The organism is Kribbella sp. NPDC058245 (genome assembly GCF_042882005.1).
Classification (GTDB): Bacteria; Actinomycetota; Actinomycetes; order Propionibacteriales; family Kribbellaceae; genus Kribbella.
In genome coordinates this window covers 382,380-438,311 of record NZ_JBHVWY010000001.1, presented here as the reverse complement: position 1 = coordinate 438,311, position 55,932 = coordinate 382,380, and the positions used below count along the sequence as shown (strand labels likewise).

At 67.9% G+C, this 55,932-nt stretch carries 54 protein-coding genes (2 of these 54 running past the window's edge); 22 read left to right on the top strand and 32 right to left on the bottom strand.

The features are described from left to right. The 4 genes in view from ACFVWG_RS02045 to ACFVWG_RS02030 are tightly spaced (each overlapping or abutting the next) and all read left to right on the top strand, a layout consistent with a single transcriptional unit that may run on beyond the window. Positions 1 to 191: the end of a hypothetical protein gene (locus tag ACFVWG_RS02045; RefSeq protein ID WP_391541264.1), read on the top strand. 316 nt of this gene lie to the left of the window's left edge; 191 of the gene's 507 nt are visible here — the last part of the coding sequence; its start codon lies off the left edge, out of view; the stop codon is at positions 189 to 191. Next, positions 191 to 1,243, top strand: coding sequence for a peptidoglycan-binding protein (locus ACFVWG_RS02040; protein ID WP_391541263.1), 1,053 nt, complete (start codon positions 191 to 193; stop codon positions 1,241 to 1,243). Before ACFVWG_RS02045 ends, ACFVWG_RS02040 begins: the two co-directional genes overlap by 1 nt. Then, positions 1,240 to 1,899: an ABC transporter ATP-binding protein gene (locus tag ACFVWG_RS02035; protein ID WP_391541262.1), complete on the top strand. Its 660-nt coding sequence runs from the start codon at positions 1,240 to 1,242 to the stop codon at positions 1,897 to 1,899. Before ACFVWG_RS02040 ends, ACFVWG_RS02035 begins: the two co-directional genes overlap by 4 nt. Further along, entirely contained in the window at positions 1,896 to 3,095 is a 1,200-nt protein-coding gene (locus ACFVWG_RS02030) for an ABC transporter permease (RefSeq protein ID WP_391541261.1), read from the top strand. The genes ACFVWG_RS02035 and ACFVWG_RS02030 overlap by 4 nt, the downstream gene beginning before the upstream one ends. Here ACFVWG_RS02030 and ACFVWG_RS02025 read toward each other — a convergent pair. Continuing rightward, positions 3,092 to 4,039: an NADH-quinone oxidoreductase subunit H gene (locus tag ACFVWG_RS02025; RefSeq protein WP_391541260.1), complete on the bottom strand. Its 948-nt coding sequence runs from the start codon at positions 4,037 to 4,039 to the stop codon at positions 3,092 to 3,094. The two genes, ACFVWG_RS02030 and ACFVWG_RS02025, sit on opposite strands and share 4 nt — an antisense overlap. Positions 4,040 to 4,101: 62 nt before the next feature. Here ACFVWG_RS02025 and ACFVWG_RS02020 point away from each other — a divergent pair, with 62 nt between their 5' ends. Continuing rightward, positions 4,102 to 4,905: an SDR family oxidoreductase gene (locus ACFVWG_RS02020; protein WP_391541259.1), complete on the top strand. Its 804-nt coding sequence runs from the start codon at positions 4,102 to 4,104 to the stop codon at positions 4,903 to 4,905. A gap of 1,181 nt (positions 4,906 to 6,086) precedes the next feature. Here ACFVWG_RS02020 and ACFVWG_RS02015 read toward each other — a convergent pair. From ACFVWG_RS02015 to ACFVWG_RS02000, 4 genes are all read right to left on the bottom strand, one after another. Beyond that, positions 6,087 to 7,010 (bottom strand): GNAT family N-acetyltransferase, encoded by a 924-nt coding sequence (locus tag ACFVWG_RS02015; RefSeq protein WP_391541258.1) that lies wholly within the window; start codon positions 7,008 to 7,010, stop codon positions 6,087 to 6,089. Positions 7,011 to 7,161: 151 nt separating this feature from the next. Further along, positions 7,162 to 7,965 (bottom strand): NADH-quinone oxidoreductase subunit C, encoded by an 804-nt coding sequence (locus ACFVWG_RS02010; protein WP_391541257.1) that lies wholly within the window; start codon positions 7,963 to 7,965, stop codon positions 7,162 to 7,164. Beyond that, positions 7,962 to 8,522: an NADH-quinone oxidoreductase subunit B gene (locus tag ACFVWG_RS02005; protein WP_391541256.1), complete on the bottom strand. Its 561-nt coding sequence runs from the start codon at positions 8,520 to 8,522 to the stop codon at positions 7,962 to 7,964. The genes ACFVWG_RS02010 and ACFVWG_RS02005 overlap by 4 nt, the downstream gene beginning before the upstream one ends. A 4-nt stretch (positions 8,523 to 8,526) precedes the next feature. After that, entirely contained in the window at positions 8,527 to 9,405 is an 879-nt protein-coding gene (locus tag ACFVWG_RS02000; RefSeq protein WP_391541255.1) for an alpha/beta fold hydrolase, read from the bottom strand. A gap of 89 nt (positions 9,406 to 9,494) precedes the next feature. Here ACFVWG_RS02000 and ACFVWG_RS01995 point away from each other — a divergent pair, with 89 nt between their 5' ends. The 6 genes from ACFVWG_RS01995 to ACFVWG_RS01970 all read left to right on the top strand — a co-directional run bounded on the left by ACFVWG_RS01995 (position 9,495) and on the right by ACFVWG_RS01970 (position 15,660). Beyond that, positions 9,495 to 10,937 carry a purine-cytosine permease family protein gene (locus ACFVWG_RS01995; RefSeq protein WP_391541254.1) on the top strand — a complete coding sequence of 481 codons (1,443 nt, stop codon included), beginning with the start codon at positions 9,495 to 9,497 and terminating at the stop codon, positions 10,935 to 10,937. Next, a complete protein-coding gene (locus ACFVWG_RS01990; RefSeq protein ID WP_391541253.1) occupies positions 10,938 to 11,780 on the top strand; it encodes a GntR family transcriptional regulator in 843 nt (280 codons plus the stop codon). A 250-nt stretch (positions 11,781 to 12,030) separates the two neighbouring features. Then, entirely contained in the window at positions 12,031 to 12,189 is a 159-nt protein-coding gene (locus ACFVWG_RS01985; protein ID WP_391541252.1) for a hypothetical protein, read from the top strand. Positions 12,190 to 12,327: 138 nt separating this feature from the next. After that, positions 12,328 to 12,456, top strand: coding sequence for a hypothetical protein (locus ACFVWG_RS01980; protein ID WP_391541251.1), 129 nt, complete (start codon positions 12,328 to 12,330; stop codon positions 12,454 to 12,456). 13 nt (positions 12,457 to 12,469) lie between these two features. After that, the gene (locus tag ACFVWG_RS01975; RefSeq protein WP_391541250.1) at positions 12,470 to 12,628 is read left to right on the top strand and encodes a hypothetical protein; all 159 of its coding nucleotides are present in this window, start codon (positions 12,470 to 12,472) and stop codon (positions 12,626 to 12,628) included. 113 nt (positions 12,629 to 12,741) lie between these two features. Continuing rightward, complete coding sequence (locus tag ACFVWG_RS01970) at positions 12,742 to 15,660, top strand: AAA family ATPase (RefSeq protein WP_391541249.1); 2,919 nt, start codon at positions 12,742 to 12,744, stop codon at positions 15,658 to 15,660. 248 nt (positions 15,661 to 15,908) lie between these two features. Here ACFVWG_RS01970 and ACFVWG_RS01965 read toward each other — a convergent pair whose 3' ends face one another. The 3 genes from ACFVWG_RS01965 to ACFVWG_RS01955 form a co-directional block, all read right to left on the bottom strand. Then, positions 15,909 to 16,115: a hypothetical protein gene (locus ACFVWG_RS01965; RefSeq protein WP_391541248.1), complete on the bottom strand. Its 207-nt coding sequence runs from the start codon at positions 16,113 to 16,115 to the stop codon at positions 15,909 to 15,911. Positions 16,116 to 16,358: 243 nt separating this feature from the next. Further along, entirely contained in the window at positions 16,359 to 16,715 is a 357-nt protein-coding gene (locus ACFVWG_RS01960) for an NADH-quinone oxidoreductase subunit A (protein WP_391541247.1), read from the bottom strand. Between the two features lie 10 nt (positions 16,716 to 16,725). Then, positions 16,726 to 17,568, bottom strand: a complete 843-nt coding sequence (locus tag ACFVWG_RS01955) for a hypothetical protein (protein ID WP_391541246.1) — start codon at positions 17,566 to 17,568, stop codon at positions 16,726 to 16,728. 219 nt (positions 17,569 to 17,787) lie between these two features. Here ACFVWG_RS01955 and ACFVWG_RS01950 point away from each other — a divergent pair, with 219 nt between their 5' ends. Then, positions 17,788 to 19,755, top strand: coding sequence for a 2-oxoacid:acceptor oxidoreductase subunit alpha (locus ACFVWG_RS01950; protein WP_391541245.1), 1,968 nt, complete (start codon positions 17,788 to 17,790; stop codon positions 19,753 to 19,755). After that, a complete protein-coding gene (locus ACFVWG_RS01945; protein ID WP_391541244.1) occupies positions 19,752 to 20,822 on the top strand; it encodes a 2-oxoacid:ferredoxin oxidoreductase subunit beta in 1,071 nt (356 codons plus the stop codon). The genes ACFVWG_RS01950 and ACFVWG_RS01945 overlap by 4 nt, the downstream gene beginning before the upstream one ends. A gap of 223 nt (positions 20,823 to 21,045) precedes the next feature. Here the strand turns inward: ACFVWG_RS01945 and ACFVWG_RS01940 are convergent, their stop codons facing one another. Next, positions 21,046 to 21,693 carry an HAD family hydrolase gene (locus ACFVWG_RS01940; RefSeq protein ID WP_391541243.1) on the bottom strand — a complete coding sequence of 216 codons (648 nt, stop codon included), beginning with the start codon at positions 21,691 to 21,693 and terminating at the stop codon, positions 21,046 to 21,048. Further along, positions 21,690 to 22,841, bottom strand: a complete 1,152-nt coding sequence (locus tag ACFVWG_RS01935) for an alpha-hydroxy-acid oxidizing protein (protein ID WP_391541242.1) — start codon at positions 22,839 to 22,841, stop codon at positions 21,690 to 21,692. The genes ACFVWG_RS01940 and ACFVWG_RS01935 overlap by 4 nt, the downstream gene beginning before the upstream one ends. Positions 22,842 to 22,984: 143 nt before the next feature. Here ACFVWG_RS01935 and ACFVWG_RS01930 point away from each other — a divergent pair, with 143 nt between their 5' ends. Genes ACFVWG_RS01930 through ACFVWG_RS01920 form a run of 3 tightly spaced genes read left to right on the top strand, consistent with a single transcriptional unit; the run spans position 22,985 to position 26,499 of the window. Beyond that, positions 22,985 to 23,944 (top strand): hypothetical protein, encoded by a 960-nt coding sequence (locus tag ACFVWG_RS01930; protein WP_391541241.1) that lies wholly within the window; start codon positions 22,985 to 22,987, stop codon positions 23,942 to 23,944. Positions 23,945 to 23,998: 54 nt separating this feature from the next. Beyond that, positions 23,999 to 25,216 (top strand): MFS transporter, encoded by a 1,218-nt coding sequence (locus tag ACFVWG_RS01925; RefSeq protein WP_391541240.1) that lies wholly within the window; start codon positions 23,999 to 24,001, stop codon positions 25,214 to 25,216. A 35-nt stretch (positions 25,217 to 25,251) separates the two neighbouring features. Further along, a complete protein-coding gene (locus ACFVWG_RS01920) occupies positions 25,252 to 26,499 on the top strand; it encodes a DUF445 domain-containing protein (RefSeq protein WP_391541239.1) in 1,248 nt (415 codons plus the stop codon). Positions 26,500 to 26,594: 95 nt separating this feature from the next. Here the strand turns inward: ACFVWG_RS01920 and ACFVWG_RS01915 are convergent, their stop codons facing one another. Next, on the bottom strand, positions 26,595 to 27,356 hold the full coding sequence (locus ACFVWG_RS01915) for a D-Ala-D-Ala carboxypeptidase family metallohydrolase (protein ID WP_391541238.1): 762 nt from the start codon (positions 27,354 to 27,356) through the stop codon (positions 26,595 to 26,597). Positions 27,357 to 27,544: 188 nt separating this feature from the next. Between ACFVWG_RS01915 and ACFVWG_RS01910 the strand changes: the two genes are divergently transcribed. Further along, on the top strand, positions 27,545 to 28,048 hold the full coding sequence (locus ACFVWG_RS01910) for a SigE family RNA polymerase sigma factor (RefSeq protein WP_391541237.1): 504 nt from the start codon (positions 27,545 to 27,547) through the stop codon (positions 28,046 to 28,048). Further along, the gene (locus tag ACFVWG_RS01905; protein WP_391541236.1) at positions 28,045 to 29,481 is read left to right on the top strand and encodes a hypothetical protein; all 1,437 of its coding nucleotides are present in this window, start codon (positions 28,045 to 28,047) and stop codon (positions 29,479 to 29,481) included. Before ACFVWG_RS01910 ends, ACFVWG_RS01905 begins: the two co-directional genes overlap by 4 nt. On the opposite strand, the gene ACFVWG_RS01900 is transcribed toward ACFVWG_RS01905, so the two are convergent. Continuing rightward, a complete protein-coding gene (locus ACFVWG_RS01900; RefSeq protein ID WP_391541235.1) occupies positions 29,478 to 30,230 on the bottom strand; it encodes a sugar phosphate isomerase/epimerase family protein in 753 nt (250 codons plus the stop codon). The two genes, ACFVWG_RS01905 and ACFVWG_RS01900, sit on opposite strands and share 4 nt — an antisense overlap. Before the next feature lie 131 nt (positions 30,231 to 30,361). On the opposite strand from ACFVWG_RS01900, the gene rarD reads away from it, so the two are divergent. After that, on the top strand, positions 30,362 to 31,279 hold the full coding sequence (rarD, locus tag ACFVWG_RS01895) for an EamA family transporter RarD (RefSeq protein ID WP_391541234.1): 918 nt from the start codon (positions 30,362 to 30,364) through the stop codon (positions 31,277 to 31,279). Between the two features lie 804 nt (positions 31,280 to 32,083). Here rarD and ACFVWG_RS01890 read toward each other — a convergent pair. From ACFVWG_RS01890 to ACFVWG_RS01810, 17 genes are all read right to left on the bottom strand, one after another. After that, the gene (locus ACFVWG_RS01890; RefSeq protein ID WP_391541233.1) at positions 32,084 to 33,109 is read right to left on the bottom strand and encodes a polyprenyl synthetase family protein; all 1,026 of its coding nucleotides are present in this window, start codon (positions 33,107 to 33,109) and stop codon (positions 32,084 to 32,086) included. Then, positions 33,106 to 34,626 carry an NADH-quinone oxidoreductase subunit NuoN gene (nuoN, locus tag ACFVWG_RS01885; RefSeq protein ID WP_391541533.1) on the bottom strand — a complete coding sequence of 507 codons (1,521 nt, stop codon included), beginning with the start codon at positions 34,624 to 34,626 and terminating at the stop codon, positions 33,106 to 33,108. The genes ACFVWG_RS01890 and nuoN overlap by 4 nt, the downstream gene beginning before the upstream one ends. Positions 34,627 to 34,691: 65 nt before the next feature. Beyond that, positions 34,692 to 36,215: an NADH-quinone oxidoreductase subunit M gene (locus ACFVWG_RS01880; protein WP_391541232.1), complete on the bottom strand. Its 1,524-nt coding sequence runs from the start codon at positions 36,213 to 36,215 to the stop codon at positions 34,692 to 34,694. Further along, on the bottom strand, positions 36,212 to 38,080 hold the full coding sequence (nuoL, locus tag ACFVWG_RS01875) for an NADH-quinone oxidoreductase subunit L (protein ID WP_391541231.1): 1,869 nt from the start codon (positions 38,078 to 38,080) through the stop codon (positions 36,212 to 36,214). Before nuoL ends, ACFVWG_RS01880 begins: the two co-directional genes overlap by 4 nt. A gap of 12 nt (positions 38,081 to 38,092) precedes the next feature. After that, positions 38,093 to 38,392, bottom strand: a complete 300-nt coding sequence (gene nuoK / locus ACFVWG_RS01870; RefSeq protein WP_132411663.1) for an NADH-quinone oxidoreductase subunit NuoK — start codon at positions 38,390 to 38,392, stop codon at positions 38,093 to 38,095. After that, positions 38,389 to 39,225, bottom strand: coding sequence for an NADH-quinone oxidoreductase subunit J (locus ACFVWG_RS01865; protein WP_391541230.1), 837 nt, complete (start codon positions 39,223 to 39,225; stop codon positions 38,389 to 38,391). The genes nuoK and ACFVWG_RS01865 overlap by 4 nt, the downstream gene beginning before the upstream one ends. Before the next feature lie 5 nt (positions 39,226 to 39,230). After that, positions 39,231 to 39,785 carry an NADH-quinone oxidoreductase subunit NuoI gene (gene nuoI, locus ACFVWG_RS01860; protein WP_391541229.1) on the bottom strand — a complete coding sequence of 185 codons (555 nt, stop codon included), beginning with the start codon at positions 39,783 to 39,785 and terminating at the stop codon, positions 39,231 to 39,233. Beyond that, positions 39,778 to 41,103 (bottom strand): NADH-quinone oxidoreductase subunit NuoH, encoded by a 1,326-nt coding sequence (nuoH, locus tag ACFVWG_RS01855; RefSeq protein ID WP_391541228.1) that lies wholly within the window; start codon positions 41,101 to 41,103, stop codon positions 39,778 to 39,780. The genes nuoI and nuoH overlap by 8 nt, the downstream gene beginning before the upstream one ends. Then, positions 41,100 to 43,511, bottom strand: coding sequence for an NADH-quinone oxidoreductase subunit G (locus tag ACFVWG_RS01850; RefSeq protein ID WP_391541227.1), 2,412 nt, complete (start codon positions 43,509 to 43,511; stop codon positions 41,100 to 41,102). The genes nuoH and ACFVWG_RS01850 overlap by 4 nt, the downstream gene beginning before the upstream one ends. Continuing rightward, positions 43,508 to 44,809: an NADH-quinone oxidoreductase subunit NuoF gene (nuoF, locus tag ACFVWG_RS01845; protein ID WP_391541226.1), complete on the bottom strand. Its 1,302-nt coding sequence runs from the start codon at positions 44,807 to 44,809 to the stop codon at positions 43,508 to 43,510. The genes ACFVWG_RS01850 and nuoF overlap by 4 nt, the downstream gene beginning before the upstream one ends. Before the next feature lie 2 nt (positions 44,810 to 44,811). Further along, on the bottom strand, positions 44,812 to 45,642 hold the full coding sequence (nuoE, locus tag ACFVWG_RS01840) for an NADH-quinone oxidoreductase subunit NuoE (RefSeq protein WP_391541225.1): 831 nt from the start codon (positions 45,640 to 45,642) through the stop codon (positions 44,812 to 44,814). Beyond that, positions 45,643 to 46,983 carry an NADH-quinone oxidoreductase subunit D gene (locus ACFVWG_RS01835; RefSeq protein WP_391541224.1) on the bottom strand — a complete coding sequence of 447 codons (1,341 nt, stop codon included), beginning with the start codon at positions 46,981 to 46,983 and terminating at the stop codon, positions 45,643 to 45,645. It abuts the gene before it with no gap. After that, positions 46,983 to 47,690, bottom strand: coding sequence for an NADH-quinone oxidoreductase subunit C (locus tag ACFVWG_RS01830; protein WP_391541223.1), 708 nt, complete (start codon positions 47,688 to 47,690; stop codon positions 46,983 to 46,985). Before ACFVWG_RS01830 ends, ACFVWG_RS01835 begins: the two co-directional genes overlap by 1 nt. Before the next feature lie 73 nt (positions 47,691 to 47,763). Continuing rightward, positions 47,764 to 48,318: a NuoB/complex I 20 kDa subunit family protein gene (locus tag ACFVWG_RS01825; protein WP_391541222.1), complete on the bottom strand. Its 555-nt coding sequence runs from the start codon at positions 48,316 to 48,318 to the stop codon at positions 47,764 to 47,766. 1 nt (position 48,319) lies between these two features. After that, positions 48,320 to 48,679 carry an NADH-quinone oxidoreductase subunit A gene (locus ACFVWG_RS01820; protein WP_391541221.1) on the bottom strand — a complete coding sequence of 120 codons (360 nt, stop codon included), beginning with the start codon at positions 48,677 to 48,679 and terminating at the stop codon, positions 48,320 to 48,322. 105 nt (positions 48,680 to 48,784) lie between these two features. Further along, positions 48,785 to 50,098 (bottom strand): geranylgeranyl reductase family protein, encoded by a 1,314-nt coding sequence (locus ACFVWG_RS01815; protein ID WP_391541220.1) that lies wholly within the window; start codon positions 50,096 to 50,098, stop codon positions 48,785 to 48,787. Positions 50,099 to 50,249: 151 nt separating this feature from the next. Then, the gene (locus ACFVWG_RS01810) at positions 50,250 to 50,948 is read right to left on the bottom strand and encodes a demethylmenaquinone methyltransferase (protein WP_391541219.1); all 699 of its coding nucleotides are present in this window, start codon (positions 50,946 to 50,948) and stop codon (positions 50,250 to 50,252) included. A gap of 257 nt (positions 50,949 to 51,205) precedes the next feature. Here ACFVWG_RS01810 and ACFVWG_RS01805 point away from each other — a divergent pair, with 257 nt between their 5' ends. After that, positions 51,206 to 52,474, top strand: a complete 1,269-nt coding sequence (locus ACFVWG_RS01805; protein ID WP_391541218.1) for an isochorismate synthase MenF — start codon at positions 51,206 to 51,208, stop codon at positions 52,472 to 52,474. Positions 52,475 to 52,545: 71 nt separating this feature from the next. Continuing rightward, positions 52,546 to 53,163 carry an MBL fold metallo-hydrolase gene (locus ACFVWG_RS01800; RefSeq protein WP_391541217.1) on the top strand — a complete coding sequence of 206 codons (618 nt, stop codon included), beginning with the start codon at positions 52,546 to 52,548 and terminating at the stop codon, positions 53,161 to 53,163. Between the two features lie 231 nt (positions 53,164 to 53,394). On the opposite strand, the gene ACFVWG_RS01795 is transcribed toward ACFVWG_RS01800, so the two are convergent. From ACFVWG_RS01795 to ACFVWG_RS01785, 3 genes are read right to left on the bottom strand one after another with little or no spacing between them, the layout of a single operon-like run. Continuing rightward, positions 53,395 to 54,126, bottom strand: coding sequence for a GNAT family N-acetyltransferase (locus ACFVWG_RS01795; RefSeq protein WP_391541216.1), 732 nt, complete (start codon positions 54,124 to 54,126; stop codon positions 53,395 to 53,397). Continuing rightward, a complete protein-coding gene (locus ACFVWG_RS01790) occupies positions 54,113 to 54,952 on the bottom strand; it encodes a GNAT family N-acetyltransferase (protein WP_391541215.1) in 840 nt (279 codons plus the stop codon). The genes ACFVWG_RS01795 and ACFVWG_RS01790 overlap by 14 nt, the downstream gene beginning before the upstream one ends. Then, positions 54,949 to 55,806, bottom strand: a complete 858-nt coding sequence (locus tag ACFVWG_RS01785) for a GNAT family N-acetyltransferase (protein WP_391541214.1) — start codon at positions 55,804 to 55,806, stop codon at positions 54,949 to 54,951. Before ACFVWG_RS01785 ends, ACFVWG_RS01790 begins: the two co-directional genes overlap by 4 nt. Before the next feature lie 55 nt (positions 55,807 to 55,861). Here ACFVWG_RS01785 and ACFVWG_RS01780 point away from each other — a divergent pair, with 55 nt between their 5' ends. After that, positions 55,862 to 55,932 carry the 5' portion of a PadR family transcriptional regulator gene (locus ACFVWG_RS01780; RefSeq protein WP_391541213.1) on the top strand. 550 nt of this gene lie beyond the right edge of the window, so only the first 71 of its 621 coding nucleotides appear in the window; its start codon is at positions 55,862 to 55,864; its stop codon lies beyond the right edge, outside the window.

Here is a 55,932-nt window from a genome sequence, read left to right as displayed (position 1 = left end):
AGGGCGCCGCCGACCCGCAGATGGACGAGAACGGCCGCAAGCACGCCGAATGCATGCGGAAGAACGGCGTGGAGAAGTTCCCGGACCCGAAGCCGGGCCAGCGCGGCATCATGATCGGCCCCGAGGTCGGGGAGGACCCCGACTTCCCGAAGGCGCAGGAAGCGTGCCAGAGCATCCTGGCGGGGCGCTGATGCGCAGAGTGCTGACGGCCGTGGTCGTCCTGGCCGCCGGGGGCGCGATGAGCGCGTTCCTGGTGAACCGGGGCGACACCAGCCAGGCCGCGAACCAGACCGCTCAGGCATTGCCGGTCAACACGGCCAAGGTCACCCAGCAGAGCCTCAAGGACACTGAGACCGAGGACGGCGAGCTTGGCTTCGGTACGACGTCCACTGCGGTGAGCCGCTCCGCCGGAACGATCACCAGCCTGCCGGACAGCGGGCAGGAGCTCCACCGCGGCAACACCGTCTACAGCATCGACAACAAACCGACCACCTTGCTGTACGGCGCACTGCCGTCGTACCGGCGTCTCGCGAACGGGAGTGAGGGCGCGGACGTCCGGCAACTGGAGCAGAACCTGCGTGCGCTGGGCTACACCGGCTTCACCGTCGACGACGATTACACCTCGAGCACTGCCGAGGCGGTCGAGGAGTGGCAGGAAGACCTCGGCCTGGACGAGACCGGGGTGGTGGAGCTGGGGGCTGTTCTCTACGCACCGGCCCGGATCCGGATCCACAGCGTGCAGGCCGAGGACGGTGCGCCGCTCGGGCCAAACCAGCCTGTCCTCACCTACACCGGTACGACGAAGGCTGTGACCGTGCAACTGGATGCCGCCGACCAGCGGCTGGCGAAGCTGAAGGCGAAGGTCACCTGCACGCTTCCGGACGGCAAGACGGTGTCCGGCGTGATCGAGAAGGTGTCGACGGTGATCATCCCGGCCACCGATCCGGCCAAGGATCCGGAGACCAAGATCGAGATAGTTGTTGCCATCGACAACCAAAAGGCGGTGACGGCCTGGGCGCTCGCCGCCGTCGACGTGACGTTGACCGCCTCGGAACGCAAGAACGTGCTGACGGTCCCGGTGGCCGCGCTGGTCGCCCTACGTGAAGGCGGCTTCGGCGTCGAGGTCACCGACGGCACGTCGTCGCACTACGTGCCGGTGAAGACCGGCCTGTTCGCCAACGGTCAGGTCGAGATCAGCGGCGCCGGAATCAAGGCCGGCACCACGGTAGGGGTCCCCAAATGATTGAGCTGCACGAAGTCACCAAGGTGTACCCGGGTGGTGTGAAAGCCCTCGGCGGTGTCAGCCTGCGCATCGACCGCGGCGAGCTGGTCGCGATCGTCGGGCCGTCCGGCTCCGGCAAGTCGACGATGCTGAACGTCCTCGGCACGCTCGACCGCCCCAGCTCCGGCACGGTCCGCATCGACCGGTACGACGTGGCGCGGCTGTCCGACGCGGGTCTGTCCGCGTTGCGGGCGACCCGGATCGGGTTCGTGTTCCAGCAGTTCCACCTGGCGTCCGGCGTACGGGCGATCGACAACGTCGCCGACGGTCTCCTCTACACCGGATTGCGCTCATCGGTACGGCGTCAGCGCGCTGCCGCCGCGCTGGAACGGGTCGGGCTCGGCCACCGGATGGATCACGAGCCGCACGAGCTGTCCGGCGGCGAGCGACAACGGGTGGCCGTGGCGCGAGCAGTCGCGGGTGAACCCGCCGTACTGCTGGCCGATGAGCCGACCGGAGCGCTGGACTCCGTCTCCGGAGCCGGCGTGATGGAGCTGCTGCGGGACCTGCATGCGGCCGGTACGACGGTCGTCGTGATCACCCATGACCGGGACATCGCGGCGGCGCTGCCGCGTCAGGTCCGGATGCGTGACGGCGTCATTCTGGAGGAGACATGAGTGAGTTGCGACCGGCGAGTCTCGGACTGCGCGATGTCGTCCGGGTTGGGGCGGTCGGGCTGCGGACCCGGCCGATGCGGGCGTTCCTGTCGGCGCTGGGGATCGCGATCGGGATCGCCGCGATGGTCGCGGTGGTGGGCATCTCGTCGTCCTCGCGGGCCGAGCTCGACGGGCAACTCGATGCCCTGGGCACCAATCTGCTCACCGTCACGCCGGGCGTCCGGCTGACCGGCGAGCAGGCCCAGCTACCGCTGACCGCGGAGTCGATGGTCGGCCGGATCGCGCCGGTCCGGGCCGAGTCGGCCATCGGTACCGTGGACGGCGCCGCGGTCTACCGCAGCAACAAGATCCCGGTCATCGAGACCAACGGCATCGTCGCGTACGCCGCACGGACGAACCTGCTCGACACGATCGGCGCGACGATCCGCAGCGGCAAGTGGCTCGACGCGGCGACCGGCCACTACCCGGCGACCGTGCTCGGCGCCGCCGCGGCCGACCGGCTCGGCATCACCCGCGCCGGTCCGGACACCCAGGTGCTGATCGGCAACACCTGGTTCACCGTGCTCGGCATCCTCGAACCGGCCGCACTGGCACCGGAGCTGGACGCCGCGGCCCTACTGGGCTGGCCGGCTGCCGGCAACACCCTGGGCTTCGACGGGCACCCGACCAGGATCTACACCCGGTCCGACGACGCCCAGGTCGAGGCAGTGCGGGCAGTGCTCGGAGCAACGGCCAACCCGGAGGCGCCGAACGAGGTCGACGTCTCGCGGCCGTCGGACGCGCTCGCCGCCAAACAGGCCGCCGGCCAAGCCTTCACCGGCCTGCTGCTCGGCCTCGGCGCGGTCGCCCTGCTGGTCGGCGGAGTCGGCGTCGCCAACATCATGGTGATCTCGGTCCTCGAACGACGCGCCGAGATCGGCCTACGCCGCTCACTCGGTGCAACCCGCGGCCAAATCCGCCTCCAGTTCCTGACCGAGTCCCTGCTGCTGTCCGCCCTCGGAGGTCTAGGCGGCGCCTTACTCGGATCCGCAGTCACCGCGGCCTACGCGTCGTACCAGGGCTGGCTGGCGGTGATCCCGGCCTGGGCTTTGGGCGGCGGGGTGGCGGCCACTCTGGTGATCGGCGGCCTAGCCGGCCTGTACCCGGCGATCCGGGCCGCCCGGCTCTCCCCCACGGAGGCCCTGGCGACTCATTAGGAGGCGACGACGCCGATACCGGTGATGGCGAGCTGGATCAGTGCCACCGGAACGAGGCCCTGCCAGGCGAGTTTCTGGAGCTGGTCGGCGCGCATGCGGGGGAACGAGACGCGGACCCAGATCACGACGAAGGCGACCACGGCGGTCTTCAGGATGGTCCAGATCCAGCCGATCGAGTCGGGGCCGGGGCCGGACCAGCCGCCGAGGAACAGGACGGCGGTCAACGCGGAGAGGATGACAATTCCGGCGTACTCGGCGAGCAGGAAGAGGGCGAAGCGGAGGCCGGTGTACTCGGTGTAGGGGCCGAAGATGACCTCGGAGTCGGCGACCGGCATGTCGAAGGGCGGGCGCTGCAACTCGGCGAGGCCGGCGATGAAGAAGACGATCATGCCGGGGAGCTGCCAGAGCAACCACCAGGGGTTCCAGGCGTCGGCGATCCCGGTCAGGCTCAGCGAACCGGCGGCGACCGCGACGCTCGCCGCCGACAGCACGAACGGGAGCTCGTAGCTCATCAGCTGCGCCGCGACCCGCAGGCCGCCGAGCAGGCTGTACTTGTTGCCGCTGGCCCAGCCCGCCATCAGCGAACCGAGGACGCCGACGCTCATCACCGCGAGCACGAAGAACAGCCCGGAGTCGAGGTCCGCGCCGACGATGCCGGGCGCGATCGGGATCGCGGCCAGCGCGGCCATGTACGGCAGGATCGCGACGAACGGCGCCCACTCGAAGATCCGGCGATCCGCCGCGGCCGGTACGACGCTCTCCTTCTGGACGAACTTGACCCCGTCCGCGACCAGTTGCGCCCAGCCGTGGAAACCGCCGGCGTACATCGGGCCGAGCCGTGACTGCATGTGCGCCATCACCTTGTGCTCGGCCTGACCGACCACCAGCGGCGCCACCAGGAAGGCGACGATCACGCCGACCACCCGCACCACGAACTCCAGCATGACCGTCACCCTATCGACTCCAGCTTGACCTGAACCACCGTTGAGGTCAGAGGCTGGGCTTCATGAGCACAGTTCTCGTCATCGGAGCCACCGGTCGCACCGGCCGCCACGTCGTCGCCGGCCTCCTCGCCGCAGGGGTCACCGTCCAAGCCCTCGTCCGTACGCCGGACCACGCCGACCTGCCCGCGGACGTGCAGTTGGTCGAGGGCGACCTGACGGATCCAGACGCCGTACGACGGGCTGCCGCGGGGGCGGATGCGGCATTCCTGCTGTGGCCGTGGTTCACCAGCGAGGGCGCCGCGGCCGTGGTCGCGGAGTTGCCCCGGCGAGTCGTATACCTGTCGACGCTGAACGGGGGTGGGTTCTGGGGTGAGATCGAGGAGTTGCTGAAAGACCGCGACTGGACCTTCCTCCGCCCAAGCGGGTTCGCCGTCAACACGCTCGCGTGGGCTGAGCAGATCCGCGCGACCGGCGTCGTACGGCTGCCTTATCCAAAGGCTGCCCGATCCCTCATCCACGAGCGCGACATCGCGGCCGTCGCCGTACTGGCTCTGCTAGGCGACCAGCACATCGGGCAGACCTACGAGATCACCGGTCCCGAAGCCATCACCCAGGAGGACCAGGTCGCCACGATCGCCCAGGTCATCGGCAAACCGATCGGCATCGAACCGCTAACCGACGACGACGCCCGCCAAGAGATGCTCGCCCAAGGCGCCGACCCGTTCATCGCCGACAGCGCCGTCACCTACTGGTCCTCCCTCGTCCACACCCCCGAACCAGTAACCACCACGGTCCCCCAACTCACCGGCCGCCCACCCCTCACCTACAGCGCCTGGGCCACCGAACACGCCGCCGCATTCCGGTGAGGCGACGCCTCTGAACGGGACGCCCTCATTCTTTCCGCCGCACCCACCCGCTCGCTCTCCGTAACGGCGCGTCCCCCGACCACCCCCACCGGCCACTCCCCGTCACCACCCTCCCGCGCCCCTCCGCAGGCGACTCGGCCGACAACGCCTGCGGGTGGCTGGTCGCCGCGACGGCCGATCAAAGACAGGGTGGCTGAGCTGGGCGCGTGGCTGAGGGAGATGGTGCGCTCGGCGACCAACCTGAACGCCGCCTATGGCCGACGGGCTTCGGTTGCCGTCCCTGGCACCGAAGCCTGCAACCCGACCCACCCCTCTCCCCCACCGGCAATTTGAACGGATACCCCTCGAGGTTGTCCCTTCTCTCCTGAAATTTCGAGGGGAGAAGGGAACTTCAGGGGAGATCCCCTCAAATGTTCGCGGGGGAGGGAGAAGCGGAGGGGAGGGGGAGGGTGACCGGGGGAAACAGAAGGCCCCGGCGACCGGGGAAAGGAAAGGCCCGGCGACCGGGGTGGTTGCCGGGGCCTGGAAGCACAGGGGGTTAGAAGTCGCCGCCGCCCTTGTCGGCGGCAACCGAAGCCCGTCAGCCATAGACAACGGGGAAGCCGATCGCCAACCGAACCATCCCCCTCAGCCCCGCGCCCACCTCCGCCACCCGCCTCTGTAAATCGGCCGCAGCGGCGATCAGCCACCGCGTTCGCAACCGGCCGGTCCGGTGCGGCGAAGCACCCGCCTTCCCAACCCCAGCCACTCACCCACCGGCCGGCGGCCACAACTAGCGGCCGGAGCGGGATGGGGAGCAGGTCAGGCGGCGGGGTGCGCACCATGGCGAGGGCGCTCGCCCCAACCGGCCCCGGCCACAACTGGCGGCCGGAGCGAGAAACATAAGGACTGGTGATAGGCGGCGTACACCGGCGGACGGGAGCGTTGGATCCCGGTAACGGTCCGCTGCGGGTGAGCGCACTACAGTCCTTCTGCACGGTGGTCAGCCGAGGGGAGGACGAGCCAGGCGCCAATGCCGCCGAGCACGCCCCGACTTCCGTAGCCTGGCGCCTGCGACCCGGCGTACCTATGAACGGGTAGTCGTTAGATGGTTGGCCGCTGCGCACGCGTGCGACGAGCGGCCGCGCGGCGCTGGCAGGCACCACTACCCGTTCGTTGGTACACCTCGGGCGCCGGGGAGCTCAGCCGAGTGGGAGTTGGAGCCAGGCGCCGATTTCGTGGCGGCCGGCTTGGAGGGCTGCGGTGCGGGCGCCTCGGTTGGCGGCGTGGATGGTGCCGATGAGGATGTGCGTGGGGTCGGGCAGGGACTGCGCCAGGAGCTGACTGAGGTGGCGGCCGTAGCCGTTGCCTCGGTGCTTCTTGCTGAGGATGATCTCGCGGACCACGTAGGCGGGAAGGCCTAGCGAGTCCTCGGGTTTGACGACGGCGCCCGCATAGCCGGCCCACTCGTCGTGAACGGTGACGTCGAAGAGCAGTCCTTCGTCGGCCGCTTCCTGCAGGTCCTCGCGGTCCTGGACGCTCGCCTCCTCGACGTGGTGCGGGTGGTCCGCGTCGACATCGTCGTACGCCTGCATCGCCTCGTCGTAGTGGTCGACGGTCGTCGCTTGCCGCAGCTCAAGACCAGCCGGTACGTCGGTGGGCCGGAGCTCGCTGATCGGGGCGGCGAGGAAACGACGGTCGGGCTCGGTACCGGGGAGCTCGGGGTCGGCACTCCAGAGGCGGAGGTAGCGCGGGTGGTGCATGCCGTAGATCTCGAGCGCTGAGGCTTTGAGCGCTGGGAGGTCTTCGGGTTGTGGCGAGCGCGTCATCGGAGTGGCGTCGACGAACGGCTTGGTGGTGTCGCCGCCCTCGAAGCGCATGCTGAACATCGCGTGCAGCTCGCCGGACGGGAGCCAGTAGTTGAGCATCGACTCGACCGGCTGGCCCGGTGCGAACCGTTCGGCCCGGAGCTCGGCGATCTCCTGGGAGTTCGCCAGCAGTACGTCGGGGTCCTCGTGCATCTCGGTCAGCAACCGCAACCGAGTCTCGTCGTCCACCCAGGTGCGCGTCAGCGGATGCTGCCGCTCCAGCGTGAAGCCGGCCAACTCAGCCGCAGTGATGCTCATATCCAAGATCCTCAGCCCTCCACAGGGTCATCAACTCGGCCCGCGCCACCACTGAAGGCACGAGACAGGAACTGATGCCCGGAGACCTGTTGCTTCGGGTCTCCGGCTCCGACAAGCGGTCTCCTGCCACTAGTTGTGGCGCGGGCGAACCTCAGGCGGACGGATCCTCGGGTGCCGCGGGATCAGTGGGTGGGGTCGGTTCAGCGGGCAGTGGCGCGGGTTCAGCCGGTACGACGGGCGTGGGCTCGGCTTGAGCTGCCGGCGCGGGCTCGGCTTGTTTTCTGGTACGGCGTTCGCCCGGGGCGCCTCGGCGTGGTCGGGCTGGTGCTGCGGCGGCTTGGGCGGGAGCGAGTGGGTCTGGGTCCGGGGAGCCTGGTGGGCGGGGACCCCACGACTCCGCATCGGGGACGCCGGGCGGGAGGGTGCGACGACGGCTCGGGGCGCCGGCGGCGTCGGACTCGCCTGGCTCCTTCGCGCCGGGCCAGGGCTTCGCTACCCGAGCGGCGAGGATGAACTCCTTGCGGAGCGGGTTGCCTTCGAAGCCGTCCGGGAGCAGCAGCGGGACGAGGTTCGGATGATCGTCGAACGTGATGCCGAACATCTCGAACGTCTCGCGCTCGTGCCAGTTCGCCCCGGCGTACAGGTCGGACAGAGTAGGGAGCTGCGGCTTGTCGCGCGGGATCAGCGTGCGGACCAGCACGTGGTCGACGTGGGCACCGCCCCAGAAGTCAGCCAGGTGCGTCACGACCCGGAAGCCGTCGGTGAGCTCATCCGACGCCGACAGGAAGTCGAAGAATGTGAACCCGACCCCGTCCCGCAGCACCTCGTGCGCAGCGGCCCAAGCAGCAGCCGGTACGTCGATTGCCGTGGGACCGAAGCTGTCCGCGGCGATCGCCTCGATCCCGGCGGCGATCAGCGCGTCGAGGCCATCACTCGATCCAGCACCAGCACTCATTCCGGCAGCACCAGCTCGCGGGTGAGGGCGGCGGCCGAGGGTTCGTCGTACCGGTCGGCCAGCTTCTCGCCGGCGATCTTCTCCTGCAGCTTGAGGATGCCCTGCAGCAGCGCCTCCGGGCGCGGCGGGCAGCCGGGGACGTAGACGTCGACCGGGATGATCTGGTCGACGCCCTTGGTCACGCAGTACGAGTCCCAGTACGGGCCGCCGGAGTTCGAGCAGGAGCCGAACGAGATCACGTACTTCGGCTCGGGCATCTGGTCGTAGAGCCGCTTGATGGCCGGCGCCATCTTGTCGGTGACGGTGCCGGAGACGACCATCAGGTCGGCCTGCCGCGGGCCGGGCGCGAACGGGATGACGCCGAGCCGGATGAAGTCGTGCCGTCCCATCGAGGCCGCGATGAACTCGATCGCGCAGCAGGCGAGGCCGAAGTTGAACACCCACAGGGAGTACTTCCGGCCCCAGTTCAGCAGGTACCGGACCGGCGTGGGCGCGAGCTTGGCCAGCGCACCAACGGCCGGGCGCACGGCCGGCAACGGCAGGTCGGTCTGGGACATGGACCTACCCTAGTCCGGCGATCTCCTCCGCGAGGATTTCCGGGTACTCCAGCGGCGCGTAGTGTCCGACCCCGTCGACCGTCCGGAGCCGGACGTCGCTGAAGAAGTCGTCGAGCCGGTCGGACCACGCCCGCGGGAACAGCGGGTCGAACTCCGGCCACAACACGACCGTCGGCACATTGATCCGCTCGTACGACGCCGGTGCCGTCTCGGCCGCGGACACGGCGACCGCCCCGGCACCACCGCGGTACCAGTTGAGCGAGGCGGTGAACGCACCCGGGACCGAGTACACCTCGACCAGGTGATCCAGCTCGGGGACATAGCCCGGCCCGGACCAGTGCTGCCAGAAGTGGTTCAGGTACGACCGGACCGCATCCGGCTTGCCGTCGATCAGCTCCTCGATCAGGGGCAGCCGGTGGAACGACTGGTACCAGAACTCCCGCTGCGCCTGCTCGGAGAACACCCGCTTCCCAATTCCCGGCAGCGGCGGCGCAACCACCAGTCCGTCGATCAACTCCGGGTTGCTCCGGGCAATCGCCTGCGCGACGCGGCTGCCCACGTCGTACCCGGCAAGCACTGGCCGGTCGAGTCCAAGCTCCTCGATCAGCCCAATCACACTCCGCGCCTGCCCGGCAGCGCCGTACTGGGTCGGATCAACAGCGACCGGTGAGTCGACAACTGTCGGATCGATGCCGGCGACGTACGACCCGCCGAACCCGCGCAGATCCGGTACGACGACCTCGAACCCGCGCTCGACCAGGATCGGTGCGAGCACCCGGTAATCGGTCCGGTCCCCCGGCCAGCCGTGCAGCAGCACCACCGCCGGGCCTTCGCCGGACCGGTCGTACTCGAGTTCGAATCCGTCCACCGCAGCGCTTCGCATACGCCCCATTCTGATCTACCGTGATTGAACAGGACTGAACAGGTTCCCTCGCGCGGAGCGCGGTCAGTCATAGAGCGGGTGGAGGCCAAGTGTCCGAGCAGGTGGAGTCCCGCGGGTTCGCGGTCGAGAGCAACGGGCTGAACGTGATCGCCGACGCCGACCGGAAGGGCCGGCCGAGCCAGCTGTTCTGGCCGTGGTTCGGGGCGAACGTGTCGGTGCTCGGGCTCAGTTACGGCGCCTTCGCGCTCGGGTTCGGCATCTCGTTCTGGCAGGCCGTCGTGGCCGGCGCGATCGGGATCGCGTTCTCGTTCCTGCTCTGCGGGCTGATCGCCCTGGCCGGCAAACGCGGTTCGGCCCCGACGCTGGTGCTCAGCCGCGCGGCCTTCGGGGTCCGGGGCAACAAACTTCCGTCACTCGTCTCCTGGGTACTGACGGTCGGCTGGGAGACCGTGCTGACCATCCTCGCGACCCTCGCCACGGCGACCGTGTTCGAGCGCCTCGGCTGGGGCGGCGGCGCCGTGACGAAGGTGATCGCGCTGCTCGTGGTCGGCGTACTGATCGTCACCTGCGGCGTACTCGGCTTCGACCTGATCATGCGCGCCCAGACGATCATCACCGTGGTCACCGGCGTCCTCACAGTCGTCTACATCGCTCTGGTTGCGGACAAGATCCACTGGAGCACCGTCTCGCACCTCCCGCACGGTTCGACCCAGCAACTGATCGGTGCCCTCGTCTTCGTGATGACCGGCTTCGGCCTCGGCTGGGTGAACGCGGCCGCCGACTACTCGCGCTACCTGCCGCGCGGCTCGTCGAGCAAGGGCGTGGTCGGCTGGACGACCTTCGGTGGTTCAGTGGCACCCGTCGTACTGCTGCTGTTCGGTCTGCTTCTGGCCGGTTCCTCCGCAGACCTCAGCAAGGCGATCGGTGCCGACCCGATCGGTGCCCTGGCCGCCGCATTGCCGACCTGGTTCCTGGTTCCGTTCGTGATCGTCGCCGTCCTCGGCCTGGTCGGCGGCGCCGTACTCGACATCTACTCGTCCGGCCTCGCCCTGCTCTCGATCGGCCTGCCGGCCCCGCGGTACGTCGCCGCCCTCATCGACGGCGTGGTGATGATCGCCGGGACCATCTACGTGGTGTTCTTCGGCACCGAGTTCTTCGGTCAGTTCCAGGGCTTCCTGATCACGCTCGGCGTCCCGATCGCGGCCTGGTGCGGGATCATGCTGGCCGACATCGCCACCCGCCGCCGCGACTACGCCGAGCGCGATCTCTACGACCGGATCGGCCGGTACGGCGACATCCGCTGGCTGCCGGTCCTCACCATGATCGTTGCCACCGGCATCGGTTGGGGCCTGGTCGTCAACACGTACGCGTCCTGGCTGAGCTGGCAGGGCTACCTTCTCGGCCCCATCGGCGGCAAGGAGGGCGCCTGGGCCTACGCCAACCTCGGCGTTCTCGTCGCCCTGGTCCTCGGCTTCGTCGTCCAACGATTCGCCGGTGCCAGCGCCGTCCGTCGCCAGGAGGCCGTCGCTTAGATGCCATCCAATGCCTCCCCCGCCCCACCGCCCCGAACAGATGGCCTCAAGCACGAACGCGTCGCGGCTGTTCTCACCAGAGAGATCAAAGCCGGGCTGGTACGACGTGGCGCCCGCCTGCCCGGTGAGGTCGAACTCGCCCGCCGTTTCGCGGTCAGCCGCAACACCGTCCGCGCGGCCCTGTCCCAGCTGATCGAGGACGGCCTGATCACCACCCGCTCCGGCAAAGGCTCGTTCGTCACCTTCGACGGCCGTCCCCTCGACGGCCGCCTCGGCTGGACCCACACCCCCGCCGACCCGGACCTCGAGGTCGAGCTCCGCACCCTCCGCATCGCCCACGAACACACCTCGCACCGATCAGACCTAACTGACCGGGCCTGGGGCCTCCGGCCTGGACTGAGGAGCGGAGGGAGCGAAGCGCCTGGAGTGACGAGGGAAGGACGGGGGTCAAAGCCCCAGGACCCGCCGCGCGGAGCGTGGCGGTCAATGCAGCTGATCGTGATCGAGCGATTGCAGGTAGCAGGCACCAAACCGATCGCCTGGGAACGCAGCTGGGTCCCGGCCTTGGACAGCCTGCGCGACCTGCCGAAACGCGGCCTCGTGAACGACTCGATCGCCCTCACCCTGACCCGCGCCGGCCTCCACCCGGACCACTGCCGCCAACGCCTCCGCGGCCGTGCACTCGACCCAACCGAGGCCAAGCTGCTCAAGCGTCGTACCGGCTCCTGGTTCCTGCACACCGAGCGCACCAGCTGGACCGCCGACGACCGCTTCGCCGAACACGCAGAGTGCCTCCTCGACCCCACCTACTTCGAGCTAACCCTCGACTACGGCACCCCCTAACCACGCAGGCCGGCCCCACTGAATCCCCATTTGATGGGCTGACCCACCGCGTTGTGGCAGAGCCAACCGCATGCCATGGGCCCACCCACAACCCGATGGGCTGACCCACCAAATGGAGACGCCGCGGGGTCGTACGAGACGCGGGCGGGGCATCCCTAGGGCGGTCGTAAGGGTGTGGATGAGACGGCGGGGCGTGGGATAGGGAGTTGTGCCGATGTGGCCCGCCTCCTCAGACGAGCACTCTCTGGTCATGTCCTTCTACACGCCAGAAGCAATCCAGGCCGAGGCCCGGTACCGCCAGGAGAAGCTCCGGCGCTCGTACCAGCGCCCGCTCTGGTTCCAGCGCAAACCGAAGACGCAGCGCCCTGAGCCCTGCGCCCCTGAACTCCGCGCCCGCCCAGCGATGTGACCTCTCCCTAGGCAGTGTCCGGACTCCCTAGGAGCTCCTAGGGAGTCCGGATAGGGAGGAGTTCCGATGTGCGGAGCTACCTCAGAAGACCAGAGTTACTGATGTCGGCAGGAAGCCGGCACGACAAAGGAGAACGCGATGTACACGAACGAAACGGTCAAGGCCGAGGTCGCCTACCGCAGGGAGCGCCTCACCCGTGACTACCGGCAGCACCGCAGCACCGGAGCTCGCCGGACCCTCACCCACTTGTTCGGCCGGAAAGCCTGAAGGGAGGTACACCATGTTCATCACACCGCAGATCGTTCAGGCAGAGACTGCCTACCGCCAGGAGCGCACCAAGCGTGAGTTCCGCAGGTTCACCCGCCGGACGCGCCCGGAGGAGGCCGCCAAGGCCGCCGCCCCGCGGCACGCCCGCCGGTCCTTCACCACGGCCGCATGAGCGCCGTGGTGGCCGTCCCTGACCCGATTGTCCAGGTCAGGGACGGCTTTCTTGTTGCCGGTGGCGCTCATCGGACGGAATGCCGTCGATTTGTGTCGGCTCCAGGGGCGAAGATGGACGACGTGCCCTGGACCTCGACACCTCTCGTCGGCCGTTCGACCGAAATGGCCGCCCTGCTCAGCGCCGTCGACGACGCCAAAACGCGTCGCGCCGGTGCAGTTCTGCTGTCCGGTGACGCGGGCGTCGGCAAGACCCGGCTGCTGGACGAGGTGGCCACCGGTGCGCACGAGCGGGGCTTCGGCGTCCTCGTCGGGCACTGCACCGACTTCGGCGACGCCGGCCTGCCCTACCTGCCGTTCTCGGAGATCTTCGGCCGCCTGGCCGGTGACCGGCCGGATCTGGTCGAGAGCGTGCTCACCAACTTCCCGGCGATCGGCCGCCTGCTCCCGACCCACCGCCTGATCGGCGCCCAGCCCACCCCACAGGACGGGCCGCTCGATCGGGCCGCGCTGTTCGACGCCGTCCTCGGCGCCTTCACCGCGCTGTCGACCAGCGAACCCCAGCTGGTGATCGTCGAGGACGCCCACTGGGCCGACGACTCCACCCGGGACCTGATCGGTTTCCTGATCACCCGGCTGACCGCCCAGCGCCTCACGCTCGTGGTCTCGTACCGCAGCGACGACCTGCACCGCCGGCACCCGCTCCGTCGCCCGATCGCCGAGTGGTCGCGCAACCCGCGCGTCCGCCGGGTCAACCTGCTCCCGCTCGACGCCACCGAGTCCCGCTCACTGCTCGACTCGCTGCTCACCGAGCCGCTGCCGGAGAGCGACGTACGGCGGATTCTCGACCGCGCCGGTGGCAATGCGTTCTTCACCGAGGAGCTGGTGGCCGCATCCTCGATGGGCGACTCAGCCGCCGTACCGCCTGATCTGGCCGATCTGCTGCTCGTTCGGCTCGACCCACTGTCCGACGAGGCGCGTCAGGTCGCGCGGGTGATCGCCGTCGCCGGGCGCCGGGTTCCGCACACGCTGCTGACCACCGTTGCCGGGCTTCCGGACAGTCAGCTCGACCTCGCGTTGCGTGAGCTCATCGACGCGCACATCATCGACGTACCGGGCAATGCGAGCTACTACTTCCGCCATGCCCTGCTGGCCGAGGCCGTGTACGACGATCTGCTGCCGGGTGAGCGAGTTCGCCAGCACGCGGCGTATGTGCAGGCGCTCAAGGACCAGACCGTCGCGGGTACGGCGGCTGAGCTGGCGGGGCATGCCACCCGCTCGCATGATCTGGCGACCGCATTCGAAGCTCGTGTCCGGGCCGGCGAGGAGGCGATCTCGGTCGCCGCGCCGCAGGAGGCGTTGAAGCACTACGAGATGGCGCTGGAGCTGTTGCCGAATGCGGCTCCGGACAACACGATCGACAAGACCTGGCTGATCGCCGAAACCGCGATGGCGGCCACGCTGTCGTCGCAGCACCTGCGTGCACTCAAGCTGCTCCGCAAGGCGCTCGCCGATCTGCCCTCCGACGCACCCAAGATCCAGCGTGCTCAGTTGTTGCTGCCGCTGGCCGACATCGCGTTGGTGATCGACCAGGACCAGGAGGCCAACGAGGCGGCCACGCAGGCGCTCAAGCTGGTCGCGGACGAGCCGTCGACGGTCTTCAAGGCCCAGATCGCCACGCTGTACGCACGGGTGTCCGCCGGCCTGGGTCGTTCGATGGAGGCCGAGCGCTGGGCGCACAAGGCGCTCGAGATCGCCCGGGAGGCCGGCGAGGAGTCGGCCGCGGGCGACGCCGGGATCACGCTCGCGCAGCTCCGTCGCCGGGCCGGTGATCCGGCGACTGCCACCCGGCAGATGGAGGAGGCCGCCGTACGGGCTCAGCTGACGGGTGATGCCGCAGCCGAGGTGCGCAGCCGGTTCCTGCTCGGCTCGATCCAGTACGAGGAAGGCGATCTGCAGGCCGCGAAGGCCACCTTCGCCTCCACCTGTCAGCGGGCGGGTGAGCTCGGGCGGCAGTGGGCGGCGTACGGGTTCGATGCCCGGCGGATGCTCGGGCTGGTGCAGTTCATCCTCGGCGAGTGGGACGCGTCGACGGTCACCACCCGCGTCGATGCCGGTACGCCGATGGCGTCGTCGGCCGCGTTGCGCGCGGTCGAGTTCAACGTGCGCAGTGGTCGTGGAGACGACGCCGTGGCTGAGGAGCTCGAGATGTTGCGGAAGTGGTGGGAGCTCGACATCATGACGCCGATCATCGGGCTGCAGCCCGCGGTCGACGCGTACCGGCGGCTGGACCGGATCCCCGAGGCGCAGAAGCTGATCGCGGATGTTACGACCCTGTGCGAAGACATCTTCCAAACCGAGTGGTTTACCGGCCGGGTCCGCTTCTCGACGCTCGGGCTGCAGTTGCTCTGTCACCGCGCGGTCGGGGAGCCGTCCGCGGCCAAGGACCTCGTCGAGCAGGGCGCCGAGCTGGTCGCGACCGGTCATGCGACCGCCGAGAAGGGCTTGCCGCCGGGGCGGCTGATGGGCGTCGAAGGTCTGTCCTGGCTGTCGCGGCTCGAGGCCGAGTGGGAGCGACTGCGCTGGCTCACCGGGATCGATCCGCCGTCACCCGAGGAGCATGTCGCGGTGTGGCAGCGGACGATGGAGTCCTTCGGGTACGGGAATGTCCATGAGCAGGCATGGTCGCGGGCGCGACTGTCCGACGCCTTGCGGGCGGCCGGTCGGGTCGCCGAGGCGAACGAGCAGGTCACGCTGGCGGCGGAGACGGCGCGGCAGCTCGGAGCCAAGCCGTTGCTCGACGAGCTCGGTGGCGCCGAAGGGCCAGGGCTCGGCGGTGGTGCGCTGACCGCTCGGGAGACCGAGGTGCTGAAGCTGCTGGCCGAAGGCCGGACGAACCGGCAACTGGCTCGCGAGCTCTACATCAGCGAGAAGACGGTCAGCGTGCACGTGTCGAACATCCTCGGCAAGCTCGGCGTCCGCTCCCGCACCGAAGCCGCCGCGGTGGCGCGGCGAGACGGCTTGCTCGACTGAGCCCTTCTAGCGTCCGAAAACACGCCGACCACGTACTGCGTTGCTTCGGACGTTGCGGAGCAAGCGGCTGACCCACGACAGACAGTTGCCTTCAACAAGCGACTGATCCAGCACGGACTGTTGCTTCGTCGAACGATTGACCTACGACACAGAGTGCACCGCTCACGATCGGCGCTGTGCGGGCCGTCGATCATGAGCGGTGCTGGGCGGAGCCCGGTGTGGGGACCGGGACATTCCGGACTCTGGGGTCAGCCGTGCTTCCGATGCCGGGCGGACTCGTGCGCGGACCGATGGGACCGGCGGTGCTCCAGCTCGTCGACGTGCACGGCGGCGGCCGGACGCTCGACCTGCGTGATGTCGTCGAAAACGTGCTGCGCGTGCCGCATCCGGGTCACAGCGAACAGCAGCAGGGCGGCCGCGACGATGCCGATCGCCACCCACAGTTGCCAAATCATCGCCTCACCACCCTCTACCTGTGTGGTACCCCGGCGTAGTCACGATAACCACGAAACAACCGGTTTGGCGACAGTGTGGACGCATTCCGTAACGAGCATCGCGATCATGTCCCAATCGTTGCCTGATGCAAATACATACGGTGATCAAGCAACGACAGAGATGGCATCGAAGGGTGACTTTCTGTCACCTCTACCGAAACGAGACGTACCGTACAACGAATACGGAGCGCGACCGAAAACGGTTCAGGTCCAGCGGAGAACGCCCTTGCGGTAGGCGTAGAGCAGCCCGACCGCGACGAAGGCGAGGAAGACGAACATCTCGATCAGCGTGGCGACGCCGAGCTTCGCGAAGACGGTCGCCCAGGGGAACAGGTAGACCGCGTCGACGGCGAAGATGACGTACAGATAGGCGAACAGGTAGTACCTGATGTGGACCTGCGCCCAGCCCTCGCCGACCGGGTCGACACCGGACTCGTACGTCGTGAGCTTGCCGGCCGTCGGGTACGTGACGGTCAGGGATTTGTTCAGCGCGAACGCACCGATCAGCCCCAGCAGACCCAGGACGACGATCGCGGCGACAACGCCATAGCTCTCCGACACAGGCCGAAGCTTAGTTCGTGCAGAGCAGGTAGGAGTCGACCGAGATGTAGGGGCCGTAGCCGGACTTGATGTCGGTGGCCTGCAGCCGGAGCCGGGTGACGCCGTCGATCTTGGCCGCGAGGTTGCCCTCGGTCTCCTGCAGTTGCCGGACCGAGGCGATCGCCTTCGCCCGCGGGCCGTTGTGGATCGAGAGGCGCGCCGTACCGTCGGTCAGGTTGCCGAGCCAGGACTTGAAGGCACGGCAGCCGGTCGAGTCGACCTCGCCCCAGACGAACCCGCCCTTGTCGGCGAGCAGGTCGGCCTCGGAGCGGCGCGGGCCTTCGTTCGGCGGGATGACGGTGAACTGCGGGTTCGCCTTCCCGCCCGAGGCCAGCACGCCACGCTTGAACAGCCCGCGCCAGACGAAGTGCTGGAAGGTGATCGGCTTCGACGTCGCCGCCGGGTACGGCGCCTGGGCGTACACGTTGAGGCGGTAATCGCGAACCGATCCCGGCTGGGTGACCTTGATCGTCACCGCGGTCCCGGACGACAGGCCGTACCCGATCTCCTGCCATTTCTTCGTGGTCGGGATCCACTGGTGCAGCCGGATCCGGGTCCCTTGTGCCGGGGCCGGCGTCACCGTGCCGGTCACGGTGATCTGTCCACTGGTCGCGTTGGTGGTCTTGATCCCGGTGATCTTCGCGCCCCGAGTCGGTGCGTCCGCGGCGGCGGGAAGCACGGCGGACGTCGTACTGGCTGATTTGTCGGTGCCGGACAGGCTCAGCTCGCCGCTGGAAGGCGCAGCCGGAGCTGTGCAGGCGGTGAGTGCGAGCAGCAGGCACGCGGCGGTTCCGGTGACCAGGGGACGAAGCATGGAAGACACAGTGCCTGGTGGTGCTCCGTCTCCGCAACCGCGCGGCTGCTGAGGGTAGCGACGTACCGGCCTGTTAACACCGCGTCCCAGGCTGTGGACCGGCGGGTCCGGCCCGTGGTTCCGTGCGGAAAGCGAACTAATATTGGGGTTACCGCCCTGCCCTGGGGGGACGCGGCTGGAACTCATGAGGGGACAGCCGGCCCAAGCGCAGACTTGGAGATGACGAGAACAGTGACCATCGAGGTCAAGCAGCTCGACCGCGTGGTGATCCGCTTCGCCGGTGACTCCGGTGACGGGATGCAGCTCACGGGGGACCGGTTCACCGCGGAAACCGCATCGTTCGGCAATGACCTGTCGACGTTGCCCAACTTCCCCGCCGAGATCCGGGCACCAGCCGGAACTCTGCCGGGCGTCTCTTCCTTCCAGCTCCATTTCGCCGACCACGACATCCTGACGCCGGGCGACGCGCCCGACGTCCTGATCGCGATGAACCCGGCCGCGCTCAAGGCGAACCTCAAGGACGTCCCGCGGGGCGCGACGGTGATCGTCGACACCGCCGACTTCACGCCGAGGAACCTGAAGCGGATCGGGTACGACGAGAATCCGCTGGAGAACGGCGAGCTCGAGGCGTACCACGTGGTCGCGCTGAACCTGACCGGGATGACGGTCGAGTCGGTCAAGGAGTTCGGGCTGTCCCGCAAGGACGCGTCCCGGGCGAAGAACATGTACGCGCTCGGGCTCGTCTCCTGGCTGTTCCAGCGTCCGGTCGAGTCGACGATCACGTTCCTGCAGACCAAGTTCGCCGGCAAGCCGGACATCCGCGACGCGAACATCGCGGCCTTCCGGGCCGGCTTCAACTTCGGTGAGACGGCCGAGGAGTTCTCGGTCCGGTACGAGGTGAAGCCGGCGGTGATGCCGACCGGCACCTACCGGAACATCTCGGGCAACCTCGCGCTGGCGTACGGCCTGGTGGCGGGCGCCGAGCGCGCCGGGCTGCCGATGGTGCTGGGCGCTTATCCGATCACCCCGGCCTCCGACGTACTGCATGAGCTGTCGAAGCTCAAGCGGTTCAACGTGACAACGATTCAGGCCGAGGACGAGATCGCCGGTGTCGGCGCTGCGCTTGGTGCGTCGTTCGGCGGAGCGCTTGGGGTGACCACGTCGTCCGGGCCGGGCATTTCGTTGAAGTCCGAGACGATCGGGCTTGGCGTGATGCTCGAGCTGCCGCTGGTCGTCTGCGACATTCAGCGCGCCGGGCCCTCGACCGGGATGCCGACGAAGACCGAGCAGGCCGATCTGTTGCAGGTGATGTTCGGGCGGAACGGCGAGGCGCCGCTGCCGGTGCTCGCCGCCCAGTCCCCCGCGGACTGCTTCGCGATCGCCGTCGAGGCGACCCGGATCGCGGTCACCTACCGGACGCCGGTGATCGTCCTGTCCGACGGCTATCTGGCCAACGGCTCCGAGCCGTGGCTGATCCCGTCGGTCGAGTCGCTGCCGACCATCGATCCCGCCTTCACCACCGAGCCGAACGGGACCACCGCCGAGGGCAAGCCGACGTACCTGCCCTATCTGCGCGATCCGGAGACGCTGGCGCGCGCGTGGGCAATCCCCGGTACGGCGGGGCTCGACCACCGGATCGGTGGACTGGAGAAGGAAGACAAGACCGGCAACATCTCGTATGACCCGGCCAACCACGACCTGATGATCCGGACCCGGCAGGCGAAGGTCGACGGGATCGCCCAGACGATCGAGCCGCTGCACGTCGACGACCCGGACGGTACGGCGAAGGTGCTGGTGCTCGGCTGGGGATCGACGTACGGGCCGATCGGGGCCGGTGTGCGGCGGGTGCGGCGCGTCGGCGGCAAGATCGCGCAGGCGCATCTGCGGCACCTCAACCCGTTCCCGTCGAACCTCGGGGACGTGCTGCGGAGCTACGACAAGGTGCTGGTCCCGGAGATGAACCTGGGTCAGCTGGCGATGCTGCTGCGGGCGAAGTACCTGATCGATGTCGTGTCGTACGCACAGGTCCGCGGCATGCCGCTCGGAGCGGCCGAGCTCGCCGAGGTGATCGGCAACCTGGTCGAGGAGACCGAGGGCATCGACGACGACGCCCGCCACCTGGGGGCCGCCGCGGCGGCGAACTCGGACCACCGCGACCAGCTTGAGCAGACGGAAGGTGTGCGATGAGCACGGTTGATCTCGGACTCCCCGGTGGGCTGAAGGGCGTGCCGGTCGCGGACGCACCGCAGAACCGCAAGGAGTACGTGTCGGACCAGGAGGTCCGCTGGTGCCCGGGTTGCGGGGATTACGCCGTACTGGCTGCTTTTCAGGGGTTCTTGCCGGAGCTCGGGATCAAGCGCGAGAACATCGCGATGGTCTCGGGGATCGGCTGCTCATCACGGTTCCCGTACTACTTGTCGACGTACGGGATGCACTCGATCCACGGTCGCGCGCCGGCGATCGCGACCGGCCTGGCGACGGCTCGGCCGGACCTGAGCGTTTGGGTCGTGACGGGTGACGGCGACGCGCTGTCGATCGGTGGCAACCACCTGATCCACACGCTCCGGCGCAACGTGAACCTGAAGATCCTGCTCTTCAACAACCGGATCTACGGTCTGACGAAAGGTCAGTACTCGCCGACCTCCGAGCCCGGCAAGGTCACCAAGTCCACCCCGATGGGTTCGGTGGATACGCCGTTCAACCCGGTCTCGCTGGCGCTCGGCGCGGAGGCGACCTTCGTTGCTCGCACGGTCGACTCCGACCGCAAGCACCTCACCTCGGTGCTTCGCGCGGCTGCCGAACACCGCGGTACGTCGTTCGTCGAGATCTACCAGAACTGCCCGATCTTCAACGACAACGCCTTCGACGCCATCAAGGACCCCGCGACCCGCGACGACGCGATCATCCCGCTCGTCCACGGCGCCCCCATCCGCTTCGGCACCGACGGCCACCTCGGCGTCGTCCGTGACGGCTTCGCCTCCCTCGCCGTCCGCGAGATCGCCGACTTGCCGGGAGGCGAGGCCGACCTGGTCATCCACGACGCCCACACCCCCGACCCCGCCTACGCCTTCGCCCTCTCCCGCCTCACCGACTCCGGCGTCCTCCACCAGGCCCCCATCGGCATCTTCCGCTCAGTCGACCGCCCGGCCTACGACGACCTCGTCCGCCAGCAGATCACCACCGCCACCGAAGCCCAAGGCGCCGGCGACCTCCAGTCCCTCATCACCGGCGCCGACACCTGGACCGTCAACTAACCCCATTTGGTGGGCTGACCCATCGCGTTGTGGGAGGGCCCACCGCGTGCGGTTAGCCCACCCGCAAGCCAGTAGGCCCACCCACCAAATGGCTACTCCCACCCGCAACCCAACTGTCGCGGACCGCCCCCACTCAGTAACCCTTGTGCGCGGCCGATCAGGAACCGCTTCAGGCGTGGCGCCACGCCTGAAGCGGAGGTTGGTGAGTGTTGGCGGTCCGGCATCAGTGGAGCAAGTCGGTGAGGGTGTCGCCGGCGGGGCGGTTCAGGTGGCGGGCGGTGAGGCCGGCGGCTTGGGCGCCGGTGACGTCGAGGGCTAGGTTGTCGCCGATCATGAGGGTTTCGGCGGGGTCTACGCCGAGTTGGGCGCAGGTTTGCAGGTAGGACTGGGGGTCTGGCTTGCTGAGGCCCAGGGACTCGGTGGTGCAGACAACGTCGACCAGGTCGGCTAGGCCGATGGTTTCCAGTTTGGCGTTCTGCTGGACGGTGCTGCCGTTGGTGAGGACGCCGATGCGCCAACCGTTGCCTTGGGCAAGTTCCAGGGCGGGACGGGCGTCGGGGTAGGCGGACCAGTGCGACTTGTACAGGTTCAGGTAGCCGGTGAAGAACTCGTCCTGCTCGGGTTCGGTAGCAGGCACCGGATGATCGACCAGCGGGAGGAACTCGTGAAGGCGGGCTCGGCGTTGGCCCTGGTGGGTGAGTTCGCCGGCCAGCCAGCGGGGGTAGACGCGGTCCTCGATGGCGAACCACTCTGCCACCAAGGCGTCGGAGGGGTCAGCACCCAGCGACGGGAGCCAAGCCCGTACGGCGGCCTCGGCGGAACCGGTGTGGTCGAAGAGGGTGTTGTCGAGGTCGAAGATGACGGCTTTCATGCGCGGGTGACCGAGTCGCGGTTCAGTTCGCGGTGGTTGGCGTAACCGGACAAGGCCAGCGTGAGATCGAGCTCAGCGAGGAAACAGCGGAGCACGTGTTCAACACCCGCCTGACCAGCCAACGCCAGGCCGTACATCAACGGCCGACCGAGGAGAACTGCCTTCGCACCCAAAGCGAGCGCCTTCGCCGCGTCCGCGCCCGTCCGTACGCCGGAATCGAACAGCACGGTCATCTGCTCGCCAACCGCATCCGCGATCGTGGGCAGCGCATCCAGCGCGGCAACGGCACCGTCGACCTGACGACCACCGTGGTTGGAGACCACGAGACCTTCAAAGCCGTGCTCCGCGGCCAGCTTCGCGTCTTCGACAGCGGTGATGCCCTTCAGGACGATCGGGCCGTCCCAGTTGTCGCGGAGGAATCCGAGGTCGTCCCAGCTCAGCCCGACGTTCGGGAACATCTGCGCCCATTGCATGACCGCAGCACCCGGGTCCTCGGCGATCGGCTTGGCCAGCTTCGACTGGAAGGCCGGGTCGCTGAAGTAGTTCGCCAGGCCCTCACCCTTCAGGAACGGCAGGAACCCGCGGTCGAGATCCGCCGGCCGCCAACCGATTGTGCCGGTATCAAGAGTCACCACCAGTACGCCGTACCCGCTGGCCTTGGCGCGTTGCAGCAAGCTGAGGCAGACGTCGCGGTCGGTCGGGTAGTAGAGCTGGTACCACTTGCTCTTCGCCTCGATCTGCTCGATGGCGTGACTCGCCTGCGTCGAGTGCGTGTACGTCAGACCGAGTGTGTCGGCCGCCCGCGAAGTTGCCAGCTCGCCCTCCGGATGCGCGAGCGTCTGGACGCCGATCGGCGCGATCAGCACCGGCGCCGGCATCGCCGTACCGAGGATCGTGCAGCTCAGGTCGCGCTCGACGCTCCCCCGCAGCATCCGCGGTACCAACCGCCAGCGGTCGAAGGCGGCCAGGTTGGCGCGCGCGGTGGAACCGTTGCCGGCGCTCGGCACGATGTAGCCCATCGCCTCGGCGGACAGCGTCGCGGCTGCCTGAGACTCCAGCCGGGCCAGGTCGGTTGTGATCTCCGGCGTGGTCCCTTGCAGCATCCCCTGCAGGTAGATCTGCAGCTGAAAATCACCGAAGTTGGCCATGCCGGATGCTTTCACGCCGACCACCGGACCTCAACGCACCGGCGCCCCGTGACATCCGTCAGCCCCAGATCCTGCCGTCCGTCAGCGCGGGATCGGGACGGATCACATCCACGTCGGACCCCACGAAGCAGCAGGCTGGAGACATGCTGAAGCGAACGCTCCCCGCCCTCGGACTCTTCTTCCTGGCGCCGCTCGTGGCCGAGTTCGTGCTGGGCAACATCCCGATCACCGCGCTCTACGCCCTGCTCATGCTGGCTCCCCTGTACGGCGGCGGCGCCGTCCTGATCCGCGAGCTCGTCCGGCGCCGCGGCTGGGGCTACCCGAGCATGGTCCTGCTCGCCCTCGCGTACGGCGTCCTCGAGGAGGGCGTCACCACGATGTCGCTCTTCAACCCCAACTACGCCGACCTGCGGCTCCTGGACCCCGGCTACCTCCCGGCACTCGGCATGGGCACACCCTGGACGGTCTTCGTCCTCGGCCTGCACACCGTCTGGAGTATCACGGTCCCGATCGTGCTGATGGAGTCCATCTCCCGCCGCCCCCGCGAACCGTGGCTCGGCAAGGTCGGACTCAGCGTGTACGGCGTTCTGTTCGTCCTCGTCGGCGTGGTCGCGACCACCGCCTTCGCGATCTCCAACGACCCGTTCGTCGCCGCGCCGGCGCAGTTCGCCGGGGTCGCCGTCGCGATCGTCGTACTGGTGGCCCTCGCGGCCTGGGTAGGCAACCGCGCGCAGGCGCAGGTGCGCAGCGGGGTCCCGGCGGTCTGGTTGGCGGGGCTTAGCGGGCTCGTCCTGAGCTCGGCATGGATGCTGGCCAACGACCTCATCCACAACGCCTGGATCGACGCGGCCGCGATGCTGGCGATCGACGTACTGGGGGCGATCCTGCTCGTGACCTGGTCCCGCCGCACAGGCTGGACGCAGCGGCACTCAATGGCAGCGGCCGGCGGCGCGCTCCTCACCTACGTCTGGCACGCCTTCCCGGAGTCCCCGATCTTCGCCGCCTCCAAAACCGCCGACCTGATCGGCAACGCCGTCTTCGCCCTCATCGCCGTTGGCGTGATCGCGCTGGCGGCCGTCAAGTCCCGCCAGACCCATAGCTGACAATCGAGTGGGAAGTTTGTGGGTCGACCGGGGTGGGGTTTGGGAGACTCAGGTGTGACTAGTGCTGTGACTGCTGACGAGCGGACCTCCAGGCATGTGGGGCTGGCGCTGTTCGCGTTGGCGACCGGTGGATTCGCGATCGGGACGACCGAGTTCGTGACGATGGGGCTGCTGCCGCAGATCGCGGACGGGGTGCGCATCTCGATTCCGACCGCGGGGCACGTGATCTCGGCGTACGCGATCGGGGTGGTGGTCGGGGCGCCGGTGATCGCGGCCCTCGGAGCGCGGACCGGGCGGAAGCGGTTGCTGCTCGGGCTGATGGCGATGTTTGTCCTCGGCAACGTGTTGTCGGCCGTTGCCTCCAGCTACGAAATGCTGATGGCGGCGCGCTTCCTGACCGGGTTGCCGCACGGCGCGTTCTTCGGGATCGGCGCGGTGGTCGGCTCCTCGATGGTGCCGACCAATCGCCGGGCCTGGGCAGTGTCGATGATCATGGTCGGACTCCCCGTCGCGAACATCATCGGCGTCCCACTCACGACGCTCCTCGGTCAGAAGCTCGGTTGGCAAGCGCCCTTCCTCGCGGTCGGCGGACTAGGTCTGCTGACCCTGGTGGCCGTTTGGTTCTGGGTGACGCCGCAGCCGGTGGGCAGTGAGACCAACGTCCGCAGCGAGCTGAGCGCACTGGCTCGTCCGCAGGTCTGGATGGCGTTGCTCGTCGGGATGGTCGGGTTCGGCGGCATGTTCGCGACGTACTCGTACATCACCCCGACGATGACGGAACTCGCCGGTTTCTCCACGACCGCGATCACGCTCGTACTCGCGACGTACGGCGTCGGCATGACCTGCGGCACCCTCGTCGGCGGCCGGCTGGCCGACCGTGCGCTGATGCCCAGCCTGTACGGCGGTTTGGTCGCGGTGACCGTCGTCCTCGGCGTGTTCGGGTGGATGGCGCACACCAAGCCGACCGCCCTGATCGCGGTGTTCGCGCTGGGCTTCTCCGCGAGCATCCTGATCCCGGCCCTGCAGACCCGGCTGATGGACGTCGCGCACGAGGGTCAGTCGCTGGCCGCGTCCCTCAACCACTCCACCTTGAACATCGCCAACGCACTCGGCGCGTGGCTCGGCGGCGTCGTACTGACTGCCGGTTACGGCTACGAATGGCCGAGCCGAGTGGGTGCCGCCTTGGCCGTCGCCGGGCTGGTCTTCGCGATCATCTCCGGCCTGATGGACCGCCGTACGGCGAAATCAGGGGTTACTCAGGTCACTGCCTGACGGGATCCCTGGGTATCACCTGGTTGGATCGGAGTATGGCAACAGTGACGTTGGGCGCCGCCGACCTCGTACGGCGCCGTGGGCTGCGACAGATGCGACTGGTCGCGTTGTCGTTGCTGGTGCTGGCCGCGGTGATTTACGTGGTCACGCTGCACCGCGACGGCGGATGGGCGTACGTCAACGCGGCGTCCGAGGCGGCGATGGTCGGTGCGCTGGCGGACTGGTTCGCGGTGACGGCGTTGTTCCGGCATCCGCTCGGGCTGCCGATTCCGCACACCGCAATCGTGCCGACGCGCAAGGACACGCTGGCCGAGAGCCTGGAGCAGTTCGTCACCGAGAACTTCCTCTCCGAGGAGGTCGTGGCGGAGAAGATGAAGTCGGCCGACGTGAGCCGCCGGGCCGGCGAATGGCTGGCCGCGGGTAATCACGCCGAGCGGATCGTCGCCGAGGGTGCGCGGACGATCGGGGCCGCGCTGCCGAAGCTCGGGGACGACGATGTGACCGCCTTCGTCCGCGGGTCGCTGCTGCCGCGGTTCGTCAAGGAGCCGCTGAGCCCGATCGCGGGGCACTTCCTCGAGTCGGTCGTCGACGACGGGGCGCATCACGCGCTGTTCGATCTGCTGATGATCGAGGCGTACGACTGGCTGAGCGACAACCGCGAACTCCTCAGCGACGTGGTCGGCCCGCGGGCACCGCGGTGGTCACCGATGTGGGTCGATCGGCTGGTGGTCGACCGGATTCATCGCGAGGCGCTGGCGTGGCTGGCCGACGTACGGGACAACCAGGATCATGCGGCGCGGCAAGCCGTCGACCGGCTGCTGCGCAAGCTCGCGATCGACCTGCAGAACGACCCCGAGACGATGGCACGGTTCGAGGCCTTCAAGGCCCGGATGCTCACCCACCCCGACATGGGCTCCAGCCTGACCGCGGTCTGGGATTCGTTGCGTACGGCACTCATCGACTCGATCCAGGACCCCGCCAGCACGCTCCGCGTCCGCGGTGTGAAGGTGATCCAGGATCTGGGTCAGCGGCTGCAGACCGACGACGTCCTGCGCGGCAAGGTCGACGACCGCGCCACCGAGGCCGTCAGCTACGTCGTACGGACCTACGGCACCGAGATCGTCTCGGTCATCTCCGACACGATCGCCCGCTGGGACGGCCGCGAGGCGTCGGCCCGGATCGAACTGCACGTCGGTCGCGACCTGCAGTTCATCCGGATCAACGGCACCATCGTCGGTGCACTCGTCGGTCTACTCATTCACACGGTCAGCCAACTCCTCTGACCCCCATTTGCCTGGCTAGGCACCGACCTTGGGGGTTCTACACCCTTAACCACGGTGCAGAACCCCTGATTTGCCTGGCTAACCAGCGAAATGGGTCAGATCCCGCAGTTGGGGGCGTCCCAGACGTTGGAGGCGCGGATGTCGACGTGGGTGTGGTCGTCGTGGCCGGGGTAGCCCGGGCCGAAGATGCCGCCGAAGCCGTGGTTGCGGGCTTGTTTGGCCAGCGTGCAGAGGGACTGGGAGCCGACCAGGTCGGCCGCGCGACCATACAGGTGCTGGCTGTTGCTGGCACCGCCGACGGAGTTGTTGCATGGCGTACTGCGGAAGCCGCTGGTGATGTTCATGGGCTGGTCGCCGAGGGCGTGCCGCATCGCTTCGAGCTGCCACATGGTCTGCAGGGCGTTGGCCTTGGTGGCCGCCTCGCCGAGCGGACCACCGTCGTACCCGGATCCGCCGCACCCGTCGTCGAGCTCGGCGTACGTGAAGTGGATCGGGGTGCAGTCGTCGTCCTGCAGCGCGTAGAGCTTGCTGAACGTCGCCGGTCCGGCGATCCCGTCCGCCGTCAGCCCGTACGCCGATTGGAACCTCTGTACGGCGGCCTTCGTGGCCGGCCCGAAGTCGCCGTCGGTCGCGAGGTGGCCGCCGTACCCGGGGTATCCGGCGACGCGGATCTGTAGCTGGGTCACGTCCGCACCGGTCGCCCCCTGGGCGAGTGAGCGGCCCCAGGTGTAGCAGCCGTCGGCGTGGGCGGCGGTGGGGTTGACGATCTGGGCGACGACGGTCGTCGTGAGCATCGCGGCGAACAGGAGAAGCAGGGCGGCGATCCGCGGGAGCGGACGGCCGATCAGTTGGGACATGACAACCTCCGGGGCGGTGAAGGGACTTGTCTGCCCGACAGCATGGCGGCAACATCTGCCCGTTGCCTAGGCCCAACTAGAAACTTTGCGCCGAACAGGCAACCAAATCCCGGGGACACCTGGTCAGGCAAGATGTGACCATCAAGCACAGCGCGCTGACTCCGCGTGCCGGAGAAACGGGGCCGCCGGTGACCGCTAGCGAGGGATTCGACGCCTTCGTCGCTGCCCGCTCCGGCAGATTGCTGCGGACGGCGTACCTGCTCACCCACGACCACGCGCTGGCCGAGGACCTGGTGCAGACCGCCCTCGCCAAGGCCTGGTTCGCCTGGTCCCGGATCGAAGGTGACAACCCCGAGCCGTACGTCCGCAAGATCATGGTGAACACGTACTCGTCCTGGTGGCGCCGCCGCTGGCACCACGAGATCCCCAGCGACGAACTCCCCGAGACCGGTTCGACCTCCGGACCCGAGTACCAGGGCGACCTCTGGGAAGCACTGCAACGGCTCCCCCGCCGCCAGCGCGCCGTGATCGTCCTGCGCTACTACGAGGACCTGACCGAGGCCGAAACGGCCCGCCTCCTCGGTACCACGGTCGGCACCGTCAAAAGCCAAGCCAGCAAGGCAGTAGCGAAACTCCGCCTGGACCCCGCCCTCCTCTCCGGCGCCCCTGCCACCCAGGAGACCCCGCGATGAACCTCCAAAACCTGCGCGACGAGCTCACCACCCGCGCCGACGAAGCCGCCGACCGCCAGCCCGACCTCCTCCCCGGCGTCCGGGACAAGATCCGCCGTACCAAACAACGCCGTACGGCGACCGCTGTCGCCTCGGTAGCAGCCCTGGCAGCCCTGGCCGTCGCGATCGTCCCCGGCGTCATCAACACGTCGACCCCTGATCCGGCCGACGAGATCCCGCAGGACTACACCAAGAACGGCCAAACGGTCCCTGGCATGGTCAACGGCGACAAGTTGCTCAAGGCATGGATCGCCGACCCCGGCCAGAGCAAGTTTTCCTTCGCCTGGACGCCGACCACGGACAAGATCGCCGTCTACGTGAACTGCGACGACGTCGGGTTCACGGCCCCCACGGAGGTCCGGATCACGGTCGGCGGCTTCTACGCCGGGAACACAGGCTGTCAGGACGTCGCCAACGAGTCCAGTACCACTGCACTCGGAGTCTTCTTGCCCGACTCCGCACTCTGGCTGACCACCCCGCTCGGCAAGGCGACCACGGTCTCCGCCGAGGTGGTCGAGTCGGTGAGCGGGAAACCCCAGAAGGCGATCGAGCCGATCCGGGTCGGCATCTACTCGACCACCGAGGCGTCGCGTGTCGGTGGCGCAGTCGCCCCGGCACCAGGCCCGGACGACTTTCAGCAGAACGGCATCTTCTATCGGAAGAAGATCGGTGGCGACACGCTGCTGGGCGCAGGCGTCGCTGAGCGTGGCAGCAACGAGTTGCGGTTCAAGTTCACGTCCGACGGATCACAATTGAAGCTCCGTCCGTTCTGCACCGCCAACAACGGCCCGGTGAACGGGAATGCCCCGTACATGATCCAGATCAAGTTCAACGGCAAGCTCGCCACGGAGATGACCTGCACTGCCCGTTCGCTCGATGCGGGGACCTCGGACACGGTCGCCGGCGAAGATCGGGCGCCGGTTGGGCAGGAGGTCGAGGTGGTGGCGCAGCTGATTCCGACGGACCAGAAGAGCCCGCCGCTCCCCACCGACGGCTATCTCGCCCTCGGCGTCTACGCTCAGGGACCGAAACGAGTAGTGGGCGGAGTCAGCCTCGACGAACAGATCGAGGTCGGCGGCATCACCTACCGCCTCGACACGGTCAAGTCCGCCCCAGGCCCGGCGAAGCGCGTCGAGATCGATACTCCGGCCGACCGGCCCTTCGTGCTCGCGTACGGCGGAACCAGCCTCGGAAAGGCCGGGCCCTACACCGTCGATGCACAAGTAGGCACCGCAACAGCCGGCGGCATGGGAATCGCGGCCAACAGCGGCGATGACCTGGGCCTCGCCAGCACACCAATCGCGGCCGGGCCGACCACCAAGGCCTCGATGTTTCTCACCGAGGGCAAGCCGACCGGCGGCACGCTGGTGATTGCAATCTATCTGCCGGACTAGAGCCAGGCGTGCAGGTCGGCGGCGTCTTTGACGAGCTGCTCGGGGTCGTTGTCGGGGACGAACTCGAGCAGCGCGTTGAGCTCGCGGGGGTCTGCCGCGAGCTTGGCGAGGACCTGGCGCCACAGCCGCTCCCTGGTAGCCAGGGGGCGGCGGGTGCCGTCGGGGTCCCACGAGAAGACGTGGACGGTGGTCAGCCAGGGCAGCAACGCATCCAGCTGCTCCAGGCACTCGTCGTCGTCCATGCCGACCGGGGGTTGCCAGTACGTCGTGAGGTTGGGGGCGCCGACGTCCATCAGCAGGGTGATCGTGGAGTCGACCTCGTCGGTGAGCGTGTTGCGGTGGAACTCGAGGGCGACCTCGATGCCCGAACTCGCGGCCACGTCCGACAGTTCGGCGAGACCGCGGGTCACGGCCATGCGATCACCGACGCCGGCTTCCGCCGTACCGACTGTGCCGGCCCAGACGCGGATGCGGGCGGCGCCGAGGGCCTCGGCGGTGGCGACGGTGGCGCGCATCTGCTCGCGGTCGGCGGCGCCGGCACGCAGGTAGGAGCCGTAGGCGACGGTCTCCAGGCCGTGCAGCTCGGTCAGGTTCTTCACCCGCCGGGCGGCGACCAGGTCACCGAGCGGGACGTGGATGTCGCCACCCCATTCGATCGCCTTCAGGCCCGCTCGTGCCGCGACCTCCACCACCTCTTCGGCCGGCAACTGGCGGAACGTCACCGAGACCAGACCGGTCCTCACACCCACAGGTGCCTCCTCAGGTTCACACCTCTATCCAACCTCATCGGGCCAGCGGCGCCCACGCGATCCCGGTCACCGTCTCAAGTCATGAGCAAAGCTCTTGGATGCCACTGACATTCGGACTTAGAGTGCAGAACGTGCCGGATCAGCGAAAAGGGTTCATCTACGGGTTCGTCGCCTATCTGATGTGGGGCCTGTTCCCGATCTACTGGCGGCTCCTCGACAAGTCCGGCGCGATCGAACTGCTCGCGCATCGCGTGGTCTGGTCACTGCTCACGATCGCGGCCCTGGTCGCCGTACTGCGGAAGTTCGGCGCCGTGAAGGAATTGCTCCGGCAACCGCGCAAGCGCTGGGCGCTGATGGGTGCCGCGCTGCTGATCTCGGTGAACTGGGGGACGTACATCTGGGGCGTGATCCACGGTCATGTGGTGGAGACGTCGCTCGGCTACTTCATCACCCCGTTGTTCGCGGTGTTCCTCGGTGTCGTCGTCCTGAAGGAACGACTGCGGCCACTGCAGTGGATCGCGCTGGCGATCGCGTTCATCGCGGTTCTGGGCCTGGCCATCGAGAACGGGCGACCGCCGTGGATCGCGATCCTGCTCACGTTCTCGTGGGGCTTCTACGGACTCATCAAGAAGAAGGCCGACGCGGGTGCCATCGAGGGGATGGCGGTCGAGTCGGCGACCGTCGTACCGCTGGCGGTCGCGGCGATCGCCGTACTGGGTGCGCAAGGCCAGTCGACCGTCACGCATCACGGCGCCGGGTACTTCGTGCTGGTGCTACTGACCGGCCCGCTGACCGCCGTACCGCTGCTGTTCTTCGGCGCTGCCGCGACCCGGACCTCGCTGACGACGCTCGGCCTGCTGAACTACATCGCGCCCATCCTGCAGTTCATCTGCGGCGTCACGCTCTTCCACGAGCACATGTCGCCGATGCGCTGGGCCGGCTTCGGCCTGGTCTGGCTCGCGCTCTCACTCTTCACCTTCGACAGCCTGAACCGGCGCCGCCGCTCGATCGCCCTCGAGCGCGCAGCCCTGGCGACCTCGGCGGCTTGACCTCTCCGGCGAGGCGGTCACCGCCAAGCGCCTCGCCAAAACCGCTAACCCCACAAGACCGTCCCCCCACCCACCTTGAGCACCCACCAACCGCATTCAGCGGTCAGACGTGACTGAACGGTGCCCAAAGTCGCCCCCACCACCTTGAGCACCCACCAACCACCCAACGCGCCCACAAACGGTCGAGCCGTGCACAAAGTCGCCGTACCCGCTGACCTTGAGCACCCACCAACCACCCAACGCGCCCACAAACGGTCGAGCCGTGCACAAAGTCGCCGTACCCGCTGACCTTGAGCACCCATCGACCACATAACGCGTCCGCAAACGGTTGAGCCGTGCACAAAGTCGCCGTACCCGCTGACCTTGAGCACCCGTCAACACCGAACACGCCCACAAACGGTTGAGCCGTGCACAAGGTCGCCGTACCAGCTGACCTTGTGCACCCGTCAACCACGTTTCGAACCCAGGAACGACTGAGCGGTGCTCAAGGTCGACCACCCGCGGCTGCGCACGGAGCGGCCCTCCGGGTGGGGCGCTCGCGGATTGGAGGACCACGCCCGGCGCCGAGCCACCCGCCATTTGACGGGATCTCCGTTGAACTGGACCCTTCTCCCCTCAAATTTTGAGGGGAGAACCAGCACATTCAGGGGAGATCCGTTCAAATGGCGCGGCGTGGTACGGCGGGCTTGGGCGCTCGGGGGCACCCTAGAGTCGCGCGGACCCCTCGTCTGTGGTTCAAATAGCCCCGAGGCGGTACGGCGGGCTCGGGTGCAGCGCAGTAGGCGGGGAGTTAAGAGACACGCCCTAGACGGAGCGGGTTACTACTAGGTCGCAGAGGGAGTCGAGGGCTTGGCGGGCGGGGCCTTCGGGGAGGGACGCGAGGAGTTTGCGGGCGTCGGCGGCTCGGCGGCGGACGTCGTCCTCGGCCTGGGTGAAGGCGGGGTTGGCGCGGAGGAGGTCCAGCGTCTCGGTCAGACGGGCGTCGTCGGACAGGTCCGAGTCGAGGAGCTCCAACAACCTGGCGTCGTCGGGGTTCGAGGGGTCGGCCTGGGCGCGGAAGATCAGCACCGGGAGGGTGGGGACGCCTTCGCGCAGGTCGGTACCGGGGGTCTTGCCGGACTGGCCGGAGTCACCGGCGATGTCGAGGATATCGTCGGCGAGCTGGAAGGCGATGCCGATCTCTTCGCCGAAGGCGCGCAGGGATTCCTGGACGTCTTCGGAGGCTCCGGCGAAGCGGGCGCCGAAGAGGGCGGAGGTCGCGATCAGCGAGCCGGTCTTGTCGGCGATGACCGAGAGGTAGTGCTTGAGCGGGTCCTGGCCTTCGCCGACCCCGAGCGTCTCACGAATCTGGCCCTCGACCAGGCGGCCGAAGGTACGGGCCTGGATCCGTACGGCGTCCGGTCCCAGGTCGGCAACCAGGTCCGAGGCGCGGGCGAACAGCCAGTCGCCGGACAGGATCGCGACCGAGTTGTCCCAGCGCGCGTTCGCGGTGGCCGAGCCGCGCCGGAGCGCGGCCTCGTCCATCACGTCGTCGTGGTGCAGGGTCGCCACGTGGGTCAACTCGACCACCACGGCGGCCTTCACCACCTCTGCCGAAGCCGGCGATGGACCGAACTCGGACCCGATCAGGACCAGCAGCGGCCGGAACCGCTTGCCGCCGGCAACCATGACGTGCTGGGCGGCGGCGGTGACGAACGGCGCCTCGGACTCGGTGGAGTCGCGCAGCGCCTGTTCGACAGCCTCCAGCCCAGCGCGGACCCGGGCTTCGAGCGCCTCATCGGCGAACGCGAAGCCCAGGCTCTCGGCCGGCAGCGGCGGGGTCGGACTCAACGGATGAACTCACCCGCGCGGGCCGCCAGGTCGAGCACCGGTCCGGGGACCAGTCCGAGAACCACAGTGGCGGCGAGACCGAGAGCGACCGCGGTCGTGGTCTGCCAGCCGGGCAGCGCCACGTCGGGCGCGTCGGCCGGCAGATCCGAGAAGAACATCAGCACGATCACGCGGACGTAGAAGAACGCGGCGACCAGGCTGGACAGGACGGCGACGACGACCAACGGCCACGCCCCACCCGTCCAGGCCGCGCTGAAGACCGCCCACTTGCCGGTGAAGCCCGCGGTCAGCGGGATACCGGCGAAGGAGAGCAGGAAGAACGCGAAGATCCCGGCCAGCAGCGGCGACTTCTTGCCGAGCCCTGCCCACCGCGACAGGTGGGTGGCCTCGCCACCCGCGTCGCGGACCAGCGTGACGACCGCGAAGGCGCCGATCGTCGGGAAGCCGTAGGAGACCAGGTAGAACAGCACCGCCTGGGTCGAGGTGATGCCGTTGTGGACACCGTTCCCGGCCTGGGCCAGGCCGACGAACGCGGTCAGCAGGAAGCCCGCGTGCGCGATCGACGAGTAGGCCAGCATCCGCTTCACGTCGGTCTGGGTGATCGCGACGATCGAACCGACCACCATGGTGAGGATCGCGACGATCCACATCATCGGCGCCCAGTCCCAGCGGGTGCCGCCGAGTGCAACGTAGAAGACGCGCATCAGGCCGATAAATGCGGCGATCTTGGTGCAGGCCGCCATGAACCCGGTGACCGGCGTCGGCGCACCCTGGTACACGTCCGGCGTCCAGGAGTGGAACGGTACGGCGCCGACCTTGAACAGCAGGCCGACCCCGATCAGACCGGTACCGGCCAGCAGGATGGACTCCGAGCCGGTGTCCTTGGCCAGCGCGTCCGCGATCCCGCCGAGCGACATCGTTCCGGCGTACCCGTAGAGCAGCGCGATCCCGAACAGCAGGAACGCGGAGGCGAACGCCCCGAGCAGGAAGTACTTCATCGCGGCTTCCTGCGAGATCAGCCGGCGACGACGCGCCAGCCCACACAGCAGGTACAGCGGCAGCGAGAAGACCTCGAGTGCGACGAACAGCACCAACAGGTCGTTGGCCGACGCGAACAGCATCATGCCGCCGACCGCGAACAGGGTCAGCGGGAAGATCTCGGTGTGCTCGATCCGGGCCGCCGTGCCCTCACGCTCGGCCTCGGACCCCGGTACGGCGGCCGCCTGGCTCGCGAACGCGGAGAGCCCACCGTCGAGTGAGCGCTCGGCGAACAGCAGCACGCTGATCAGCGTCAGCGCCAGCAGAATCAGCCAGGTGAACAGCGCCGGGCCGTCGACCGAGATGGCGCCCTGGGCCGCGATCAGTTCCTTGTTGTCGTTGACCAGGAACCCGGTCAGCACCCCGGCGGCCAGCAGCGCCACCACGGTGATCGCCAGCTGCGCCGCGTGCCGCAGCGGCCGCGGCAGGAACGCCTCGGCGATGACGCCGACACAGGCCGCGCCGAACACCACGAGCATTGGTGCGAGCTCGCCGTACTCGATCTTCGGCGCGACGAAGTCTGCCGCCGGCAGGATCAGGCCGATCACTTCTGTCCCTCCGTCACGGGGATCTCCGGAGCCTTGTCGGTGACACCGACACGCTGCATGGTCGACTCGACCGCGGGTTTGATGATGTCGACGATCGGCTTCGGGAAGATACCGAGGCCGATGATCAGGATCACGAGCGGAGCGATCGCGAGGATCTCCCGCTTGTTCAGGTCCTTGAGCTTCTCGATGCCGTCCCGCACCGGTCCGGTCATCGTGCGTTGGTACATCAGCAGGATGTAGAGCGCTGCCAGCACGATGCCGACGACCGCGATCACCGCGATCACCTTGTGCTTGCTGAACGTTCCGGCCAGCACCATGAACTCGGAGATGAACGGCGACAGACCGGGTAGCGCCAGGCTGGACAGACCTGCGAACAGGAACGTTCCGGCCAGCACCGGGGCGACCTTCTCGACCCCGCCGTAGTCGGCGATCCGCGCGGACCCGCGCCGGGAGATCAGGTACCCGGCGACCAGGAACAGCGCCGCGGTGGAGAGACCGTGGTTGAACATGTACAGCGTCGACCCGGTCAGGCCTTGCGACGTCAGCGCGAAGATACCCATCACGATGAAGCCGAAGTGCGAGATCGACGTGTAGGCGATCAGCCGCTTGATGTCGGTCTGGCCGATCGCCACCAGGGCGCCGTACAGGACCGAGATCAGTGCCAGCACCAGGACCACCGGGGTGGCCCACTCGGACGCGTTCGGGAACAGGCCCAGGCAGAACCGGATCATCCCGAAGGTGCCGATCTTGTCCAGGATGCCGACCAGCAGCACCGAGGTGCCCGGCGTCGCCTCACCGGCGGCGTCCGGCAGCCAGGTGTGGAACGGCACCATCGGCGCCTTCACCGCGAAGGCGAAGAAGAAGCCGAGGAACAGCCACCGCTCGGTGTTCTGGCCGATGTCGAGCTTGATCAGGTCGCTGAGCAGGTACGACGGGTCGCCGGCGCGCGCGGAGATCACGTACAGGCCGACCACCGAGGCCAGCATCAGCAGACCGCCGAGCAGCGAGTAGAGCAGGAACTTCACCGCGGCGTAGGAACGCTGCGGACCGCCGAAGCCACCGATCAGGAAGTACATCGGGATCAGCGTGGCCTCGAACAGCACGTAGAAGAGGAACACGTCGGTCGCCGAGAAGACACCGATCGACAGTGCCTCGAGGGCCAGGATCCAGGCGAAGAAGGACTTCTCCGACCAGCGGCCCTTGTCGGCGTCGTTCCAGGAGGCGATCAGCACGATCGGGGTCAGCAGCGCGGTGAGGACCACCAGCACGATGCCGACACCGTCGAGGCCGAGGGCGTAGTTCGCGCCGAAGGCCTTGATCCAGGTGTGCGTCTCGTTGTACTTCCCGGCACCGTTCTGGTGGTAGCCGACGGCAACGATCGCCGTCAGCACCAGCGTCACCAGCGAGAAGCCGAGGGCCACCTGCTTGGACAGCAGTGCCTTCGCCTTGGGCACCAGCATGGTGGCCAGGGCGCCCACGAAGGGCAGCAGCAGTAAGAGGGTCAGCCAACCGATTTTCACGACAACCTCACCGCGAGGAGGGCGACGACCACGAATGCGGCGCCGAAGACCATGCTGAGTGCGTACGAACGGACGAAGCCCGTCTGGAACCGGCGGAGCCGGCCGGACAGCCCACCGAACAGTGCGGCCAGCCCGTTCACCAGGCCGTCCACGCCGCGGTTGTCGAGCCAGACCAGCGTCCGGGTGAGGTACTGGCCCGGACGCATCAAGACCGCCTCGTTGAGAGCGTCGCCGTACAGGTCACGCCGGGCGAGGACCGTCAGCGGCGAACCGGCCGGGGCCTCGCGCGGGATGTCGCTGCGGTACTTCGCGACGGCGATCACGATGCCGACGGCAACCACCGCGAGGGTGATCAGCGTCATCACCAGCGCCGGCAGCGGCGGGTGCTCCTCTTCGGCCCCGACGATCGGCTCGAGCCAGTGCTCGATCCAGTGCCCGGCGAAGTAGAGCGCGCCACCACCCAGCGAGAGCGCGGCCAGGATGATCAGCGGGATCGTCATCACCTTCGGCGACTCGTGCGGGTGCACGTCCTTCTCCCAGCGCTTCTTGCCGAAGAAGGTCATCAGCATCACCCGCGTCATGTAGAACGCCGTGATGCCCGCACCGAGCAGCGCGCAGAGACCGATCACCGTGTTGTGCGCGAACGCCGCCTCGATGATCTTGTCCTTGGAGAAGAAGCCCGCGAACGGCGGGATCCCGAGGATCGCCAGGTAGCCGAAGGCGAACGTCACGAAGGTGATCTTCATCGGCGTCCGCAGGGCGCCGTAGTGGCGCATGTTCACGTCGTCGTTCATCCCGTGCATGACGGAACCGGCGCCGAGGAACATGTTGGCCTTGAAGAAGCCGTGCGTGATCAGGTGGAAGATCGCGAACACGTACCCGGCCGGGCCGAGGCCCGCGGCGAGCATCATGTAGCCGATCTGACTCATCGTCGAACCGGCGAGCGCCTTCTTGATGTCGTCCTTGGCGGTACCGATGATCGCACCGGCCAGCGCCGTGACCGTACCGACGATGACGACGGCGGTCGAGGCCGCCTCCGACATCTCGAAGATCGCGTGCGACCGGACCACCAGGTAGACGCCCGCGGTCACCATGGTCGCCGCGTGGATGAGCGCCGACACCGGGGTCGGGCCCTCCATCGCGTCCAGCAGCCAGGACTGCAGCGGCACCTGTGCGGACTTGCCGCAGGCGGCCAGCAGCAGCATCAGGCCGACCAGCGTGGCCCAGGTGCTCGACATGCCCTCGGCACCGGCGTTCACCGTCGCGAAGGCCGAGGAGCCGAACAAGGCCCACATGCTCATCACCGCGAGCGAGAGGCCGATGTCACCGACCCGGTTCACCACGAACGCCTTCTTCGCGGCGACCGCGGCCGAGTTCTTGTGCTGCCAGAACCCGATCAGCAGGTACGACGCCAGACCGACGCCCTCCCAGCCGACGAAGACCAGCAGGTAGTCCGCCGCCAGCACCAGCAGCAACATCGCCGCGATGAACAGGTTCAGGTAGGCGAAGAACCGGCGCCGCCGGGCGTCGTGCTCCATGTAGCCGATCGAGTAGATGTGGATCAGTGAGCCCACACCGGTGATCAGCAGCACGAAGAGGATCGAGAGCGGGTCGATCAGCAGCGTGAAGTCGACCTTCACGTTCCCGACCGTGAACCACTCGAACAGGCGAACCGTCTCGGACCGCTCTTCGCCGGCCAGCCCCTGCATCTGGACGAACAGCAGGACACCGCAGACGAACGAGGCCAGCGACGCCGCGGTGCCGAGCAGGTGACCCCACTTGTTGGTGGCCTTGCCACCCAGCAGCAGGATCGCCGCGGACACCGCCGGAATCGCGACCAGCAGCCACGTCAGCTCATGACTCATCGGTTTCAGACCTCAGTACTTGAGCAGGTTGGCGTCGTCGACCGAGGCCGAACGACGGGTGCGGAAGATGGCCATGATGATCGCCAGGCCGATCACGACCTCGGCCGCGGCCACCACCATCACGAAGAAGGCGGCGATCTGGCCGTCGAGGTTGCCGTGCTGGCGGGCGAAGCTGACGAACGCCAGGTTGGCCGCGTTCAGCATCAGCTCGACACACATGAACACGACGATCGCGTTCCGGCGGACCAGCACACCCAGTGCGCCGATACTGAACAAGATCGCGGCAAGCACGATGTACGGCTCGGTGCTCACAGCTTCTCCTCCTTGCCGAATCCGGTCTGGTCGGTGCTCTCGGCATCGGAACGGACCTTGTCGCCGGGATCGCCTTCGCTGATCTCGAGCACGGTGTTGATCTCCGCGCGCTCCTCAGCTTCGGGGAACACGGTGCCACGAGCCTGCAGGACGCGCGAAACCGAGGTGGGTGCGATCGATCCGTCCGGCAGCAAAGCCGGCGTGTCGACGGCGTTGTGCCGAGCCAGTACGCCGGGAGTCGGCAGCGGACCCGGGTGGATCCCCTGCTCGGCGTACTTGCGGATCCGCTCCTCGGCGTGGTCGCGCTGGGTGCGCTTCTTGGTCAGCCGCTCCCGGTGCGCGAGCATCATCGCGCCGAGTGCCGCGGTGATCAGCAGCGCCGAGGTGACCTCGAAGGCGAACACGTACTTGCCGAACAGCAGTTGCGCGATGCCCTTGGGGTTGCCGTCCGGCTGCGCGTCGGCCAGGCCGATCGGGTTGCCGTAGATGCCGTTGCCGACCGCGGCGACGATCAGGATGCCGAAGCCGAGGAACGCGATCCCGGCGAGCAGCCGCTGTCCGCGAATCGTCTCCACCAGGGAGTCGGACGCGTCGACACCGACCAGCATCAGCACGAACAGGAACAGCATCAGGATCGCGCCGGTGTAGACGATGATCTGTACGGCGAACAGGAACGGAGCGTCCTGAGCGGCGTACTGGACTGCCAGGCAGATCATCACCGTGGCCAGCAGCAGCGCGGAGTGCACGGCCTTGCGGACCAGCACCATCGCGATCGCGGCCAGCACCATCACCGGTGCGAGCAGCCAGAACGCGACCTGGGAACCGACGACCATCGGAATCACTTGGCGTCACCGCCGTCGGTCGCTGCCGCGCCGGTCAGGCCGCGGTAGTAGTCCTTGTCGGTGGTACCGAGCTGCATCGCGTGCGGGGGCTCCTGCATGCCCGGAAGCATCGGGGCCAGCAGGTCCTTCTTCTCGTAGATCAGCGAGGCGCGGCTGGTGTCGGCCAGCTCGTACTCGTTGGTCATCGTCAGCGCCCGGGTCGGGCACGCCTCGATGCACAGTCCACAGAGGATGCAGCGCAGGTAGTTGATCTGGTAGACGCGGCCGTACCGCTCGCCGGGCGAGAAGCGTGCCGAATCGTCGCCGTCGACGTTGTCCGCGCCCTCGACGTAGATCGCGTCGGCCGGGCAGGCCCAGGCGCACAGCTCGCAGCCGATGCACTTCTCCAGACCGTCCGGCCAGCGGTTCAGCTGGTGCCGGCCGTGGAAGCGCGGTGCGGTCGGCTTCTTCTCGAACGGGTACTCCTCGGTGAACACCTTGCGGAACATCGTCCGGAAGGTGACCCCGAACCCGGCTACCGGGTCCCAGAGAGCTTCTTTGACGCTAGCCACGGCTGCCTTCCTTGCTACGACTGTCTGTCTCGCTCGCGGTATCGACGATCGGTGGTGGCACCGGGAACCCGCCGGCGAAGGCGTCGAACTCCTTGCCCTCGGCAACCTCGGTGGTCTGGTCGGTCTTCTTGCCCGGGAAGAGCATCGAGATCAGCGCGAGCGCGACCGCGATCCCGGCCGCGACCAGCAGCCAGGTCCGCGGTGTCGAGGCCTCGCGGCCGACCGCGCGGACGGTGGCGACGAGCAGGATCCAGCCCAGCGAGACCGGGATCAGGATCTTCCAGCCCAGCTTCATGAACTGGTCGTAGCGCAGTCGCGGCAGCGTTCCGCGCAACCAGATGTAGAAGAAGATGAAGCTCATCAGCTTGCCGAAGAACCACAGCACCGGCCAGTAGCCGGAGTTCGCGCCGTCCCACAGCGAGATCGGCCACGGTGCCTGCCAGCCGCCGAGGAACAGCGTGGTGGCCAGCGCCGAGACGGTCGCCATGTTGATGTACTCGGCCAGGAAGAACATCGCGTACTTGATCGAGGAGTACTCGGTCAGGAAGCCCGCGACCAGCTCGCCCTCGGCCTCGGGCAGGTCGAACGGCGCCCGGTTCGTCTCACCGATCATCGAGACCACGTAGATCACGAACGACGGGAAGAGCAGGAACGCGTACCAGCCGGGGATCGGGATGTCGACGCCGAACAGGTTCACCGTCTGGTGGGTGCTCTGCGCCGCGACGATCTCCGAGGTGGACATCGAGCCGGCGAAGAGGAACACCGTGACCAGCGCCAGGCCCATGCCGACCTCGTAGGAGATCATCTGGGCGCTGGAGCGCAGACCACCGAGCAGCGAGTACGTCGAGTTGGACGACCAGCCGCCGAGCACGATGCCGTAGATGCCGATCGAGGCGATCGCCATCACGTAGAGCACCGACACCGGCAGGTCCGTCAGCTGCAGGCGCGTGTAGGTGTCGGTGAACGGGATCTTCACCGTCGGCCCGAACGGGATCACGGCGAAGGTCAGGAAGGCCGGTACGGCGGTGAGCACCGGCGCCAGGACGAAGACGAACCGGTCGACGCCCTTCGGCATCAGGTCTTCCTTGAGCATCAGCTTCACACCGTCGGCGAGCGACTGCAGCAGACCGAAGGGTCCGTGCACGTTCGGTCCGACCCGGTGCTGCATCCGCGCCACCACCCGGCGTTCCCACCAGATGTTGAACAGCGTCAGCAGGACCAGCAGCACGAAGATGATCAGCACCTTGAGGCCGATCACCCACCACGGGTCATGCCCCACGCCCGCGTCCGGGGGCGCGGCCAGCGGAATGAAGGTCATGCGTTCCCTCCGGCGATCGTCACGATCGAACCGTGATCGGCGTGCAGTGAACGACGGACGTGCGAGTCGGCCGAGTTGCTCGGCAGCCACACCACGTTGTCGGTCATCGGGGTGATCGCGACCGGGAGCCGGACGGATCCGGCGTCGGTGCTGACCACCAGCTCGTCACCGTCGGCGAGGCCGACGCGGTGTGCGGTCGTGGCCGAGACCCGGGCGACCGGCTTGCGCGCGGTCGCGGTCAGGTGCGGCTCGCCGTCGCAGGCGCGGCTGTCGTCGATCAGCATCCGCCAGGTCGCCAGGCGGGTGGAGTCGAACGCACCCAGCGCCGGACCGGCCTGGTACGTCGGCTGCTGGGCGCGGTCGCCGTCCCAGCGGCCGAGCTCGTCGTACTCGCGCTTGGCGCCGGCCGGCGTGGTGAACCCGAGCGTGGTGTCCATCTCCTGGGCCAGTGCGGCCAGGGCGCGGACATCCGGCATCGCGGCGGGCACCTTGAGCACGACCGGGAACGGCCGCTCGCGACCCTCCCAGTTCACGAAGGTGCCGTCCTTCTCCGCCGGCGGAACCACCGGGAAGACGACGTCGGCGTGCTCGGTCACCTGCGAGTTGCGGACCTCGAAGCTGACCACGAACGGCGCCGCAGCCAGTGCAGCAAGCGCAGCAGCCGGATCGGGCAGGTCGTCGATCTCGACACCCGCCACCACCAGCGCACCCAGCGACGATGCCGAGGCGATGATCTCGGTCAGGTCCTTACCCGTTGCCGACGGCAAGCCCTCGACGCCCCAGGCGGCCTGCAGGTCGACCCGCGCCTGCGGGTCGGAGACCAGGCGGCCACCGGGCAGCAGGCCCGGAAGGCAACCGGCGTCGAGCGCACCACGGTCACCCGCACGACGCGGGATCCAGACCAGCTGCGCGCCGGTGTCGAGCGCCAGCCGAAGCGCGGCCGAGTAAGCACCCGGAACGCTCGCGAGCCGCTCGCCGACAATGATCACCGAGTCCGCACCAAGTGCACCCTTGACGTTGGCGCTCAGGCCGGACAGTACGGCGGCCTCGGTGCCGGGCTCAGCCGGTACGACGATGCCGCCCAGCTTCTCGACTCCGCGCGAGGCGAAGGCGGCGACCGTGAACACCTTGGTGCCGTGGGCCTTGACGGCCTTGCGCAGCCGCAGGAACACCGACGGCGATTCCTCTTCCGGCTCGAACCCGGCGAACAGCACGGACCCCGCGTTCTCGAGGTCGGCGAACGTCGTACCGAGGCCGGTGCCGGCCACCGCGGCGGCCAGGAAGTCGGCCTCCTCGGCGGAGTGCGGGCGGGCCCGGAAGTCGATGTCGTTGGTGCCGAGGGCGACCCGGGCGAACTTCGAGTACGCGTAGGCGTCCTCGAGGGTCAGCCGGCCACCAGTCAGTACGGCGGCGTTGCCGCGCGCCGCGGTGAGCTTCTCCGCGGCGAAGGTCAGCGCCTCCGGCCACGACGCGGGCCGCAGCTCGCCGTCCTCGCGGATCATCGGGTGGGTCAGCCGGTCACCGGTGCTCGCGTAGTTGAACGCGAACCGGTCCTTGTCCGAGATCCACTCCTCGTTGACCTGCGGGTCGTCGCCGGCCAGCCGGCGCATCACCTTGCCGCGCCGGTAGTCGACGCGGATCGCGGCACCCGACGCATCGTGCTCGGCCACCGAGGGCACCGAGACGAGGTCGAACGGCCGCGACCGGAACCGGTACGCCGCGCTGGTCAGCGCACCCACCGGGCAGATCTGGATGGTGTTGCCGGAGAAGTAGCTCTCGAAGGGCTCCTTCTCGTAGATACCGACCTGCTGCAGCGCACCGCGCTCGATCAGCGCGATGAACGGGTCACCGGCGATCTGCTCGGAGAACCGGGTGCAGCGCGCGCAGAGGATGCAGCGCTCGCGGTCGAGCAGTACCTCGGACGAGATGTTGATCGGCTTGGGGTAGGTCCGCTTGATCTCGTGGAAGCGGGTCTCGCCCCGGCCGTTCGACATCGCCTGGTTCTGCAGGGGGCACTCGCCGCCCTTGTCGCAGACCGGGCAGTCCAGCGGGTGGTTGATCAGCAGGAATTCCATCTGGCCGTGCTGAGCCTTGTCCGCGACCGGCGAGCTCACCTGCGTGCGGACCACCATGCCGTCGGCGACGGTGATCGTGCAGGAGGCCTGCGGCTTCGGCATCCCGCGGCCGTTGCCGGCGTCGGTGATCTCGACCAGGCACTGCCGGCAGGCACCGACCGGGTCGAGCAGCGGGTGGTCGCAGAAGCGCGGGATCTGGATCCCGATCTGCTCGGCCGCCCGGATCAGCAGGGTGTTCTTCGGAACCTTGACCTCGATGTCGTCGATGGTGACGGTGATCAGGTCGGTCCGCTCCACCTCGGCTCCAGCCGGCGGGTTCGCTTGGATCGTCATGCGCTAGCTCCAGCAGTCGCGAAGACAGTGCTTGCCATCGGGTCGAACGGGCAGCCGCCATGGGTGAAGTGCGCCAGGTACTCGTCCTTGAAGTGCTGGATCGAGCTGGTGATCGGCGCGGTCGCACCGTCGGCCAGTGCGCAGAACGAGCGGCCGGTGATGTTCTCGCTCAGGTCGAGCAGAGTCACCAGGTCCTCTTCGCTGCCCTGGCCGTGCTCGAGCCGCTCGAGGATCTGCACCAGCCACCAGGTGCCCTCACGGCACGGGGTGCACTTTCCACAGGACTCGTGCTTGTAGAACTCGGTCCAGCGCAGTACGGCGCGGACCACGCACACGGTCTCGTCGAAGATCTGCAGCGCCTTGGTACCGAGCATCGAGCCGACCGAACCGACACCCTCGTAGTCCAGCGGGACGTCGAGGTGCTCGGCGGTCAGCAGCGGCGTCGAGGACCCACCCGGGGTCCAGAACTTCAGCTCGTGCCCTTCACGGACACCGCCGGCCAGGTCGATCAGCTGCCGCAGGGTGATCCCCATCGGCGCCTCGTACTGACCCGGGCGGGTGACGTGCCCGGACAGCGAGTACAGCGTCATGCCCTTGGACTTCTCGGTGCCCATCGAAGAGAACCAGTCCGCGCCGTTCTTGATGATGGCGGGAACAGATGCGATGGACTCCACGTTGTTGATGACAGTGGGGCACCCGTACAGACCGGCGACCGCCGGGAACGGAGGACGCAGCCGAGGTTGACCGCGCCGTCCTTCCAGCGAGTCGAGCAGTGCCGTCTCCTCGCCACAGATGTAGGCGCCGGCGCCGGCGTGCACGATGACGTCGAGGTCGTAGCCGGTGCCCAGGATGTTCGTGCCGATGAAGCCGGCGTCCTTGGCCTCCTGAACGGCCTGCTGCAGCCGGCGGATCACGTGCAGAACCTCACCGCGGACATAGATGAACGCGGTGCTCGCGCGGATCGCGTACGACGCGATGATGACGCCCTCGACCAGCGTGTGCGGCGAGGCCATCATCAGCGGGATGTCCTTGCAGGTACCCGGCTCGGACTCGTCGGCGTTCACCACGAGGTACTTCGGCTTCGGGTTGTCCTGTGGGATGAACGACCACTTCATCCCGGTCGGGAAGCCCGCGCCGCCACGGCCGCGCAGACCGGAGTCCTTGACGGCGGTGACCACGTCGGCCGGCTGCATCGCCAGCGCCGTACGGAGGGCGTCGTACCCACCGGTGCGCTGGTACGACGAGAGCTGCCACGCGTTGATCTGGTCCCAGTTGTCGGACAGTACCGGGGTCAGCATGGTCAGTCCTCCTTCCGCGAATCGTCGCCGTTGACCGCTTGGGATTCCTTGCCGGGCTGGTCGGACGGCCGCGGACCGGCCGCTGCCTCCGGCGAGACCGTGGTCTCGGCCGCGGCACCGTTGCTCCCGGACGAGCTGCCGTTCGGCGCCGTCCAGTTGCGCTCGCGGGCGAGCCGGAGGCCGGCCAGCGAAGCCTTGCCACCGGTCGGACCCTCGTCGGCGCGGCCGTCGGGGAAGCCCGCCAGCACGCGCTCGGCCTCGCGCCAGCTGCAGATGGTGGCACCGCGCGGCGACTTCACCTCGGTGCCCTCGCGCAGGTCGTCCACCAGCTGGGTGGCCGACTCCGGCGTCATGTCGTCGAAGAACTCCCAGTTCACCGTCACCACGGGTGCGTAGTCGCAGGCCGCGTTGCACTCGATGTGCTCGAGGGTGATCTTGCCGTCCTCGGTGGTCTCGTCGTTCCCGACGTCGAGGTGGCCCTTCAGCCGCTCGAAGATCAGGTCGCCGCCCATCACCGCGCACAGCGTGTTGGTGCAGACCCCGACGTGGTAGTCGCCGACCGGGCGGCGCTTGTACATCGTGTAGAAGGTCGCCACCGCGGAGACCTCGGCGCCGGTCAGCCCGAGCACCTCGGCGCACGCCTCGATGCCCTCGGGGGTGACCCGGCCCTCGACCGACTGCACCAGGTGCAGCATCGGGAGCAGGGCGGACCGGCCGACCGGGTAGCGGGCCGCCAGTTCGCGCATCTCCGCGATCGTGGTCTCGGTGATGCTCGAGTCACCGGTGCTGTAAGGCACCGGGACGTTGGTCGCAGTCGCGTGATCGTTGGCCATCTATCGGTCCACTCCACCCATCACCGGGTCAAGGCTGGCGACGGCGACGATCACGTCGGCGACCTGCGCGCCCTCGCACATGATCGGCATCGCCTGCAGGTTTGCGAAGGACGGGTCACGGAAGTGCACCCGGTACGGCTTGGTGCCGCCGTCGGAGACGACGTGGCAGCCCATCTCGCCACGCGGCGACTCGATCGCCACATAGGCCTGACCGGCCGGCACCCGGAAGCCCTCGGTGACCAGCTTGAAGTGATGGATCAGGGCTTCCATCGACTCGCCCATGATGTGCTTGATGTGGTCGAGCGAGTTGCCCATGCCGTCGCTGCCGACCGCCAGCTGGCTCGGCCAGCCGATCTTCTTGTCGGCCACCATCACCGGCTCGCCGTCCATCTTCTCCAGCCGGTCGGCGCACTGCGAGATGATCTTCAGCGATTCCCACATCTCCTGCAGCCGGACCCGGAAGCGGCCGTACGAGTCCGAGCTGTCCCAGGTCGGTACGTCGAAGTCGTAGGTCTCGTAACCGCAGTACGGCTGGGTCTTGCGCAGGTCGAGCGCGTAGCCGGTCGAGCGCACGGTCGGGCCGGAGATGCCCAGCGCCATACAGCCGGCCAGGTCCAGGTAACCGACGTTCTGCAGCCGCGCCTTGAAGATCGGGTTGGCGTTGCAGAGCTCGGCGTACTCGGGGAGGTGCTTGTTCATCCAGGTGATGTACTCGCGGATCTTGTCCAGCGCGCCCGGGGGCAGGTCCTGGGCGACCCCGCCCGGCCGGATGAACGCGTGGTTCATCCGCAGGCCGGTGATCAGCTCGAACAGGTCCAGCGTCATCTCACGCTCGCGGAACCCGATCGTCATCACGGTCAGGGCGCCGATCTCCATCCCACCGGTGGCGATGCAGACCAGGTGGCTGCTGATCCGGTTGAGCTCCATCAGGAGCACCCGCATCACATTGGCCTTCTCGGGGATCTGCTCCTCGATACCGAGCAGCTTCTCGACCGCCAGGCAGTACGCCGTCTCGTTGTAGAACGGCGAGAGGTAGTCCATCCGGGTCACGAAGGTGACGCCCTGGGTCCAGGAGCGGAACTCCATGTTCTTCTCGATGCCGGTGTGCAGGTAGCCGATGCCGCAGCGGGCCTCGGTGACCGTCTCACCGTCGAGCTCGAGAATCAGCCGCAGGACGCCGTGGGTCGACGGGTGCTGCGGTCCCATGTTGACGACGACGCGCTCTTCGGGCTCGTCACCGAGGCCGGCGACGACCGAGTCCCAGTCCTGACCGGTGACGGTGAAGACCTTGCCCTCGGTGGTGTCGCGAGTGGTCGCGTACGGATCTTGAGTCTCAGTCATCAGTTGTACGACCTCCGCGTGTCGGGCGGCGGGATGACGGCGCCCTTGTACTCGACGTCGATGCCGCCGAGCGGGTAGTCCTTGCGCTGCGGGTGACCCGGCCAGTCGTCCGGCATCTGGATCCGGGTCAGCGCCGGGTGCCCGTCGAAGACGATGCCGAAGAAGTCCCAGGTCTCGCGCTCGTGCCAGTCGTTGGCCGGGTAGACCGCGACCACCGACGGGATGTGCGGGTCGCTGTCCGGGCAGGACACCTCGAGCCGGATCCGCCGGTTGTGGGTGATCGAGAACAGGTGGTAGACCGCGTGCAGTTCGCGACCGGTCTCGTGCGGGTAGTGCACGCCGCTGACCCCGGAGCAGAACTCGAAGCGCAGGGCCTCGTCGTCACGCAGGTTCTGGCAGACCGCGACCAGGTGCTCGCGGGCCACGTGCAGCGTCAGCTCGTCGCGCTCGACGACGACCTTCTCGAGCGCGTCACCGCCGACCAGCCCCTCGAGGCGCTCGGTGGCGCCGTCGAACCACGAGCCGTACGGCTTCGGCGTACCGCCGGGAAGTGCGACCTGGCGGCGGAGGCCGCCGAAGCCGGAGGTGTCACCAGTACCCCGGACGCCGAACATGCCCTCGCGCTGATCGATGATCTCCGCGCCCGGCGTCTGTGCGTCGCTGCCAGGCGTGGTCGCCGGAAGGTTCTCCGGCTGCGTGTCACTCATCGGTTTCCTCGCTTCGCTCGTCGCCTCTGAGCGACAAGGTCACTGTGCTTTTCGGTTCCCTCGCTCCGCTCGGTCATCGAAGGAGACCCTTCATCTCGAGCGTCGGAGCGGCCGTCAGCGCGGCGATCTCCTGCTCGGACTGCAGCGCCTTCTTGTGCGCACCGAGCTTGCTGTGCTGGATCTGGTCGTGGATCTTCAGGAAGGCGTCCAGCAGCATCTCCGGCCGCGGCGGGCAGCCGGGCAGGTACATGTCCACCGGGACGATGTGGTCGACACCCTGGACGACGGCGTAGTTGTTGAACATGCCGCCGGACGAGGCGCAGACGCCCATCGCGAGCACCCACTTGGGGTTCGCCATCTGGTCGTAGATCTGGCGCAGTACCGGGGCCATCTTCTGGCTCACCCGGCCGGCCACGATCATCAGGTCGGCCTGGCGGGGCGAGGCCCGGAAGACCTCCATGCCGAACCGGGCGGCGTCGTACCGGGGCGCACCGGTCGTCATCATCTCGATCGCGCAGCACGCCAGCCCGAAGGTTGCCGGCCACAACGAGGCCTTCCGCATGTAGCCGAGCAGGCCCTCGACGGTGCCGAGCAGTACGCCGGCCGGAAGCTGTTCTTCTAGACCCATATCAGTCCCACTCCAGTCCACCGCGACGCCACACATAGGAGTACGCGATGAAGACGGTGACGATGAAGATGACCATCTCGATCAGCCCGAACAGCGCCATCTGGTCGAAGGCCACCGCCCACGGGTAGAGGAAGACGATCTCGATGTCGAACACGATGAACAGCATCGCGGTGATGTAGTACTTCACCGGGAAGCGCCCACCGCCGACCGGCTGTGGCGTCGGCTCGATGCCGCACTCGTACGAGTCGAGCTTGGCCCGGTTGTATCGCTTCGGGCCGACCAAGGCGCTCGTGACGATGCTGCCCAAGACGAAGAGCGCCGCGAGCACACCGAGAGCGAGGATCGGTACGTAGGGGTGCATCGCTCGGTGCTCCCTCCTTCAGCCGGTGGTCTGTGTTGGTGGTGTTCGTTGCAACCGACACTGTGTTATCAGTACCGGAGTGACTCAGCTCACTCGCCCCGCCGGTCAGGCCGACGGAGCAACCTTCGTGAGCCCGTTGATGATCTTGTCCATCACGTCGCCGTCGCGCGGGTCGGTGAGGTTGGCCAGCAACTTCAGGGTGAACTTCATCAAGGTGGTGCGCGGCAGACCGTACTTCGTGCAGAGCCGCATCACCTCCGGGTTTCCGATCAGCTTCACGAAGACCCGGCCGAGCGAGTAGTAGCCGCCCCACTCCTGCTTCAGCGCCTTCGGGTACGCCGACAGCGCACGCTCACGCTGGTTCGGCTGCCGGTGCAGCGCCTGGGCGGCGACCTCGGCGGCGAACATCCCCGACTCCATCGCGTACGGGATGCCCTCGCCGTTGAACGGGTTGACCATGCCGCCGGCGTCGCCGAGCAGCATCAGGCCGCGGGTGTAGTGCGGCTGCCGGTTGAAGCCCATCGGCAGCGCCGCCCCGCGGATCGGGATGGTCTGGAACTCGTCGCGGAACTGCCACTCCTCGGGCGTGTTCTTCAGCCACGCCTTCAGCAGGTCGCCGTAGTCGACCTTGCCGAAGGCCTCGGAGGTGTTCAGGATGCCGAGCCCGACGTTGACGGTGCCGTCGCCCATGCCGAAGATCCAGCCGTAGCCGGGCAGCAACAGCTTCTGGTCCGGCTGCTTGGGGTCGTCGGCCCACAGCTCGAGCCAGGACTCCAAGTAGTCGTCGTCGTGCCGCGGGCTGGTGAAGTACGTCCGGACGGCGACGCCCATCGGCCGGTCGTCGCGCTTGTGCAGGCCCATCCCGACGCTCAGCCGCGACGAGTTGCCGTCGGCCGCCATCACCAGGGGCGCCCGGAACTCGATGTCGGCGCCGTCGCGGCGGCCGTTGTCGTCGACCGGCTTCGCGGTCACCCCGACGATGAAGCCCTTGTCGTCGAGGATCGGGCCGGTGACGTTGGTCCGCTCGCGCAGCTGCGCGCCGGCCTTGACCGCCTGCCGCGCGAGCAGGTCGTCGAAGTCCATCCGGTTCCGGGTCAGGCCGTAGTTCGGGTGGCTGGCCAGATCCGGCCAGTCCAGCTGCAACTGGTGTCCGGCGCCCTGGATGCGGAGGCCGTAGTTGCGGATCCAGCCGGCCTCTTCGGAGATGTCGATACCCATGTTGATCAGCTGCTTGGTGCCGCGCGGGGTGATCCCGTCGCCGCAGACCTTCTCCCGCGGGAACGCGGTCTTCTCCAGCAGCAGCACGTCGAGACCGGCGTTCGCCAGGTGGTACGCCGCCGACGAACCCGCTGGTCCGGCGCCGACGACAATCACGTCCGCGGTCTCGGCCTGGGGCCCTGCCGACACGTCCTGGCTCATCTCATCCCGACCTGAAGTTGGGGGCTGCATGGCTCGTGAAGGGATTCACTAAGCCTGGTCATCCGACAGTCTAGGACTGCCTGACGCGGACACGAAACTCGCCCCAACCCCCTTGCAGACAAGCAAATTACGCGCGCTTTTCGTTGCGTAATTAAGCCGGCTTCACGGCCCGATGGATGGCCACCAGCCCACCGGTCAGATTGGCCCAGTGCACCCGGGTCCAGCCGGCCGCCTCGATGGTCCGGGCCAGCGGCTCCTGCGGCAGCCACGCCCGGGTGGACTCGGCCAGGTACTCGTAGGCCTCGGGGTTGGTCGACACCAGCTTCGCCACCGCCGGTACGGCGCGCATCATGTACTCGAGGTAGACGACCCGGAACGGTTTCCAGGTCGGGTGTGACTGCTCGAGGATGACGAGCCGGCCACCGGGCCGGGTCACCCGGAGCATCTCGGTGAGCGCGACAGTGACGTCGTTCACGTTGCGCAGGGCCCACGAGATCGTGACGACATCGAAAGTCTCGTCCGCGAACGGCAGGTGCAGCGCGTCGCCCGCGATCAGGTCCAGCTCGGGGTGGTTCCGCTTGCCGACCCGGAGCATGCCGACCGAGAAGTCGCACGACACCACCTCGGCGCCGGCCTCGCGCAGCTTGATGCTCGACGCGCCGGTCCCGGCCGCCAGGTCGAGGATCTTCATCCCCTTCCGCGGCGCGATCTCGGCCAGCGTCGCCGGCCGCCAGACCAGCTTCTCCAGCCCCATCGTCGCCACCGCGTTCGTGCGGTCGTACCCCTCCGCCACGTTGTCGAACATGGCGGCCACAGCATGCGGGTCTTTACTCAAGTCGGCGCGGGTCACCACCCCAGTCTCCCGCACCCCTCCCCCGCCCCCATCCGATGGGTTCACCCACGAGCTTGTGGGTTCTGTACCCGCATGCAGGTGCAGAACCCACAACCTGATGGGTGAACCCATGAGAGGGCGCGGGACGCGACGTTGATCACGGCTGCGACAGGCGCTGAAATTCGCTGGACATCCGGCAGTCGTACGCTGGCTTCTCGTGAGTGCATTCGCGGCTGCCGTGATCCGGCGCCTGAGCGCTAGCGAGGAGTGGTGCAGTGAGCTTGTCTGACCCGGTCCGATCCGGTCGTGTTCCGGCACCGCAGTTGGTCGTTCGCAGCCAGCCGGTGACAGGAGTGGCGAAGCAGCTGATCGATCACTTGCCGGCCGAGGGTGGGCTGAGCTGGGTGCGACGTGGCGACGGTCACATCGGCTGGGGAGTCGCGGCTCGCCTCGACGTTGCCGGTGGCAACCGCTTCCAGGACGCCGTGCTGTGGTGGCAGCAGCTGGTCGGTGCCGCCGTGGTGCGGGATGAGATCGGCGTACCAGGCTCAGGACTGGTCTGCTTCGGATCGTTCGGCTTCACCGACTCGGATCCGGCCGAACTGGTCGTCCCCGAGGTGATCGTCGGCCGTCGTGGTGGCACCACCTGGGTGACCACGATCTCCGAGGCCTCACTCGCCGCACCGCCCGATCTGGTCACGCACGAGGCCTCCCCCGTGTACGACGTGACGTTCTCCGACGGAGCGCGGTCCGGGACCGACTGGTCGAGCATCGTGGCCGACGCCGTGCAGCGGATCACCGCTGGTGAGCTCGAGAAGGTGGTGCTCGCTCGCGACCTGATCGCGATCGCCGAGCAGCCGATCGACCTGCGCTGGCCACTGCGCCGGCTGGCCGAGTCGTACCCGAACTGCTGGACGTTCTCCGTCGACGGCCTGATCGGCGCCACACCCGAGCTGCTCGTACGGCGGGAGAAGGGGCTGATCACCTCCCGCGTGCTGGCCGGGACAATCCGCCGTACCGGGGACGACGCGCACGACCTCGCGCTCGCCGCATCACTCGCGCGATCGTCGAAGGACCTCGAGGAGCACGAGTTCGCCGTACGGTCGGTGGCTGATGCTTTGAAGCCGCACTGCAAGTCGATGAACGTGCCCGAGACGCCCTTCGTGCTGCACCTGCCGAACGTGATGCATCTCGCCACCGACGTCGCGGGAGTCGCCAACAACGGCGCGTCCGCACTCGGCCTGGCCGCGGCACTGCACCCGTCGGCGGCAGTCTGCGGTACGCCGACGCCCGTGGCGCGCGACCTGATCGGCGAGATCGAGGGGATGGAGCGCGGCCGGTTCAGCGGACCGGTCGGCTGGATGGACGCGGCCGGGGACGGCGAGTGGTGCATCGCACTGCGCTGCGGTCAGGCCGATCCGGACGACGCCCGCCGGATCCGCCTCTTCGCGGGCGCCGGCATCGTCGCCGGCTCCGACCCCACCGCCGAACTGGCCGAGACCAACGCCAAGCTGGTCCCGATGCGAGACGCACTCGGCGACTAGGCGATTTCTGCGCGCGGTAACTTGGTTTTCGAGTGCCGGGGCGGTTCCGGTGGCACGTACTGAGGAGACTGATGAAGCTCACGAAGTTTGCGCACGCGTGTGTTCGGTTGGAGAAGGACGGGAAGACGCTGCTGGTCGACCCGGGCTCGTTCAGTGAGGACGCCGTGTTCGAGCGCGCCGACGCCGTACTGGTCACGCACGAGCACCAGGACCACCTCGACATCGAGCGCGTGAAGGCGCTGAACGTCGCCGTCTACACCAACGCCGGCGTCGCCGCCCAGCTCACCGAACTCGGTGACCTCGTGCACGTCGTCGAAGGCGGCCAGTCCTTCGACGCGGCCGGCTTCGCGGTCAGTGCCTACGGCAAGGACCACGCCGTGATCCTGCCCGAGTGGGGCGTCCCCTGCGAGAACATCGGCTTCCTGATCGACGACGCCGTCTACCACCCCGGCGACTCCTTCACCCAGCCCGACCGCGCCGTCCACACCAACCTGGTCCCCATCTCCGGCCCCTGGTTCGCCCTCCCGCCCGCCGTCGACTACGCCCGCGCCGTCAAGGCCGAGCAACTAGTAGGCATCCACGACGGCTTGTTGAGCGAGATCGGCCTGGGCATGATGCCCCGCTTCCTCAACACCGACGACCGCCCCTACCAAAAACTAGCCCCCGGCGACTCCCTAACCATCGCCTGACGACCCCCCGGCCATTTCAACGGCTATCCGTTGAAATGGCCCCTTCTCCCCTCAAATTTTCAGGGGAGAAGGGGCAAACTCAGGGGAGATCCGTCCAAATGCCCGCGGGGCGGATCGCGGGGCGCGGCCGAGCCGCCAACCGGGGGCTTGAACAAGAACTGGTGGGTGTGAACAGGTCATTACTTGTTCAAGCCCACCGCACGGGGTGCGAACCCCCGACAAAGGAACGAGTCAGGGGCGGGTGAAGCGGCGTAGGTCGGCGACGGGGATGAAGCCGAGGCGTTGGTAGACGCGGTGGGAGTCGGGGTTTCCGAGGTCCGTGCGGAGGCAGACTTCTGCGTCCTCTGAGAAGAGTTGAGCTAGATGGGCGGTCATCGCGCTGCCGTAGCCATGGCGGCGGGACTCCGGTGGGGTGTAGATCGGACCTAGCCGTACGACGCCGTGCAGCACCGGGCGGTGAGCGCCGAGCGTTACCGGGCGGCCGTCGTCTTCGAGCAACCACAGGCGGTCCGCCGCAATCAACGCCTGGACCGATTGCAGCAGGTTGGTGGATCGGTCGCCGGGGACCCAGCCTCGGCGGGTGTCTTCGGTGTGGGCCATCTCCGCCAACCAGCCGGCGCACAACTCGGCGTCAGAAAGGGCTGCCAGGCGGGGTGTGCCGACCGGGGGTGGCGGCTTCAGCTCGGAGAGGCGGTAGAGGCGGACGCCACCGACTTCGCGGAACTGCTTGCCCGTGGCAACTGACCAGGCGGTGGCGAAGGGTTCGACGTCGGCACCTTCGAGGGCGGTGGCATGCGGGGCAACCTGAAGGAGCGCAGCGACCAAGGCGTCCGGCGGATCCGGTACGTCGCCCAGCCGGATGCCACGCGGTTCGCGGGCTACTGCGAAGCCGCCGGGGACTTCGACGAGGGTGCCGCCGTGGTCGAGTTCTTCAAGCAGAGCAAGGTGCTCAGGTAAACGCATAGCCGACGAAGTCCTGCACGGGGCGGTACCCGATCGCGGCATAGATCTTGTTGGAGGTCGGGTTATCCAGGTCGGTGTTCAGGCAGACCTCATCGCCAGCAGCTCGCAACACCTGAGTGACGTGAGCAGTGAGAGCACTGGCATACCCGTGGCCTCGATCGGCCGGCGGCGTGTAGACCGGTCCAACGCGGACAGCACCGAAGACCGGACTCTGGTGACCGACCAGCGTGACCGCCCGTCCGGCGTTCTCCCAGAGCCAGAGGCGCTCGCGCTCCACGCGCTGCTGCAAGAACCAGCGGTCGACCGCTGGACCTTCCACGGGGTGACCGAGCTCGAGGCGATAAGCGCTGAACATCGGCGTCAGGACATCCAGGTCGGCCTCGGTCGCGAGCCGCGGTGCACCCTCGGCCTGCTTCGCGACGAAGTCGACCAGCACGTGCAGCCGCGAGCGATCGACGACAGCGAACGAGCGGCCGGTGCGCGCGCCGTACTGCTCGGCGAACAGCTTCGCCGCCTCTTCCGTCCCATGCACGCTCCGGGCATGCGGCACAGCCTCAGCCAGTACGTCGACCACCGGCGGCACGAGCTCGACCGGCAGCCCGCCCAGCGCGATCCCGCGCGTCGCGGTCCAGACGGCCACTCCGATCACCTTGTCGTCATCGGAGTGCACCGAGACGTAAACAGGTGGTTCGGGGTCGCTCATGATGCCGCGAACCCGATCGGCGACATTGGTCAGGATCTGCGTATTGAGTACCGGATCACGTTGCAGGAAAGGAAAAACGAGATCCTGAAAGGCGACCGCGTCGTACGACGCCCGCGCGATCATGCGATGAACTCCAGGACGACGAAGTCGGCCAGCGGGCGATAGCCGGCCTGGTGGTAGATCTTGTTCGAGGTGGGGTTGGCGAGGTCCGTGTAGAGGCAGGCTTGGTTGCCGCTCGCAAGGATCTCCGCGGTGACGTGACTGGTGAGCGCACCGGCGTACCCGTGCCGGCGGTGCTCGGGCGGCGTGTAGACCGGACCGACCCGGCAGACCTCGAAGATCGGCCGGTGGTAGCCGACCATGCTCACCGGCTCGCCGTCGACCTCCCAGATCCACATCGTGCCTTCGTCGAGCTTGTGCTCCGCCCAGTCGACGGTGTCGTCGCCCAGCTCCGGGAAACCGTCCTGTCCCCAGGCCGCGACCAGCTCGATGTCCTCGGACCGCATCAGCCGCGGCACCCCGACCTCGGCGCTCAGCGGAGTGTGCGTCTCCAGTTTGTGCAGCCGGGTCCGCATCACCTCCTGCACGTCGCAACCACGCCGCTCGCACCAGCGCTCCGCGAACCGCTCGGCCGCCGCCGCGGCACCGGCAACCCCACCCGGTACGGCGTCGTCGTACTCACCCTCGGACACGACTCCGTCGTACAGGTCGAGGTACTGATCGGCGACCATGTCGACAAGGTCGGTCCGTAGTGACCCGAGGTAGACGCCGCGGCCCGGGGTGCGCATCGCGACCCCGATCACGTCACCGTCATGGACCGACACGAAGTGTGGCGGGATGTCGTCGACCGGGCGGATACCGACTGCCCTTTCGTGCACATTGCTGAGGATGACGGTGTTCAGCACCGGATCCTGTTGCAGGAAAGGGAAGGCGAGCTGCGAGAAGCCGGCGGGGTCACTGGTCACCTGGACGTGCACGCGGACGAGACTACGCCTCCCAGGGGACAACCGGCCGCCGATTTACACTGCGACCATGTCCACCACGCGGTTGCTGCTGCTCGGGATCGTCCGGATCTTCCAGCCGGCCTACGGGTACCAGCTGCG

Excerpts from the sequence above, each read along its gene's own strand:
- ACFVWG_RS02040 (WP_391541263.1), top strand. The coding sequence starts at position 191 with ATGCGCAGAGTGCTGACGGCCGTGGTCGTCCTGGCCGCCGGGGGCGCG.
- ACFVWG_RS02035 (WP_391541262.1), top strand. The coding sequence starts at position 1,240 with ATGATTGAGCTGCACGAAGTCACCAAGGTGTACCCGGGTGGTGTGAAA.
- ACFVWG_RS02030 (WP_391541261.1), top strand. The coding sequence starts at position 1,896 with ATGAGTGAGTTGCGACCGGCGAGTCTCGGACTGCGCGATGTCGTCCGG.
- ACFVWG_RS02025 (WP_391541260.1), bottom strand. The coding sequence starts at position 4,039 with ATGCTGGAGTTCGTGGTGCGGGTGGTCGGCGTGATCGTCGCCTTCCTG.
- ACFVWG_RS02020 (WP_391541259.1), top strand. The coding sequence starts at position 4,102 with ATGAGCACAGTTCTCGTCATCGGAGCCACCGGTCGCACCGGCCGCCAC.
- ACFVWG_RS02015 (WP_391541258.1), bottom strand. The coding sequence starts at position 7,010 with ATGAGCATCACTGCGGCTGAGTTGGCCGGCTTCACGCTGGAGCGGCAG.
- ACFVWG_RS02010 (WP_391541257.1), bottom strand. The coding sequence starts at position 7,965 with ATGAGTGCTGGTGCTGGATCGAGTGATGGCCTCGACGCGCTGATCGCC.
- ACFVWG_RS02005 (WP_391541256.1), bottom strand. The coding sequence starts at position 8,522 with ATGTCCCAGACCGACCTGCCGTTGCCGGCCGTGCGCCCGGCCGTTGGT.
- ACFVWG_RS02000 (WP_391541255.1), bottom strand. The coding sequence starts at position 9,405 with ATGCGAAGCGCTGCGGTGGACGGATTCGAACTCGAGTACGACCGGTCC.
- ACFVWG_RS01990 (WP_391541253.1), top strand. The coding sequence starts at position 10,938 with ATGCCATCCAATGCCTCCCCCGCCCCACCGCCCCGAACAGATGGCCTC.
- ACFVWG_RS01985 (WP_391541252.1), top strand. The coding sequence starts at position 12,031 with ATGTCCTTCTACACGCCAGAAGCAATCCAGGCCGAGGCCCGGTACCGC.
- ACFVWG_RS01980 (WP_391541251.1), top strand. The coding sequence starts at position 12,328 with ATGTACACGAACGAAACGGTCAAGGCCGAGGTCGCCTACCGCAGGGAG.
- ACFVWG_RS01975 (WP_391541250.1), top strand. The coding sequence starts at position 12,470 with ATGTTCATCACACCGCAGATCGTTCAGGCAGAGACTGCCTACCGCCAG.
- ACFVWG_RS01970 (WP_391541249.1), top strand. The coding sequence starts at position 12,742 with ATGGACGACGTGCCCTGGACCTCGACACCTCTCGTCGGCCGTTCGACC.
- ACFVWG_RS01965 (WP_391541248.1), bottom strand. The coding sequence starts at position 16,115 with ATGATTTGGCAACTGTGGGTGGCGATCGGCATCGTCGCGGCCGCCCTG.
- ACFVWG_RS01955 (WP_391541246.1), bottom strand. The coding sequence starts at position 17,568 with ATGCTTCGTCCCCTGGTCACCGGAACCGCCGCGTGCCTGCTGCTCGCA.
- ACFVWG_RS01950 (WP_391541245.1), top strand. The coding sequence starts at position 17,788 with ATGACGAGAACAGTGACCATCGAGGTCAAGCAGCTCGACCGCGTGGTG.
- ACFVWG_RS01945 (WP_391541244.1), top strand. The coding sequence starts at position 19,752 with ATGAGCACGGTTGATCTCGGACTCCCCGGTGGGCTGAAGGGCGTGCCG.
- ACFVWG_RS01940 (WP_391541243.1), bottom strand. The coding sequence starts at position 21,693 with ATGAAAGCCGTCATCTTCGACCTCGACAACACCCTCTTCGACCACACC.
- ACFVWG_RS01935 (WP_391541242.1), bottom strand. The coding sequence starts at position 22,841 with ATGGCCAACTTCGGTGATTTTCAGCTGCAGATCTACCTGCAGGGGATG.
- ACFVWG_RS01930 (WP_391541241.1), top strand. The coding sequence starts at position 22,985 with ATGCTGAAGCGAACGCTCCCCGCCCTCGGACTCTTCTTCCTGGCGCCG.
- ACFVWG_RS01920 (WP_391541239.1), top strand. The coding sequence starts at position 25,252 with ATGGCAACAGTGACGTTGGGCGCCGCCGACCTCGTACGGCGCCGTGGG.
- ACFVWG_RS01915 (WP_391541238.1), bottom strand. The coding sequence starts at position 27,356 with ATGTCCCAACTGATCGGCCGTCCGCTCCCGCGGATCGCCGCCCTGCTT.
- ACFVWG_RS01905 (WP_391541236.1), top strand. The coding sequence starts at position 28,045 with ATGAACCTCCAAAACCTGCGCGACGAGCTCACCACCCGCGCCGACGAA.
- nuoN (WP_391541533.1), bottom strand. The coding sequence starts at position 34,626 with ATGCTCGTGGTGTTCGGCGCGGCCTGTGTCGGCGTCATCGCCGAGGCG.
- nuoL (WP_391541231.1), bottom strand. The coding sequence starts at position 38,080 with ATGAGTCATGAGCTGACGTGGCTGCTGGTCGCGATTCCGGCGGTGTCC.
- ACFVWG_RS01865 (WP_391541230.1), bottom strand. The coding sequence starts at position 39,225 with ATGGTCGTCGGTTCCCAGGTCGCGTTCTGGCTGCTCGCACCGGTGATG.
- nuoH (WP_391541228.1), bottom strand. The coding sequence starts at position 41,103 with ATGACCTTCATTCCGCTGGCCGCGCCCCCGGACGCGGGCGTGGGGCAT.
- ACFVWG_RS01850 (WP_391541227.1), bottom strand. The coding sequence starts at position 43,511 with ATGACGATCCAAGCGAACCCGCCGGCTGGAGCCGAGGTGGAGCGGACC.
- nuoF (WP_391541226.1), bottom strand. The coding sequence starts at position 44,809 with ATGCTGACCCCGGTACTGTCCGACAACTGGGACCAGATCAACGCGTGG.
- nuoE (WP_391541225.1), bottom strand. The coding sequence starts at position 45,642 with ATGGCCAACGATCACGCGACTGCGACCAACGTCCCGGTGCCTTACAGC.
- ACFVWG_RS01835 (WP_391541224.1), bottom strand. The coding sequence starts at position 46,983 with ATGACTGAGACTCAAGATCCGTACGCGACCACTCGCGACACCACCGAG.
- ACFVWG_RS01830 (WP_391541223.1), bottom strand. The coding sequence starts at position 47,690 with ATGAGTGACACGCAGCCGGAGAACCTTCCGGCGACCACGCCTGGCAGC.
- ACFVWG_RS01825 (WP_391541222.1), bottom strand. The coding sequence starts at position 48,318 with ATGGGTCTAGAAGAACAGCTTCCGGCCGGCGTACTGCTCGGCACCGTC.
- ACFVWG_RS01820 (WP_391541221.1), bottom strand. The coding sequence starts at position 48,679 with ATGCACCCCTACGTACCGATCCTCGCTCTCGGTGTGCTCGCGGCGCTC.
- ACFVWG_RS01815 (WP_391541220.1), bottom strand. The coding sequence starts at position 50,098 with ATGAGCCAGGACGTGTCGGCAGGGCCCCAGGCCGAGACCGCGGACGTG.
- ACFVWG_RS01800 (WP_391541217.1), top strand. The coding sequence starts at position 52,546 with ATGAAGCTCACGAAGTTTGCGCACGCGTGTGTTCGGTTGGAGAAGGAC.
- ACFVWG_RS01795 (WP_391541216.1), bottom strand. The coding sequence starts at position 54,126 with ATGCGTTTACCTGAGCACCTTGCTCTGCTTGAAGAACTCGACCACGGC.
- ACFVWG_RS01790 (WP_391541215.1), bottom strand. The coding sequence starts at position 54,952 with ATGATCGCGCGGGCGTCGTACGACGCGGTCGCCTTTCAGGATCTCGTT.